Raw genomic sequence first — 57671 nt, 5'->3', positions numbered from 1 at the left:
TTCGCTGCCGCCCTGCAACGCCCGGCCGATCTGGCGGCGCGCTACGGCGGCGAGGAGTTCGGCGCCGTATTGCCGGACACCAGTTCCGAGCAGGCAGCGCTGGTGGCGGAAACCATCCGCGCCAGGATCGCCTCGCTGGCCATCATGCATGCGCCGGCGGCGATGCGGCCGCACGTCACCATGAGCATCGGCGTGGCCACCTTCGACAAGGACCACCTGGCCGACGCCGCCGCCATGCTGGCTGCCGCCGACGGCTGCCTGTACGCAGCCAAGAAAGCCGGCCGCGACTGCGTGATCGTGCACCGCCCACAAGCCGACGCCGCCTGAGCATGCTGCGCGAAGCGATACCAGCTGATGCTGTACCATAGCTGCGGCAGCCGCACTATGATGAAGCCGTAATGCAAGCGCTGCGTGTGTCCCCGCCCTTCAAGCCGGAGACGCCGCGCAAATTCCACATGATCTTTACCGCACCGACAGGTTCCGCCCAATGAAACTACGCCACATCGTCCTCAGCCTGGCAGCCATGCTGGCCGCCCCGCAGGTCTTCGCCGCGACTGCGGCATGCACGGGCCAGGCGCCGGCCGGCGAGCTGACCGCCACCCGCATCGCCGCCGCCAACAGCACGCGCGCCGAGCCGGGCCTGTACGAAGGGCCGGTATGGATCAAGGACGCGCTGTACTTCTCCGACTTCACGTTTGGGCCCGGCTTCCCGTCGCGCATCCTCAAGCTGGATGCCAGCGGCAAGGTCAGTGTCGCCATCAACGACAGCGGCAGCAACGGCCTGGCGACCGACGGCCACGGCAACCTCCTGGCGGCGACGCACAAATACAAATCGGTATCGCTGTACACGCTGGACGGCAAGCGCAGCGACGTGGTCGGCAAGTTTGACGGCAACGTCTTCAACTCGCCGAACGACATGGCACTGGCGGAAGACGGCACGCTGTACTTCAGCGACCCGGACTTCCAGCGCGCCGCCGCGCCGGGCGGCCAGGACAAGACGCGCGTGTACCGCGTCGGCACGGACGGCAAGGTCACGGTGGTGGAAGACACGCTGAAGAACCCGAACGGCGTCTCGCTGTCGCCCAAGGGCGACGTGCTGTACGTGAACGGCATGGTGGGCGAGCACGGCGTGCTGCGCGCGTATGCCATCGTCAACGGCGTGCCGCAGCCAGGCAAGGACCTGGTCGAGAAGCTGGGCATCCCCGACGGCATGGCGGTCGACTGCCAGGGCAACATCTACGTCACCGAGCACACGGACAAGCGCATCCGCGTCTTCACGCCGGCCGGCAAGCAGCTGGCGACGATCCACGTCGACGCCAACGTCACCAACGCCGCCTTCGGTGGCGCCGACGGCAAGACGCTCTACATCACCGGCGCCGGCGCCGTCTGGCAAATCAAGCTCGACCTCACCGGCGCCCCCTACTAAAACTCCGGGGTCAGTTCTGCCAAACGTACACGGACTCATGTACATTTGGCAGAACTGACCCCAGGTTTTATTTGCCGATGCAGAAGCGGCTGAAGATGACGCCCAGCAGGTCGTCGGAGGAGAAGGCGCCGGTGATGCTCGATAGCTGCACTTGCGCCAGCCGCAGTTCTTCGGCGAACAGGTCGAGCGACTGGTCGCTTTGGGCGGCGTGCTCGCCGGCGCGCGCCAGGTGGGCGCCGGCGTTTTTCAGCGCGATCAGGTGGCGCTCGCGCGCCAGGTATAGCGATTCGCCGGTTTGCTGCCAGCCGGCGATGCGCAGCAGTTCCTTGCGCAGCAGGTCGATCCCCAAGTGGCTGTTGGCCGACAGGTAGATGTGGGTGGCGTCGTCCATCGCGTCCACCGCCGGCTTGTGGCCGGACAAGTCAATCTTGTTCCAGATGCGCAGCACCGGCACGCCTTGCGGGAAGGCGGCCATGATGCTTTCGTCGGCACGCGACGGGCCGTGGTCGGCGTCCAGCAGGTGCAGGATCACGTCAGCCTTGCCAACCTCGCCCCAGGTGCGCTCGATGCCGATGCGCTCCACCACGTCCACCGCTTCTTCCGCCGCGCGGATGCCGGCGGTGTCGATGATGTTCAGCGGGATGCCTTCGATCTGGATGGTCTCGGTGACCTTGTCGCGCGTGGTGCCGGCGATCGGCGTGACGATGGCGACGTCATTCCCCGCCAGCGCATTCAGCAGCGACGATTTGCCGACGTTCGGCTGCCCCACCAGCACCACGTTCAGGCCTTCGCGCAGCAAGGCGCCCTGCGCTGCCTGCCTGAACACTTGCTCCAGCGCGTCAACGATGCCCTTCAGTTGCCCACGCGCGTCGGATTTTTCCAGGAAGTCGATTTCTTCTTCCGGGAAGTCCAGCGTCGCCTCCACCAGCATGCGCAGGTTGGTGACGCTGCCCACCAGCGTGTTCACCGTTTTCGAGAACGCGCCCGACAGCGATTGCGACGCCGACTTGGCCGCCGCTTCGGTCGAGGCGTCGATCAGGTCGGCCACCGCTTCGGCTTGCGCCAGGTCCAGCTTGTCGTTCAGGTAGGCGCGACGGGTGAATTCGCCCGGCTCGGCCAGCCGCAAGCCGATCTCTTCGCCCGCCTCCAGCACCCGCTGCAACAGCATCTGCAACACGATCGGGCCGCCGTGGCCTTGCAGTTCCAGCACGTCTTCGCCGGTGTAGGCGTTCGGTCCCTTGAACCAGATGGCGATGCCCTGATCGATGATACTGCCATCCGCCTGCTTGAACGGGATGTAAGTGGCGTGGCGCGGCTTCAGCGTCTCGCCGCCGAACAGCGCGGCAATCAGTGCTTGCAGGTTTTTACCGGAGGCGCGGACGACGCCGATGCCGCCGCGTCCCGGTGCGGTGGCAATGGCGGCGATGGGGGAGGAGTCGATATTCATAGACGAATTGTAGGGGATATAAAAAAAAGCCCCATGTGCGCTTGCGGCGGCCAAGGCCTCCGCAACGCCACATGGGGCTTTTTAGCAACAGCCTGAGGCGCTTAAGCCTTGGCTGGCTCGGCAGGCGTGCCGAATTTCTTGGTAATCACATACTGTTGACCGATCGACAGCACGTTGTTCACCACCCAGTACAGCACCAGGCCGGACGGGAAGAAGAAGAACATCACCGAGAACGCCAGCGGCATGAACAGCATCATCTTCGCCTGCATCGGATCGGCCGGGGCCGGATTCAGCTTGGTGGTGATGAACATCGAAATCGCGTACAGCACCGGCAGGATCGCATACGGGTCATGCTGCGCCAGGTCGGTGATCCAGCCCAGCCACGGCGCGCCGCGGATTTCCACCGCCGACTGCAGCACGTAGTACAGCGCGATGAATACCGGCATCTGCACCAGGATCGGCAGGCAGCCGCCCAGCGGGTTGATCTTCTCGGTCTTGTACAGTTCCATCGTGGCCTGGTTCATCTTGGCCGGGTCGCCCTTGTAGCGCTCGCGGATGGCTTGCATCTTCGGCGTCACCAGCTTGACCTTGGCCATGCTGCGGTAGCCAGCCGCCGACAGCGGGAAGAACAGCAGCTTGATCAGGATGGTGAAGGCGATGATGGTCCAGCCCCAGTTGCCGGTGAAGGTGTGGATGTGCTCGATCACCCAGAACATCGGCTTGGCGATCATCGCCAGCCAGCCGTAGTCGCGCACCAGCTCCAGGCCCGGCGAAACTTTTTCCAGCAACTGCGCTTCCTGCGGACCGGAGAACAGCTTGGCGTCGTTCGACACGGTGGCGCCCGGCGCAATCGTGCCCAGCGGCTGCTTGACGCTGATGCCGTAGACGTTGTTGCTGATCTTCTCGGTGGTGATGTCATGCATCAGCTTAGGCTGAGGAATGAAGGCCGAGACGAAGAAGTGCTGCGAAATCGCGATCCAGCCGTTGTCGGCCTTGGTGACGTGGTCCTGCACGGCCGGCTTGCCGGTCTTGTCGGCTTCCTGCGCGGCTTTTTCCAGCTTGTCGAATTGCAGCTTCTCGTAGCGCTTCTCCTCGGTGTACATGGTCGGACCGGTGTAGCTGCTGTTGAAGAAGGAGTCGCCGGCCGGCTTGTTGCCGTCGTGCGCCAGTTGCAGGTACAGCTGCGGCGATACCGGCGCGCTGCCGGTGTTGGTCACGTCATGACGCACATCGACCACATAGTCGCCGCGCTTGAAGGTGAAGGTCTTGGTCAGCTTGACGCCGCCCGATTCCGATTCCAGCACCAGTTGCACCTGGTTGCCATCGTTCAGCATGCGCGGGCCAGGCTTGGCGACGAAGCCGCTGGTGTGGTTAGGCAGGTCCGGCGCGCCGATCAGGCCGGTGCGGCCCAGGTAGGTCTTGCCGGTGCTGGCGTCGAGGTCGAACAGCACGATGTTCTTCGTGTTGTCGCCCGGCTTGCACCAGTCGAACAGGCCGAAGCAGCCACCGAACCAGCCCGGATGGCCGTTTTCCTTGTACTTCAGCAGTTCCAGGCGACGGATCACGCCGCCCTGGGTGTCGATATCGGCACGCACCACGTCGGTGGTGATGGTGATGCGCTCGGCCTTGAACGGCGCCGCATCAGCATCAGCAGCAGCGGCGGCAGATGCAGCGGCTCCCGGCACGCCGGCGGCCACGGCAGCAGGGGCCGGGACGTCGGTTTTCTTCGCCTCAGGCGCCTTGGCGGCTGGCGGCGGCGGTGCAAACATCGATGGATGGCCGTTCGAGACTTGCCAGTTGTTCCACAGAACAAACAGCGACACCGCAAACACGATCCACAGGATAGTACGTTTATTGATATCCATTAGGTATTTTCAGGAGTGGTTGCAACCGCAAGCGGTCGATGAAGAATTCGTTTTGCCGTCGGCCGGGGGCACAGGGTCATGCCCACCAGGGTTCCACGGATGGCAGCGGCACACACGCCTGGCGGCCAGCCAGCTGCCCCTGGCGGCACCATGAATTTGCAGCGCTTCCAGTGCATAGTTCGAGCAGCTCGGATAAAACCGGCAGCTCGGCGTCATCATCGGGCTGATGGCCAGTTGATAGAAACGCAGCAGGAAGCGGAGCACGGTTTTCATGGCGACCCAGGTGGAGGCGGCGGCGATGAAGGCAAGGCTTGGCCAGATAATTTGGCCTGCGCGGCGAACAGGCGTGCCAATTCCACCCGCAAGGCTGCTTTCAGCTTTGAGGTGGTGGCGGGCCCGTCCTTGCTGTTGACCGGACGCGCCAGCCGCACCACGCAATCGATGGGCGGCAGGCCGGTGGTCCGGAACAGTTCGCGGGTAACACGCTTGATCGTGTTGCGGGTGACGGCACGCGGCGCAAAGCGCTTGGCCACCACGACCCCCAGCCGCGCATGCGGCAGTTGGTTCAGACGGGTGTAAAGCACGAAGTGCGCGCTTTTTTGGCTGGGGCGCAAACGAAAAACGGATGAAAATTCATCCGTTTTAACGATACGCCGAGCGCGCGCGAAGTCGTGTGAACCCTCGCCTGTCGAGCCGCTTTGAATGCAGCTGTCCACGCGATCAGCTAACAAGAGTTTGGCTTATACAGCCAGACGCTTGCGGCCTTTGGCGCGGCGTGCGTTCAGCACTTGGCGGCCACCACGGGTAGCCATGCGTGCGCGGAAGCCGTGGGTACGCTTGCGGCGTACAACGGAAGGTTGGTAAGTACGTTTCATGTTGGTCTCGCTTAAAGCAGAAAAAAATGCAAAATCGGGTCAGACGGCCCGTCAGTTTTTGGTGCCAATGACACTTCGCGCACCCATGCCAACGCTATCCGGCACAAGCTGGGTCCATCTCATCGCCCGCTAAATCCCTGCTACTCCATATCGCTATCCATGTGAAGAAACAAGGAATACGGGCGGGGAACCCTGAATTATCAGCATTTCGGCCCTGCTTGTCAACAACCAACTGCCGGCCTTTGCCATGCCGGAGGGGGCCTGCTCAACAAAAAATCCTGCCGCGCCTGTGGATAACTTTGCCGAGCGAGAGTAGAATAGCGCGTTACGTGTGAAAAACTTCAAAGTTGCCCACACCCTTATACAGTAAGAACACAGATAGTCGATTCATGGAAAATTTCTGGCAGACCTGCTCCGCCCAGCTGGAGCTGGAGCTGACGCCGCAACAATTCAGCGCCTGGATTAAGCCGCTTATCCCCCTCGATTACGAGGCCGGCAAGCTGCGCATGGCTGCGCCCAACCGCTTCAAGCTGGACTGGGTCAAGACCCAGTTCGCCAGCCGCATCACCGCGCTGGCCTGCCAGTACTGGGAGCAGCCGATCGAGGTGCAGTTCGTGCTGGACCCGCGCCTGAACGCGCCGAAGAAGCCGGCCACCACCGTGGCGCCGGTGCCGGACGTCAATGGCGGTGCGCCAAGCAACAACGCGCGCATGGCCGACCAGCAGCCGCCGTCGGTGCCGGAGATGCCGGCCTCGGCGCAGCCGCGCCGCGAGCAGAGCCGCATCAACACCGACCTGACCTTCGACAGCTTCGTCACCGGTAAGGCCAACCAGCTGGCGCGCGCCGCCGCCATCCAGGTGGCCAACAATCCGGGCGTGTCGTACAACCCGCTGTTCTTCTACGGCGGCGTCGGCCTGGGTAAGACCCACTTGATCCACGCGATCGGCAACCAGGTGATGGCCGACCAGCCGGGCGCGCGCATCCGCTACATCCACGCCGAGCAATATGTGCGCGACGTGGTGACCGCCTACCAGCGCAAGGGTTTCGACGAGTTCAAGCATTACTACCACTCGCTGGACATGCTGCTGATCGACGATATTCAATTCTTCGGCGGCAAGAGCCGCACGCAGGAAGAATTCTTCTACGCGTTTGAAGCGCTGATCGCCGCCAAGAAGCAGATCATCATCACCTCGGATACCTATCCGAAGGAGATCACCGGCATGGACGACCGCCTGATCTCGCGCTTCGACTCCGGCCTGACGGTGGCGATCGAGCCGCCGGAGCTGGAAATGCGCGTCGCCATTCTGCTGAAAAAAGCCAAGCAGGAAGGCGTGACCTTCTCCGACGACGTCGCCTTCTTTGTCGCCAAGCACCTGCGCTCCAACGTGCGCGAGCTGGAAGGCGCGCTGCGCAAGATCCTGGCCTACTCGCGCTTCCACGGCAAGGACATCACGATCGACATCGTGAAGGAAGCGCTGAAGGATTTGCTGTCGGTGCAGAACCGCCAGATTTCGGTGGAAAACATCCAGAAAACGGTGGCCGATTTCTTCAACATCAAGGTGGCCGACATGTACTCCAAGCGCCGGCCGGCAAACATCGCCCGCCCGCGCCAGATCGCCATGTACCTGGCCAAGGAACTGACGCAGAAGTCGCTGCCGGAAATCGGCGAGCTGTTCGGCGGCCGCGACCACACCACGGTGCTGCACGCGGTGCGCAAGATTGCCCTGGACAGGACCAAGAATCCGGAATGCAACCACGAGCTGCACGTGCTCGAACAGACGCTCAAGGGCTAGCCCGCAGCCAGGTTTGGCTTTATCATTTAGTCAAACCTGTCAGGCAAAAAAGTATTGAAACAACGTTAATTTTTACTGAGGATATTCTATGCAATTGGTCAAAACCACCCGAGATACGCTACTCCGGCCACTGCAGATCGTGAGCGGTATTGTCGAGCGTCGGCACACTATGCCGATTCTGGCCAATATCCTCATCCGCAAAGAGGGCGAGAGCGTATCCTTCCTGTCGACCGACACCGAAGTCCAGATCACCACCAACGCCGAAATCGGCTCCGGCGCCGAAGTCACCGGCACCACGGTGGCCGCGCGCAAGCTGCTGGACATCCTGCGTGCGCTGCCGGAATCGGGCGACGTCACCATCACGCTGCAAAACAAGCGCCTGGCGGTGCAATCCGGTAAATCGCGCTTCGCGCTGCAAACGCTGGCGGCGGAAGAATTCCCGACCGTGCAGCAGGCCGACAGCTACACCGCCTCGGTCACGCTGCCGCAGAAAACGCTGAAGCACCTGTTCAACATGGTGCACTTCTCGATGGCGCAGCAGGACATCCGCTACTACCTGAACGGCCTGCTGCTGGTCCTGGACGGCAACAACGTCATCGCCGTGGCCACCGACGGCCACCGCCTGGCGTTCTGCCAGGTCGAGACCGAGCAGTCGTTCGAGCGCCAGGAAGTCATCATCCCGCGCAAGACCATCATCGAACTGCAGCGCCTGCTGGAAGAAAACGACGAGCCGGTGCAGCTGGACATCGCCGCCAACCAGGTCAAGCTGACCTTTGCCGACATCGAGCTGATTTCGAAACTGGTGGAAGGCAAGTTCCCTGACTACACGCGCGTGATCCCGAAGGGCTACAAGAACGAATTCATCATCGGCCGCGATGAGCTGCTGCGCTCGCTGCAACGCGCCGCCATCATGACCAGCGACAAATTCAAGGGCGTGCGCTGCATCATCGCGCCAGGCGTGATGAAGATCAGCTCGACCAATGCCGACCAGGAAGAAGCGGTCGAAGAACTGGAAATCGACTACGGCGGCGACAGCGTCGACATCGGCTTCAACGTCACCTACCTGCTGGACGTGCTGAACAACCTGAAATGCGACCAGGTCAACGTTGCGCTGGGCGATTCGAATTCGTCGGCGCTGATCTCGATCCCGGACAATACCGACTTCAAGTACGTCGTCATGCCGATGCGCATTTAAGCGTTTGCCACAGCACCTTAGTAATCGATTTTAGAGAAAGCAGCACATGTCCGAAGAGAATGCAGTCCCAGCGGTAAAGAACGAAGAATACGGCGCCTCCTCGATCCAGATCCTCGAAGGTCTGGAAGCAGTCCGCAAACGTCCCGGCATGTACATCGGCGACACCTCGGACGGCACCGGCCTGCACCACCTGGTGTTCGAAGTGCTGGACAACTCGATCGACGAATCGCTGGCTGGCTATTGCACCGAGATCCACGTCACCATCCACTCGGACAACTCGATCTCGATCACCGACAACGGCCGCGGCATCCCGGTCGGCCTGAAGATGGACGACAAGCACGAGCCGAAACGCTCGGCGGCCGAAATCGTGCTGACCGAGCTGCACGCCGGCGGTAAGTTCGACCAGAACTCGTACAAGGTGTCGGGCGGCCTGCACGGCGTCGGCGTCTCCTGCGTCAACGCCCTGTCCAAGCTGCTGCGCGTGACCATCCGCCGCGACGGCAAGGTGCACCAGATGGAATTCGTGCGCGGCGTCGCGCAGAACCGTGAAATCGAAATGCGCGACGGCTTCGCCGTCTCGCCGATCAAAGTCATCGGCGAAACCGAAAAACGCGGCACCGACGTCCACTTCTGGGCCGACGAAGAAATCTTCACCCACGTCGAGTTCCACTACGAAATCCTGGCCAAGCGCATCCGCGAACTGTCGTTCCTGAATAACGGCGTCAACATCAAGCTGACCGACCAGCGCACCGGCAAGGAAGAACTGTTCGCGTTCGAAGGCGGCACCCGTGGCTTCGTTGAATACATCAACAAAGCCAAAACCGTGCTGCACCCGACCGTGTTCCAGGCCACCGGCGACCGCATGTCGGACCAGAACACCAACATCTCGGTGGACGTCTCGATGCAATGGAACGACGCCTACAACGAACAGGTGCTGTGCTTCACCAATAACATCCCGCAGCGCGACGGTGGCACCCACCTGACCGGCCTGCGCGCGGCGATGACACGCGTGATCAACAAATACATCGACGAGCACGACTTCGCCAAGAAAGCGAAAGTAGAAATCTCCGGCGACGACATGCGCGAAGGCCTGACCTGCGTGCTGTCGGTAAAAGTGCCTGAGCCGAAGTTCTCGTCGCAGACCAAGGACAAGCTGGTATCGTCCGAAGTGCGTGGCCCGGTTGAAGAGATCGTTGCCAAAACGCTGTCCGACTACCTGCAGGAAAAACCGAACGACGCCAAAATCATCTGCGGCAAAATCGTTGAAGCAGCGCGCGCGCGCGAAGCCGCACGTAAAGCCCGCGACCTGACCCGCCGCAAAGGCGTGATGGACGGCCTCGGCCTGTCGTCGAAACTGGCCGACTGCCAGGAACGCGACCCCGCGCTGTGCGAACTGTACATCGTCGAGGGTGACTCCGCAGGCGGCTCGGCCAAGCAAGGCCGCGACCGCAAGTTCCAGGCCATTTTGCCGCTGCGCGGTAAAGTGCTGAACGTGGAAAAGGCGCGCTTTGAAAAAATGCTGTCGTCGGAACAGATCACCACGCTGATCGCCACGCTCGGCACCTCGATCGGCCCGGACGAATTCAACGTAGAAAAGCTGCGCTACCACCGCATCATCATCATGACCGATGCGGACGTCGACGGCGCCCACATCCGCACCCTGCTGCTGACGCTGTTCTACCGCCAGATGCCGGAACTGGTAGAGCGCGGCCACATTTACATCGCCCAGCCGCCGCTGTACAAGGTCAAGGCCGGCCGCGACGAGCGCTACCTCAAGGACGACGCCGAAGAAGCCACCTACATGATGAATGTAGCGCTGAACACCGCCGCACTGACGCCGCGCGAAGGCGCCGACCCGATCCAGGGCGAAGCGCTGAGCGAGCTGGTACGCCAGTTCAACCTCTCCAACGTCATCATGACGCGTCTGACGCGAGTTATCGACCGCGCCGCGCTGACCGCCATCATGACCGGCGTAACGCTGGACATGAGCACGCTGGAAGCAGCCGAAGCCTCGGCCCGCGCGCTGGAAGGCAACATCAACGACATCGCCGTCAAAGTCACGGTGCGTTCGGACGAGCTGAATGAAAAGCACCAGCTCTGGATCCAGCGTATGCACCACGGCAACGTCAAAGTCAGCTCGATTGACGCCGACTTTGTCGACAGCGCCGACTACCGCGTGCTGGCCGAAGCCGCCGCCACCTTCACCGGCCTGATCGGCCCAGGCGCCTACGTGCGCCGTGGCGAAGGCGAACGCACCAAGGAATCGGCGGTAATCGACTTCCACCAGGCGATGCAATGGCTGCGCGATGAATCGGAACGTGTGGTGTCCAAACAGCGCTACAAAGGCCTGGGCGAGATGAACCCGGAACAGTTGTGGGAAACCACCATGGACCCGGCGGTGCGCCGCTTGCTGAAGGTGCAGATTGAGGACGCGATTGCTGCGGATCAGATCTTTACTACGCTGATGGGCGACGACGTAGAACCACGACGCGCCTTCATAGAAACCAATGCACTGCGTGCAGGGAATATCGACGTTTAATCGTTTCTTCGCTCTGTCGGAAAGCCAACCTTACGGTTGGCTTTTTTATTACGCGCTTAACACCGATAGGGAGTTGCCTTGCGAATTTCGAAGGCGCTACGATTCAGAATTTGAAATCATATACTCCGTTATTGTGTCAATTTTATTGCAATAGAGAATGTGATTCTTTTCAGAAAATACACAACTTCGGATAAAATGGAGGACTGCGAACTAGGGGCGCTCAACGTAACCTTGGTTGGATTTAGCAGTCCCGCACGTTTATGAAGATGAATAATTGATGCCAGAGCAGTCCCCAAAAATACCCGTAATCGATCTATTTGCAGGGCCAGGCGGGCTTTGCGAGGGCTTTTCCTCGATCCGAGATGAAAATGAGGTACCTCGATTTGATGTAAAAGTATCGATTGAGAAAGATCCGATCGCACATCGGACTTTAATGCTCCGCGCTTTATTTCGGAAATTCCCTAAGGGCAAAGCTCCTGATGCCTATTACGACTATGTGCGAGGCACAATAACTCGTGAGCAATTCTTGACTCACGCTGATATCAAGGATGCAGCTGAGAAAGCAGCCCATGAAGCTCGATGCGCTGAGTTGGGTTTAACTCCTGTTGAGACAGTCAATGCATGGATCAAAGAAGGGATTGGCGATGCTCGCGATTGGGTTTTGATCGGAGGGCCTCCTTGCCAAGCATATTCCACTGCTGGAAGGTCTCGTTTGCGTGGTAAAGATCCAGAAGCATTTGAGAAAGATAAACGGCACTTCCTTTACACTGAATATCTGCGAATTATTCAGGAATTCTCTCCTTCCGTTTTTGTCATGGAAAATGTGAAGGGTATGCTTAGTTCCAAACAAGGCGGGAGTAAAATATTTGAGCGCATCTTGGCGGACCTCACGTCCCCACGTGAAGGTCTTAGCTATCAAATTCGTTCGCTTGTAGTTCATGGTGATAACTTGGACCCGCATGACTATGTGATCGAAGCCGACGATTACGGAATTCCACAAAGTCGGCATAGGGTAATTCTTTTTGGTATTCGCTCCGACGTTGCGAAGAACACCTCTGCCTTAGTTGAGCATCCGCAGAAATTCTTGCTGAGGCCGACTGCATCAAAGACTAGCGTAAATACCGCGCTTTCGGGATTACCGCCGCTCCGCAGTCGGCTATCTAAAGAGCCAGATTCTCATGAGGCTTGGCTAGACGCACTAACCGTCGCAAGAAAAAGCTTGGCATATTGGCGTGTAGATATTCGGGCAGCCGTTGAAATACGCATGGAACGTGCTTTAGAGCGTGCCAAAAAGCTTATTTCGTCAGGGGGCACTTTTATTCCAATGACTGTAACTCCGAGTGCGACGATGCCGAAGGAGCTAAAATCTTGGTATTTGGATGCTCGGCTTGGCGGGGTGCTGCAGCACGAAACCCGTAGCCATATGAGATCTGACTTACATCGATACCTCTTCGCGGCGTCGTATGCAAAGGAAAAAATAACCTCTCCATCGTTATATGATTTCCCACCGAAGCTCTTGCCAAATCACGAAAACGTGGATAAAGAAAATATTCCTTTTGCCGACCGCTTCCGCGTACAAATCGGAGGCGAACCGTCCTCGACGGTAGTGGCTCACATCAAGAAGGACGGACACTATTATATTCACCCTGATCCATCTCAGTGCCGAAGCCTTACTGTTCGTGAGGCTGCTCGTTTGCAGACCTTCCCTGACAACTACTTCTTTGAAGGAAATCGCACTGAACAATACGGTCAAATTGGCAATGCCGTGCCCCCACTGTTGGCACGAAAGATCGCGAAGGTAATTTATAAGTTTTTGGCGGCGCGGGTCGAGGAGTGAAGGAATAAGCCTCGCCCACGCTACTTGCGAGTGGGGCTTCCAATCTCTGCAAATGGCTGTTCGCTACGTATCCACGCCAAGACCAGTTGGCCTAATTGCGGGTCCTGAAGCTCACGAGTCGCACACTCCCAAATGCATAATACTCGCCAGCCTGCCGACATTAAACTGGAGATGGCTTTCTGATCTCGCTCCGCATTGCCTTGTAATTTGGCAGACCAAAATTCTGGCCTAGTTGATGGAATCTTGAAGTACCGGCATCCGCTGTGAGCATGCCAAAAACAGCCATGGACAAAAATGGCGATCTTTCTACCAGGTAGAACAATGTCTGGGCTGCCAGGTAAATCACGGCGGTGAAGTCGGAATCGCAAGCCCGCAGCAAATAGCAAGCGTCTTACCAAAACTTCTGGCTTGGAGTTTTTACCCTTAATGCCAGACATCATCCGGCTTCGAACTTGTGGTTCAACGATGTCTGTCACCAAGCTCCCCTATCCCCGCCGAATTAATTTCTACGCCGCCTTGAGTTCTGGTATGTCAGTGGCCGGCTCCGAATAACTGGCACTCATAACCTCATCCTTGCACTCAGGCTTCTTGGCCCATTCCGATACCATACGCCCACCGGCAGAATTGTGTAGCACTTCATTCACCTCCTTGGCCCACACAGCCAATTGAGCGAGAAACTCAGGGGATACGGCTTGCTTAGTCCAGATACGTTCTAAGTCGATACGGCTTCCAAGCTTCTCTGACATGAGCGCCACAGTGTAAGCCGTGACGTTGGCTTGGAACGCCGGAAACAAAGGGCGGAGATGTTTTTGAGCATCGCGGTAGATCTTTGCCTTGGCGATCATCGCCTTAAAGTCCTGAACATTTGGTAGTGGAATTTCTTGGCCTTCAGCGGGGGTAAGGCTCGCCATAAAGCGATCGAAATTCTTTTGTGATCCCAAGCTTACAATATCTGGCTTTCGGTCCCACGCGGTCAAATACTTCGCCATATCGGTTTTTGTAATACGACGAGCGGTAGGGATTGCATCTTTGAGTGCTTTGAGTTTTGCCGGCGTGGAGCCCTCTCGGGTGAGCAGGGTGTTATAGCTACCCGACGCCCGCTCGTAGAACCACTGACCGACGCCATCTGGGCAATAGATTGAGCGAGACAGTTTTTCAATCTCAACATGAAACGGCTTGTTCGCAGACAAGTCCGATTGTTTCACCGCATTCTGGCTGTTCGCAAATCGAGAGATGTCCGAGACAAGAGCCTCCTCCTTCGAGGCATCCGTCGTCTTCATGACAATAATCTTGGCTGGAACCCGCACATGACTCAAGTCTGTCGAAGGATACTTCTTTTTAGTGAAGTAGAGGGAGGCCGTAGTCTGCCCGCCGTTGACGATTTGCAGGCCTTTGAGCCACGCGATGCCTGAGGAACCGTCATTCGCTTTACCAAGTATCATCTCGTCGGCTACAACAACAATACCGTTGTTATAGGCCATAAATCGCTCAGGTGCTGATCGCAGCGTGCTTTGTATTCCCGCGTTCACCCCTTTGCCTTTTACACTCAGGAAGGAACGCACGTTTGCTTCAAGCAGCCGTGCACCGAACCGTTCATAGAGAAGACGCAAGGCTTCACCAGGCACGGCAGTGAGTGCATAGTCGTAGTCATCATTTTCACCAGGCACAAAAACACAGGGCAGAGGCGCACCCGATACCTCGTTAAAGTCCACGACCAGCTCATCCCGTGGCTTCCCTTCGGACCAGTGGCGATGCAGCCTCTCGATGTCCATGACTTCGAGACGAACGGACTTGCCGCCTACTTCGCGAGTCTTAAAGCTTTTGGATTTCGCTACCTTGTCTGTGATCACATAGACTCGGATCTGCTCCAGATCGTTATAGATCGCTTGTAGAGTCTCTGCGAGAGAACGAACGTTGGTGGATGGGTCCAGCTTGGGTGCCATCTTTCCTTCGGCACAAAGCGTCAGAAAGCGCAGGCATTGTTCGACTGCGGTTTTGGTTTCTGAGTCTGGGATCGGCGTGGGATCGTCAACGCCGGCGTAGAGGCTCACGAACAAATCTAATTGATCCAGGTCTTCCGAAATAGCATAGCCGCTAAGACGCAAATTTGCCGATCCGAACTTGCCTTCAAAGTGACATTCAACCGGCTCGAATGTCATTCCGATTTCCGACATGTGATCCATCACAATGCCCGAAAAAACCAGCTCCTCATACAACGCGCCTTCTCGCATTTGCGAGCGAACAGTAGCCTGCGTTTCACACAGAAAATCAATCAAATTCATATCTTCATTGCCCCTAATTTTTTCAATGCTTGATCGATCTCAACCACTGTGCCGGCGGCCTTGTCCAGATCGATCTCGTAGCTTGCCTTTGTAATACCTAAAGGGACATTTCCCAGAGTTAGGCGTGGAAAATCCTTATCCACCACGATGATACGAGTGCCAGCTTGTGTGAACCGCCTAGCATAGCGGTCAGCGTGTTGCTCGATAAACCCCGCGGCGAGCAGTCGTTCCGCGATAAGGCGTTCAGCTTCTGCATCTCCTTTGACGATGCACTGCATCTCGTCGACTATCTCTGGCAAGCTCTTGCCGATGGTGGTTTGCTTAAGACGAACACTAACCACAAACAACGGCTGTCGAACGGAGTCTTCAAGCTGCTCTAAAGAGCCTATCTTTGCCGGAAACCCGATGGTTGACAGCGTAGACTTTACTTCCAAAGCTCCGGTTCCCAATTCGAAATCTTGGAGAGCATCTAATGGACCAAGCCACGATTCGACAGCGAGTGATGCCGGTACGCCTGCATCAATTATTGACCGAAGCACAAAAAGTTCACCTACCAACCCAATCTCTGCTTCGGGACTGAGCGCCTGAAAACCTTTCCTCATAAATTCTTGCCAAGCTCCGACGCGGCCCAGAAACACACGCAGTAGTTTTTGCTCATTCGCTCCAGCAGCCACAGCATCGTCGAGTGCTCCAACCACATCGGATGCCATACTGGCAAAGAGATCTTCACTACCTGTGGACTTCCTTGTCAACGCAAGCCATAGCTTACTATCGCCTTGTGGATTCACACGTTCAACCGCAAAGCCTTGGCCTTCCGGCAGCTTGTCGGATGTGGGCAGGTGTACAGACGGGAACCCGACCAATACAGCTTCAGCATTGTCTGGTGAGCGACGGCCGGCCTGCAACTCGAGCGGCAGTGCCGGCGCGATAGGAATGGCTTGCCAGCCGGCCTCTTCACCAAGGCCAGACAGTGATGACCAAGCCATTAAAAACTCGTCACTCTGCCGGGCCATATTCCTGTGTCCAATATAAGAGATTGACTTCGTAAGATACCGCAATCGTGTTGTCACTTGATGGGAAGGCAATGGCGAACGCCATAATCGGCTTATCCCAGTTGGGAACGACCAAACTTCTTTCCTTGCCTTCTTCCGTAAGATAAGGAGCTAGTGGGTAGAGCAGGAGAAGGCCTCTGCCTGCTTCGCCTCCCAGCTCCTTTCGTGCTTCTCGAATACCTTTACCGCTTGGCTCCACTGGAGGCGTGATCCTTGGAGGGGAACGACCTGGGTCTGGCTTCCACGCAGCTAAGGTCAAATCTAGCGCTTTACGCCATTGATCGTCATCTAGGTCAATTCCTTCGTCTTTCGGGTCAGTCAGCACTTTGATGGAAAACTTACTGCCGGAAGCATCGAATTTACGCATAGGGAAGGTTTTAACTTCGATCTCCCCAAATGTGTGTGGAGTCCCCGCAATGCTGCCACTGCCAATCAGGCCGACGCTCCACTGTTTCAGTTGATCGATTTCGATCATCTTGTTAATGAAGTCCGCCAGCACACTGGTCTTGGCACTCGTGGTGCCTGGATGGGTTGTATAGTGTTCAAGGAACTTAAGTATCGTTGCCGCGTCTACGTTTCTCCACAAACCTCCGTTGGACCACTTATCTGCATCCCCATTGCGGTCGTATTTAAAATCCGTATCGTTCGGAGAGCCCAAGCTGTTTATGAGTTCTTCAGTGGCAGTAAGATTCGCTTCTTGGATTTTTGCGTCTCGGTGGAAAAGAATCGTTTGCGGCCGCGTGCCACTGTAGCTCAGAGATAGCGTCTGAGAATTCCGCATCTTCATCGGCGATGTCACTGTCAAGACTTCGTGCGACATGACCCTCAAACCATACTGTTCCGGCGTTAAGCCGGTCTGTGCCATGAAATCAAATTCTTCACGCAACTCTTCGGAAGCATCAGCGATGTGTTCAAACCACTTAATGAGATCCGGCGATGTGTAGAGGCGACACAAGTCGAGATAGCCAGGACGATATCCAAACCAGCGGCCCATCTGCATGAGCGTGTCATACATTTTTGTGGTTCGCACAAAATAGCTAACGCATAAGCCTTCGAGGGTCAGGCCCCGTGCAAGCTTGTCACCGCCCACAGCGATGACTTTCAACGCCGCTCCTGGCGTAGCATAGTCAAGGGCATCCTTGGCAGTGCCGTTGATGGAGCGAACCTGAATATCGGCCAAAACATTAGGGAGTGCTGCAACCACCTCATCCCACAATGGTAAGGGAGGCGGCTGCTCCTCTTTGGTCGATAGAGTTGCAACTTCTTCGCGGGTCGGAATGAAATCGCTTTCCCAAAGATCATTAAGTTGAGCTAGAAGGGCATCGCTGTCCGTGCCTCTAGCGATCCGCTGCCTCATGCGACGAACAACTTCTTCAACCTGAGCTTTCACATGGTTCTGCACATCGACATATCGAGTGACGTGAACCAGCATGGAGCTGTGTTGTTTTCCCTGTCCGCGAAGTTCACGCACAGCACAAGCCAGAACAAACGCATGGATCGCTTCATGTAATGATGGCGGGACCGTCTCCTGCCCTTCGTAAAGCGGCTCATGAGTCTTCTTATGCTTAGGCGGCATCCATCCTGACTTCGTCTCCTCGTCGTAGTTATCCTCGATATCTCGCGACAGCGGCACCACGCCTTGACGACCATCCTTGGTGACTTTCCCAAACATGCGAGCGGGACCAACATAATTTGAAGGGGCTGACAGGTTGATGATGAATGCCTTCGGGAAAAGGTCCGGTCCCTCTTTAGTAGTCGCACCTTTCTGATGGATAAAAATGTTGGCGAACGGCGTAGCGGTGTAACCCACGTAGGCTTTGCGAGTGAACGCATGTAACACCTGACGAATAAGGCTGTTGATTGCTTTCGGACGATGCTCTTCATCAGGCTCATCGTTCTCGTCGAATGCCTGTTCTCCGGTATCCACGGATGCGTTGTCCGCTTCGTCATCGATAACGAGCAGCGGAAGCTTGGTCACAAGCTTTCGACCATCCTCCGAATCGGTAGCATCGGCCACACGAGTTTGAATCCAGTTAAGCAGGGCGGTCAGAACGGTCTTCTGTTTTTTGACCACGAACAGCCAAGGACGCTCTTCTGGAGATATGCCGTGGAAGTGCTTAGCAATCGCTTTGCTAAAGTCACCGTTATCCGCACGTGTAGTTGCGGAATTTGTTTTCAAGTCCTCACCAAATTCAGCAACGCCAATAGGTAACCCTGGATCTCGATCCAATGTGGTCTCGTAGCCTAAGAAGCTTTCCTCAAGCCGCACCTGGGTTTGTGAGCGCAGGTTGTTGTGAAGCCCTGCAAGCACAATAATGATTTTGTAGCCCGCATCTGCAGCCTTGCAGATCAGACCGGAATAGTTACTGGTTTTGCCTGATTGGACGTGACCGACCACGAGACCGCGACGGTCCCACGAGTCTGTTCGCTGAGGGTCTTCTAATAACTCAAGAATGCTGTCTGTCGCTTCATCCAGCCCATCAACAACGGTATCGGACAGCTTTGACTCCTGGAAGTCGCGATAACGACGCCAGTAGTGCCAGTCCTTCTTGCGCGCAGCGTTCAACCAATCTTTGTGATTGGTATTGTCCTTCATTGTGGTGGACTTCCCCATCCAATGACTGAAGCGCTGGATCAGAGTCGAGATAATTTCCTGTTGGTCGATGACAATCGGCTCATCATCCGTGAACATGTCCACGGCCTTCTGCACTTTGGCCGCAATGTATGCCGGTGTGATTTTGGATTTATCTTTCTCTGCTCGAATCAGTCGTTGTGCAGTAGCGATGACGTTCTCGATTAACTCGTTCTGTGCTGCTATCTCTTCAGCTACAGTCATGTTTTAGCTCCCAAGTTTTGCGACAAGTGTTGGATATTTTTGGAATGGTTCAGTGCGTAGCATGGACTTGCGTGCCTCCTCCACACTGAAACCTTTGCGTTCTATGAGATCATCAAAGAGAACAGTCGCAACTTCGATAATGGCTGCGTTTGGTTCTCCATCAAAGTTTGTCCGAGGAGTCTCTTTATTTTCTGCGGTATCCAGCCAGATACGTTGCACCGGCACGGTTTCTTCGATGACCCGCAGCATTGACTGAATGAGTGGTTGAAGCTCCCCTGCACTCGCCAAGACAGCTGCAATGGATGGGTGATTTGGATCGATGCGATAGCGAATTCCGGCTTTGAGGCGATCCACACGCCAAGCCTGTTCAATAGGGACATTGCCCTGTGTCGGAGCGGGTGTGCCTCGATATGCAAATACCCGCCGTGCGCGTTCCCGAGTGTTCTCGGCGAGCGACATCAACCAAGGACGCAGTGAAACGGGAGGGCGTGCAGTGGATTTTCGAACGTCAATTTTCCAATCAGCGTCTGCCGTATTGGGGATGTCGAGTCGAATTCGAGCAAGGCGATGAGCTTCTTCTCGGTTCCAGGCACGGGCGTTGCCCAAGCCTAGCCAGCCACCCGCAACGAGAAGACGCTCATTTCGATATACGTAAAAGCCTTGCTGTGCAGTCCAGCCTGCGGGGCCCGCATTCTCCTCAAATTCAGCAGCCGTTAGCTTGTCGCGGTGCGGTAACACATGGCATTGAACTGCGACATTCCCGTAACTGGTCGAATGATTCGTGACCGGCGAGGTCCAGGGCTTCGCAGAATGCCCTGACATAAATGGGTCCCAGGGTACGACAGCTCTGCCGTTAAGGAGGAGTTTGAGCTTTGCACGCGGACCTTGCAGCAGGCGATGAAAAATCATTGCCAAATGCGATTCAACGGTATCGATCAAGTCATTAAAGTTATCGCCTGTATAGCCATCCGTAACGATTCGATCCATCAGCTCCCAGAGCACTAGCGTGCCAGATTTCGCAGCGGTGAGTGCGTTGAGATAGCCACCCGAACCAGAGGCCGGGCCTTCAAATAAAAGCCATCCACCCTCGGGGTTTGCCGCCAACTCGTCCAAATCCCAACGCAAGCAGCTTTCGGTTTCATTTTTTATGGTCTTTACAGTTAGTCGCCGGCATTGCGAGAACGACGCCGTTTTTAGCCCCATCCCAAAGCGGCCAAGATCATGCGAAGCACGAACATCAAGTGGATTTTTATCGCCCAGTCGCATCGCACTTTCCAGCTCAGAGTCGGTCATGCCTCGGCCGTTATCCAAAATGGAAATACGACTCGCAGTGCCATCCCAAACGAAATCAACGCGGACTTCCTTTGCTGCGGCGGAGATGCTGTTGTCGATGATATCGGCCAGCGCCGCAGAGGTTGAATAGCCTAACCCCCGGAGAGCCTCAAGCATAGCCATTGCGTGAGGTGGTGCACTACGTGTTTTCAAAATCATTTCCAGTAGCCTTTTCCTGGCGAAAATTCAAAACCGACAGCTAACAGCTTGCGAACGAGCTTGCGATACTGTCCATCGCTGGTATCTGCAACATCTACCCAAATTTTCCCTGATTCCCCTTGGCGATCATCTAGCACGCGAATACCTGAGCCCTCCATTTGCGACAACAACCGGCCTAAAGACTTGGATGTCGCTGGCAATTGGATGAAGGCATCAGGTCTAGCAGATTCAACGCTTGGAGGTGCTTCCAGATCATTGATTGGCTCTGCATTAATCCGGATATCACCGGCTGCCTCATCTGCTTCTGCTGGCACGTCGACGCTTAGCGGTTTTCTCCCCCTCACAGGCAGACATCCAGAGAATGCCAATAACAGCCGATCTGAATGAATGGGACTCCGTAGCTTTCGAAGAGATTTGGCTTCGACCTGGCGGATGCGTTCCCTTGTAACACCGTAGGCCACGCCAACTTCCTCAAGAGTGAAGGAGCTATTCACTCCGATGCCGAAGCGTAGGCGAATCACCTTTTCTTCTTTCAGTTTGAGCGCCAAAATTACAGAGTCCACTGTCCGGCAGAATTGAGATTCTGCACAGGACTCAAACGGATCTGGCGACACAAGGCTGCTATAGGCACTTGCATCGATCAGCTCGTCATCAAATTCATCGTCAATAAATGTGGGCTCTTGCGAAATCCGCTCAAGGGTTCGGAGAATCCGTAAGCTGATGCCCAGACGCTCTGCGATTTCTGCGGGCTCCGGCGGGCGTCCAGTTTCCGATTCAAAGGCTCGCATTTCTTTTGAGAGTCTTTGAAGCTTTTCGTGAACATGAACAGGAATTCGTATTGTGCGGACAGTATCTGCAACGGCACGGCTTACCTGCTGCCGTATCCACCAAGTTGCATAAGTCGAAAACTTATAACCCCGTCGCCAATCAAAGCGTTCGACCGCTTTCATCAGACCGATATTTGCTTCTTGGGCCAAGTCGTCAAGAGGCTCGCCGCTATACAGATATTTTTTGGCGATATGGAACGCCAGTTTTAAGTTGGCGGAAGCCATCTGCTCACGAGCTTGCAGGTAGCCCGTCATTGCGACTAAAAATGCGTTAGCCGATTCATGAGTATCGGTAGCTGCGGCCTTAGCTAGTCCGAACAGGAATGACGTATTAAGTCTCAGCGAATCAAGGTGCTCTCTAATTTCATGAGTGCTGTTAGCCAATTGCGGATTTATCACCGACTCGCTTAAGCGAAGTAGGGCATCAAAGAAAAGGCTTGCTGCGTTATCCGAGGTAACAGCAGACTCTTCGGCTTCCTCATCGCTCTCATCACCACTGCTATCCGCTGCAGCCACAATGACAGGTTCGTCGTCTGTATCGTCTAATTCCGGTTGTGCCTCAATAGGTCCCATCGACATAGAGAATAGTGTTTGCTTCTTGGCCTGAACCAAGCGACCGGCGGCCAATACCTCCTCGATACCATGGGGCCAGAGACCCAAGGCATCCAGGGCTCGATTATGTTGTTGTTCCATTCGCTGAGCGAGTACAACCTCTTCTTCGCCAGAAATCAACTTGATCTTTTGGAAGTCCCTGAGATAGGTGCGTAAGGGTTCGGCTCGCCGGGATGCGGCACTGTCGACGAATTGCATGGCGTTGTCGATGAGCTCTTCTTCGTCCTCGCTCTCTTGAGGAGAGACGAACACAGTGAAATCTTCGTTGGATGATGCATATTCAAATCGCTCATCGATCTCGGCCCCCAAGTCATTCAGGAGCAAAGTCAGCAAGGCCTCAAATTCTGGATTGGTACTGCCGTCCGCGTTCGTTGATAATGATTCGACCTCCATGCTTGGCACGCTGCCTTCTCGATATGCTCTCAAAAGCAGTAGCCGTAGGCGTTCCCTGGCCTCAACGTCGTCTTTGCGTATGAATGGAACGGATTGGTCAGGCAGGAACGCATCGACATCATCCCAGTCGGCTGACGAATCGATTGGTTCGTGTGCTGAGATGGCGGCTTGAACTGCACTGGCTTCGGCTACTAAGGTAGGGTCTAGCTCAGGTGGCAAAAGCTCTTCTTCAGGCTCCCAGTCGAATAAGGAAAATCCATCCTCGTCATTTTCTAAAATGAGTTGAGGCATGGGTGCGGCAACGGGCGTTTGCAGACTTTCTTCGGCCGAGGTCACATCAAAAGCTGACTCAGCGACGCCTGCACACTCAGCGTGGAGGAAGGGGGCGTCGGCTCTCGTCTGTACCTGTGCCGGCTCAGGTATCGTAGAAGGCTGAGGAATTGCACTAGGTAGCCCTAACACCTCAACTGCTTGTTGAGCACCCGCCGCAATAGCGATGGCATGAGCGGTTCGACCTGCAGGGTCAAGCAAAGCACCGTCAGCTCCGGCGTTCAGCAGTAATTGGCACATGGCAGCTTTATTCTTTGCTGCCGACAGCATGAGCAAAGTTAACCCGCTCGAGTCGCGGGCGTTGAGATCATCGCCACGATCGATGTGGAGCTGCACGGCACTTTCCACGCCAGCCATGACGGCCATCTTAAAAAATTGATTAAGAGGGGGCATGCTATCTCCGCCCATATTGTTTTGAGCATGATTTGCCAGCGTCCTGATTCCCTGCATTCATGTGGACTAAAACGTATTATAAATAACAATTATGTTTTAGCAATTCTACATTAGTTACCTTCAGTAAGCATCAGCTGGTAACTTTCTTTTGATAATTTTTTCGACCAGCAAGAAAGGCAGAGATATCATCGAACATGAACAAAATGGCGTGGCCATCCATCTGTTCGTGCGCGAGACCAAGCTAGAAAACGGGAAAGGCGCGCCGTTTATCTATCACGGAAAAGTGCAGTATCAGAGCCACACAGGGAGCAGTCCCATGAGCGTAATTTTCAAACTGCATGGCTGACATATCGCCAATCTCGCGACCACTACATTATCAAGTAGGCTCAAGGTTTTTCGCTGCCAGTTTGGGAATGAGTCACCGAACCTAGAAATGATCGGATTCTTTTATCGAGTTGGTCTCGATGTTTGAGTTCACACTTCCACACAACAAGCACTTCCCAGCCCGCCTGAGTAAGCGCTTCGCGGCTATGTTCGTCCCTGGCTTTATTGCCATCCAGCTTCTCCGTCCAGAATTCAACTCGCGATTTTGGCAGACGCGCCAAGCTGCAGTTCTCATGGCGATGCCAGAAACACCCATGCACAAAAATTACTTTCTTGCGGGCGCTGAATACCAAGTCAGGAGAGCCTGGCAGAGATCTGACATGTAGCCGGTAACGATAACCTGCAGCGAACACAAGCTTGCGCACCACCATTTCGGGCCGCGTGTCCTTGCTCTTCACACGTGACATGACAGCGCTGCGCGCGTCGCGGTCTATGGAATCAACCATCTCGCCCCCTTTGTCCTTCAACAAAAGCGAGGTTGGATCTGCCATAATTTATTCAAGATCATTTTGACACAGTCAAACACTTTCTATTGATGGCTGTATAAAAAAACAGTAAAATCACCGATGAAGCGCTCAGGTAGTTTGGTCGCGACGACGCGTTGCTTTATACTTCCGCAGTCCCGACCAGCGCACTTCTGATCGAGTAATATCGCGCTAACAGATGTCGACGTCTGGTTGGACCGCACAGATTCAATCCGATCGTTAAACACACCATGTACAACCCGTCTCTCACCGCCCCCAACGAAGATCTGCTCACGTTTGCCCCGCGCACGCTGACATCGATCGAACTTTTCGCCGGCGCTGGCGGCTTGGCAATGGGTTTTTCCGAGCATGGTGTCGCTCACCGAGCGGTCGTGGAATGGAATGCGCACGCCTGCAATACCATTCGCCACAACAAGCTGCACAAGGTCGATCCGATCAGCCATTGGCCGGATGTGACCGAGGGTGACGTCAAGAACTTCAAGTACGGCGCCTTCGAAGGGATCGATCTGATCACCGGCGGTCCACCATGCCAGCCGTTCTCCATGGGCGGCAAACATGGCGGCTTCCTGGACGAGCGAGATATGTTCCCGCAGGCGATACGCGCTGTGCGCGAGGCGCGTCCGCGCACGTTCGTCTTCGAGAACGTGCAGGGGCTGACGCGCGCCGCCTTCGCCGATTACTTCGACTATATTCTGCTGCAGCTGGAGTTCCCGTCGCTGATGGCGAAGCCCAAGGAGCAATGGGGCGATCATCTGACCCGCTTGCGCAAGTGGCAGCAGAAGCCGGGGATCACCAGCGAGTACAACGTCACTTTCAAGCTGGTGAACGCGGCGAACTATGGCGTCCCCCAGAAGCGCATGCGTGTTTTCTTTGTCGGCATCCGCGGGGACGAGGGCAAGGTCTGGGAGCCGCCCGCCGAGACGCATAGCAGCGACGCGCTGCTGCTCTCGCAGTGGGGCTCCAGCGAATATTGGGAGCGGCATAAGGTGGCAACGCGCCAGCGCCCGTCCAAGCCGGCCGGCGCCGAGAAAAAGATCAGCGCGCTGATCGACACCGACTACGGCAGCAATCTGCTCGCCTGGCGCACCGTGCGCGATGCCATTGCCGATTTGCCCGATCCCGAGCGCTTCCCCGGCAAGGTACAGGCGCACCGTTTTCAGCCTGGCGCGCGCATCTATCCCGGCCACACCGGCAGCCCGCTGGACGAGCCGGCGAAGGCGTTGAAGGCAGGCGACCATGGTGTGCCCGGCGGCGAAAATATGCTGCGGCGTGTGGATGGATCGGTCCGCTACTTCACCGTGCGCGAATCGGCGCGCATTCAAACCTTCCCGGATGCCTTCCTGTTTGAAGGCACCTGGGGCGAGATCATGCGTCAGCTCGGCAATGCCGTGCCGGTACACCTGGCGTCCGTGATGGCCAAGAGCGTATGTGACTTGCTCAGGGAGTAGCGTCCGGGCTCGCCGGGTCGTGGTCCGCTGCCTCCAGCTCGACGACGCCGTGTGCCGGCGTGTAGAAACGGTCTGAATCCAGCTGGTGCATGTCTTCGGTGAAGCGCTTGAAGATTTCGTGGATATCGGCGTATGGCTGGTGCTCTGTGAGATGCGCGCTGATCTGCTCAATGATCGTTTCCGGCGCCTTTTGATTCTCTGTGGTGGCGCTGGCCCACTCCCGGCCAGGATGCATCGTGTCCCATGGTGAGCGCTTGTTGCCGCGCGTGTCGGAACTGTCCCCGTGCTTGCCCAGACCAAAGCATATTTTGGTTTCGGAGTTCCAGATCGGCTTGAAGAAGTTGATCAGGTAATCCTCGGCTGATTTCTGGAAGCCGGTCTGCACGATCAGGAAGCGGCACTCGAAATCGTTGATGTCCAGCGTAGTGGCGGCTTTCCTGATGCTGCGCGCGTGCTCGTTGAGGCGGGCGGACAGCTTGGTGCCTTGGCTGACCGCGTCTTTGGCCGCCTGGTTGTCTGGATCTGCCTTGCCGACGTAGATCGGGTGGTCGCGGCCCTTCAACTGCGCGTAGGGTGCGAAGTCGCCTTTGTAGTAGATGGCGTACACGCCGGCGCCGTAGAATTCCGGAATTTTCGCCAGCGGATGTTTGGTCTGCGCGACCAGGGTCAGCGCGACGACCCGGCCCGACGTGTTCGGGTCGGTGGGGTCGAAGATGGATTCCGGGCGCAGTATGGGGTCGAGCTTGGTGGTCACGCTTTTCAACTGCGACGTCACCTGCTCCAGGCCGACGCGGACTTTCTTGATGGCGCGCGCATCCTCTCCAGCTTCAGCGACGGCAATCCGTTCCGTGAGGGTACGCAACTCTGCCAGCAATGAGGTCAGCAGAAAGTCCTTGTTCTTACCTGTCGCCATCGCGTTCCTTTGCCTGGTCAGCTCTGTTCACTTTCGCGTATTCCTGCAGCGCCGTTTGAAAAAACGGCAGACTGCCCCACAGTCCCTTGTCGCCGATAATGTAGCAATACTTCTTGGCACGCGTGACCGCGACATTAAGCAAGTTCGGGCTGCCGGCAGCCCAGTTCATCGCGCCGATACGTTCTTGGTCACAGCCCAGCACGAAGAATACGATCTCCGCCTCTTTCCCTTGGAAAGTATGGACGGTACCGATATTGGCGCGCAATTCCTCCAGGTTGCCCGGCACCGGAAGGCTGTATGGCGCCAGGCGAGCAGACCATTCGCGCTGGTTGAGCAACAGGTCAATCAGCCCTTTCTTCACTTCACGGAAGGGAGTGATGACGTAGAACTTGGGAAGGACTTGGCGCCCAGCGCGGGCTTCACTGACGTACAGGGCGATCACCTGCTCCATCAGATACTGCCCCTGCTCATGCACGTATTTTCCCTGTTCACATGTGCCCGCCACGTGCCACCAGTCGCTCTTGCCAAGCACTGGATGCGCCATTACCGCCGACGACTTGGCATGCCGCATACGCTCTCGGTAGGCAATCTTGTTGGCGATGTCGAACATCGGATTATCGCAGCGCCTGTGCATCACCAAGGGTATGCCGATGAATTCCTCGTCCCGTAAGGGATGGCGCACGCCAAACTCATGGGCTCTGTCAGACAAGGTCTGAACGGAATGCTGATGGACTGCATAGGCATCCGCTTGCTCGCCCAACCAGACTTCGCCCAGCTTCTTCACCAGCCTGGTGGGTATGCCTACCACTGGTTCGATCTGCAGTGGATCGCCCACCACAACCGCACGCCTGGCGCGCAGCAAGGCCCCCACAGCAGCTTGCGGAATCGCCTGCCCCGCCTCATCGATAATCAACCAGCCGAGGCTGCCAGGCGCGACGCCACGGAACTGGTTGCGCACCGAGGCGAAGGTGGTGGACACCACCGGCACCAGCATGAACAACCACTGCCATACCGGCAGTGGCGTACCATGCGTGACCCGCTTGGACAGCAGATTACCGATGGCGATCCCGACGCTGGAAGGGGCCGCCTCCAGGATGAAGGCCTGGTGCAACTCCATGGCAGCCGCAAACAACTCGCTGCGCAAGCGGTTGTATTCGCTGCCCTGCCACAGGGCCGCCGCCTGATTACGATGGCTATCCAGCGTCAGTCCATCCCAGAGATGCAACTGTCCTGTTTTTTCCTGTAACTTGAGCACGATCGCCAGATCGTCGCGCAGATTTTCTGTGTGTAGCAGCCTGCTTCTCGCATCCAGCCAGGCGCCAAATTTTTGCCGACTCAGCCAGCGCATCATCCAGCGGAACATGCTGGGCCACAGCGTCAACTCCACTTGCTCCAGTTGGCGGTTGAATTGGCGGATGCGTGCGTCAAGCTCGTCCGCAATGGGCTGTATATCAGTCTGCAAATCGGTGTGCAGCTCCAGTGCCGACCGCGCGAGCGACCACGCCTCAACAAATTCCAGCCACTTTTTCCGCAGATTGACCTGGCTGGCTTCGAAGACGGCATACGCGCCCTTGGCTTGTTGATAGCGGCGCTTGGCGCTGTCAAACGAGGGCACGCTGTGCTTGCGCTCCTGGATGAAGCGCCAGTAGTTCATAGCCCCCTCCGCGTCCCACGCGTCGAAATCGACCAGATCTTTTCTCAGGAACCGCTCCCCGGGGCGTTTGGATGGCGACTCGGCGTTGTAGCCGAAGATCTGCTGGAACCGCTGGCGGTTTTTCGATTTGCCCAATGCGGCGGAGATCAGTCCCCATACAGGCGCTTGTGGTTGCTTCCATGGCCGACCGTTCCGCGTGCCGGCATATTTGGTGGCGACTTCGCCAAAATGGCGTAACGTGTCGGCGTGGTCTTTTGCTATGCCCTCTAGCTGAGGCAACTCAAGTGACAGGTTTTCCACCGCGCCGTTGTTCGAGGAGGCCACCACCATCTCGAAACCAGTCAGCTCGGAGACTAGCACCGGAAGCGGGGTTGGCGCGTCGGTGCCGAAACCAAGCTTCACGCTCTCTCTGGAGATACCGGCTTTAGCCATCGGCAAGCCTGCCAAAACATCCGCACGCTTAACGATCAAATCGGCGACCAGGTCTTTGACCAATGTGGTCTTGCCGGTCCCCGGCGGACCATTAACAGACAACAGGCCGCCCTCCGGCAAGGCACGCATTTTGTTTAACGCGAACTGCTGCATCAGCGATTGCAAGAGTTCGGGCTCGGTCGGCCAGCGGCCGGCGTTGGTCAGTGACGGCGACAGCGCATCATGGATTGCCTGCTCGCCGGCGGCGGTTTCCAGGTCAAGCTTGGGAATGCCGCCGTCGCTCAGGTAAGCGTGTAAGGCATGCGGCCTATGGTGCTGCTGCAGCGACTCGGCAGCCAACTTCAGATCGTGATAGTAGAAGCTGTTCAGGATAGGCAGTTCGTCCGCTACCAAGGTTGGCGGGTCTTCCTGTCCGTCGCTATCGTTTGGCGAAGGCGACGTTTTGGCACTGACCTTGGCCGGTTCTTTTTGTACATCGACCCAGGCGATGTCGCGACCGCGCGGTTGAAAATCAGCCCAGTCCACCAACAGGCCAGCGAGCACCTGAAGAAAGACCGGTGAACATTTTTCATCTGTACGGCATGACCAGGCAGACTCGAACTTTTCCCTGAGGTTGGCCACACTCTCCTCGAAGGAAGATGCGCACAGCTGGCTCAGCTTGCCTTGTTGCAGCATGCCTGCCGCCCATGGCAGAGTGGAGAAGCTCAGGCTGTTGAAATCGGGGATGCCGGTGGTGGTCAGACGTAACTGGGCAAAACAGGTCAACCCTTCGGGAGCGAATTCCTGATCGCGCTGTTCATCGGTGGCGGAAGCCTTGCCCGCCACATGTGATCGCGCCAGCTCGGTGATCTGGCTGACATCAAATGGCAGCAGATACACGGTCCGCGCTGTCTCTTCATGCCGCAGCCACTCAGGCTCCGCGAGCTTGTCGGCGGAGATGAAGAACTCCCGCCGCTCATTGGCGCGCGCATTCTTGATGACATCATCCAGATCGTAGTGATTGAAGAATTCAACACTGTGCCAATAATCGAGAACTTTCTGTGCGAGCGGAGCGGTCATTGCGAAACGTCAGAATTGTAGTCGCGGCATATTGGCATACGGCCGGCGCGGGGGCAAGCTTGCTGGCCATGATGATGAGCAAATCCCCATCGTCGAACTCATTCGAAGGCTGAGTCCATAACGCGATTTTCCCCAAGCGGCTGCACTTCTTTCGCGATGGTTTTGCCAATCGAAGTTTCGGCGATACGAAGATCGTATGCGCTTTGAAGATTCAGCCAGCCTTGGGCCTCATTCCCGAAATAGCGTTCGAGACGCAGAGCAATATCCGCAGTCACGCTACGCTGGCCTTTGATGATCTCGTTGAAACGCGCATATGGAACGTGCAGATCCGTCGCCACAGAACGCACGCTGACACCCGAAGGCTTGATGTAGTCCTCCAGCAGGATCTCGCCTGGGTGTATGGGACGCATGCCGTTCTTGAACATGATGCACTCCGTTGCTGTTCAGGTTACTACGCCGGACTGTTCCCGGCTTAATGGGCATCTTCGATTAGTACGTCGTAAGGACCATGCGCGCCCCATCTGAACGTCAGACGCCATTGATCATTGATGCGTATGTGCCAAGCTCCATCACTAAATGACTTGCGAATCTAAATACTAGAAATGAGAGTTGCTCCACAGGTAGTCTTGTCACCGTCGTAGGCAACAGACTCTCCTTTGTGTATGCGTTCACGACCCATGGTCTGAATGGGGAACATACCCTTGCACTGAGGGCAGAGCGTGTTATTGCCATTTAGCGCTACCGGTTTCCCATGCGAGATGAGATCAGTACACGCAGTCAACACCTTACCTCCGTGTGACGTGCTATCACCCAAGCGAATCACTCCCTTGCTTTTGCTATTTTTCATGATTGTGGCTCCGAGATAAAACACTGCGACGTCAGTCTTTCCAGTCGCGAAGAATTTGTACAAGGTCCTGCTTTCTTGCTCGCTTAGCCTTCAGAATGGCGGTTAACTCTTCAACGCTTACCGGATATTCTGAGAGCAGCTTCGGCAACTCTTCAGCAGGCACTGTTCTTAACCAGATCGGATTGATACTATTGTCGTCAACGCCGGTCGACTTAAATTCTCCTTTAAAGTTGAAGTACACATGATAAGTGCTATGCCCCTCATCCCAACTCTTATCGTAGTAGAGCACAGTGCCTTGAGGCAGCAAGGAATAGCTGTTCTGTTTTTCCCCTTCAATCAGCAGTGGCTCATCAAGGCGATATGCCTTCTTCGTGGTCATGTTGTTCACTCCTTTGATCAAAAATAAAACTCCCGAAAGTCCGATGACGCCCCCAAGCACTAAAAGAGAGAAGGCTCGCTTTCCGCTCATTTTCTTCCCTTTCCGTAGCTCTCAATTTTTGATGGGATAGATTTCTTTTCCGTCTCCAACATCGCCTGTACATCTGCCGGCATGAAAATATGAGATGGCCAGAATCCGAAGTTGCTTCCCCGTGCAGCGATTTTTTCCACCTCGCTCATCCCTCGCCCTTCGTTGTACCTGGACGCCTGAGCGTCAATGCTTGGCAATGCCAGACGCGCACCAGCAAGTGACATAGTGGCGCAGTTGTTAGTGATCGCATGATATTCCTTTGCCAATTTGAACTCTTCTTCCTTAGGATGCGCGGCTCGTCGTTTCGTTGCACTGGCAGTCAGCTGCTCATAATGAGAGAAAATTTTTATAGCCTGCTCATCCGTTACGTTATATGAGAATCCTCTAGTCACACGACCATAGGCATTTTCACCACTAATGTATGCGCCAAAATCACTCCATACCCTCAATATCCCGTCGCCCGTCGCGCTGAATTCTCCGTTAGTCCGCCCATAGCGCCCAAAGTCGTAGACCCGCTCTTGTTTAGTAGTGCTTACTCTCAGTGCCATGTGACCATAAGTATGCATGCCATCCGCAGCCTTGTACGGTCCTCCGATTAAGATTTCAATTTTCGGAGACAAGAGCTGGATGGTAGTATGTCGCCCAGCCTCTACGCTTACACCTACTTTTAGATTCTCCGTTGTTTGCTCAGTTTTTGCCATTCGCTCCTCACTCTGCAGGACCTACGCTTTTAAGTCAGTGCATCGGCCAACTTCAGGAAACTCCAACTTGCAGTGACCGGAGACTACCGACTCGACTCTGGCAAATCCGCTATCATCAAGAATTCCTTCGTGCCGCGTGCCTTCTGCGTCGGTGATCACATAGCGCTCTCCCTTCGCAGGAAGCTCTCCATCCATCAACGTGACTTCAACCCAAGTCTTCTCGGTAAGTAATTCTGATAGTTCGGGAAACTCGCGATGGAGATTAGACTGCGCAGCCTGCGGGCCGAAGGTCTGATGGACCGATGCATGCATCTCATGCTTGCCGCATGTGTAGCCTTTTATGCCTTTCGCATCGATAACAAGCTCGCTGCCACCGGCATTAATTCGAACGCCTTGCTGGGCACGAATATTTATCCAATCATTGGCGCTGATGATGTCCAGCACCTTCTTTGCAAGGATCTCGATCCCATCACTCTGCGCTTGAGCCAAGATTTTCCCCGAGGCGGCAGTAATCTTCGCTCCGCCCTCGTTCGAAAATATACTTATATCCGCTGCCGATCGAAGCGAAACCGGTCCAGTAGCACCTATGCGAGCATGCGCGGCACTGACGAAGTCCATGCCTTTAGAGGCATCAAACAGCATGCTTTTCCCGCTCCCCATTACGATGCCATCAGGGGCAAAGATGCCGACCACTGACGCAGCTTGTTTATCCAAGTGCTGCAGTCTGTGAACAAGCTCGGATAGCTGGTCTGTATCAGGCTCATCCTTTGCCCGGACGACGGCCAGCTTTGAGAGTTGTTCTGCGGTTTTCTGAAGACTCTTGACCAACCCGATCATTTGATTTCGGTCGAGATGGATTCGTTCTTTTGGAGATTCTTCTGCCGTGATTAATATGCCTTCAACACCTCTCACCGCAACGGCCTTATCACTACGCAACTCCGCGCCCTGTCCACGTGACTCACCACAACCATCACGTATTGGCTGAGTCAGGAAACCCAAGTTCAGTTGGGAGTCGCCATGATCGCTGGCCAACTGTGCGCTGATCTGGCCTTCTGTGTCGTCAAGCCGCAGCTGGTTTGCGCGGCCACCATTGATCTCACGGCTTTTGATGCCAGAGAGGTAGCGGTTGCCTGGCAGGTCGCTGGCGCTGCTGAGGGCTGCCGGCATTGCGTCCTGGTTGTAAAGCTGGCCGACGATGACGGGTTTGTCGGGGTCGCCGCCAAGGAAGGCGACCAGGACTTCGGTGCCGACGCGGGGCAGGCCGATGGTGCCGCATTGCTGGAACGGCCCCGGACCGTTGCCGGCCCAGTTGGAAGCGACGCGTACCCAAGCGGAATCCGTCTGTGTGTCTGATGCGCCGGTGCCAGAAGCTTCTTCATGGTCTTCCGCCCGAGTACCGGGGAAGCGGATTTTGACGCGGCCCAGTTGGTCGCAATGTACTTCCTCACCTTCCGGGCCGACTACGATGGCGCTTTGCATCTGTGCTTGCGGCAGATCGGTGGACGCGTCATAAGCGGGGACGATGGTCACGCCGCGCCGCGCGGCGGTGAACTGGACGTGCATGCGCAGCGGGCCGCTCGCCACTTTGTCTATCATGTCCCTATGCATCAGCAGTTCCTGCGCGCCGGCCATCCAGCGGCTGTGGGTGAACAACCGCTCCACACGCGCGGCCAAGGCTTTCGGCAAGTTGTTCTGCGCAGTCACTTGAAGAGCGGTGACGACGAAGTCGCGATCTTCGGGCGAATGATCATCCACTTCCGGGTGCTCGGCCAGCGTGAAATATTCACCGGCGCACAGGTCGCGCACGCTGCCTTCGCCGTGGAAGCATTTGGATTCATAGTCGTGCCGGTTCATGCGCAATTGGCCGAGGCGGAACAGGTCTTCGTTGTCGTCGCCGGCGTGCGGCGGCAGGATCTGGTAGTCGTCCAGGCTGGCGGCCAGTTCGTTGCCGCTTACGCCTTGGTCGATCCCGCTGCCGGCCTCCACCAGCATGAAGTCCCTACCCTGCGGATTCATGTAGTCCCAGCTATGGCGTGTGACCATGCCCGGTTGCAGACTGCGGACCGCGCTCCAGGCGGTGATGGTATCGCGCTCTTCAGTGGCGCTGTCGCGGTGATAGCGGATGGTGCCGGCGGCGTTCTGACGCAGGCTGTCGGCGCTGTTGAACAGCACCAGTGTATGGCCGCTTCCTTCGGCGCGAATATACCAGCCGATGCCGCGCCGCTTCAGCAGGCGGCGGATGAAGGCGGCATCCGACTCATTGTGCTGCATGGTCAATTCGCGCTTGGGGTAGGTGCGCTGGCTGAAGGCATCATCGGTTTCGTGCTTGAAGCAAGTGCCGAGCACCGGGCTTTTCTGCCGCCATTCATTGAGGATGCGCTGGACGATTTCCACCTCGTTCATGTTGCGGAACACGCGCGTGTTGCTGCGCTTTTCCAGGATGGCCAGCGCGTCCCGTAACACTAGCTGGTAGCTGGCCAGGCCGCCATCGCTATCGCCGGAACTGGCTTCGGTAACGATGCCGCACACGTTGCGCAGGTCGCCGCGATCGGTGACGAATTCCAGCACGGCTGGCACGGCGATCAGCTGCTTCAGTGGCATCTGCGCGTTGGCGGAAACACACAGCACGCGATACTCGATGCCGCCACATAGCGTCTCAGATCCGTACACACGCTGTGGTAGCAGCATGTCGTCATTGGCGCCGCCAGGCAGGTCGAGGCGCAAGCGCAAGGGGCGGTTGTCGGTCACCAGTTCCTTGGCCACTGTCATGAAGCTGAAAAAATCACTGTCACTCTCCACGATCGCTCCTTAGCTATGTAGCAGATACATCAACTCATCATGATCCTGGTCTGCCGGTCCGCTTTGCAGTCGGGCGTTGATGCCCAGGCGGCTGTTAGCATCCAGATGCACTCCTTGCATGTCCTGTGCGTGCTGTACCAGATGGACTTCCCATGTCATGCTCACACCACAATGCAGTTTGAGCATCGCTTGCAGTCGCTGCGCGGCGGAATGACCGGGCAAGAAGCTGTCATGGCGCTGTTTGTCCAGAGGGCCGATATGAAGCCGTGCGCGCGCATCGCAGTTGTAGACGCGGCCGCCGAGCATGATGCCGGCGTCGAGGCCGACGTTGACGCGGCCCAGTTGCGCCTGGTCGTGAGCCGGCAAGGTGGTCCATTCGCCAATCAGTTGTTTAAGCCGCACAGGTACGCCGAAGTATTCGCTGTACATGCCGGACAGTTGTGGCGCGGAGACGGTACGACTGCGGATTTGGATGGCGTAATGGGCCAGCGTTTCGCGGTCGATACTGTCATCGGCCGTTGGTGTCCCCGCCAGTGCAGTCAGCATATCCAGAAAGGCTTGCTCGGCGCATTCCACCCTGTTGCGCGCCCAGGCTTGGTAGAACATCTCCACCGCTCGGTGCGACACCAGGTCGAGGAAGGCGCGCGGGCCACCATCGTTGCGATCTTTCTCGTGGCGGGCGATACGTTCCGAATAGTGCAGCGGTAGTACGCCTTGGCTCCCCAGCAGGCCGATGAAGGCGGGCGTGATACGCACGCTGTATTCGTCGGCGGTGAGGCTTTCGATCTGGTTAGGTGCGTAACTTAACGCCAGACGATTGCGGAAGCGTACGCCATGCTGACGCCACTGCGCTGCCAGCCGCACCGCCTGAAAGAATTCAAAGCGCTGCGGAGCGGCTTGCAGTTGGCCGATCACGCCAGTGCCAGTGTGCCGTTGCGAGGCGGGCATCGCAGCAACTCCTTTCCACTCATGTGAGACAGCACCACCAGTTGGGTAAAGCTGTTCAGGTGCACGTGCAGGGCAAACAGGTGATCCAGTATCTGCGCGAAGGCGTGAATGCCCACGCCGGCGTAGGCCTCTTCATCCAATGACACCTGCACTTCGATGCCACGCAGGTAGGCGTTGCCTTGCACCTGCCGTATCCACGTTGTGGCGGGGCGATGGCTGAGCGCTGTCACGCCGTCGATCATCCGCTGCGAGATCATGCTGTCCTGCTGTGCGTAGAGGCGCAGCATGGTGGTCAGCGCAGGCAAGCCTTCTTGCGTCAGCGAGCGATGATTGAGCACCAGGTGGGCGATCAATCCCCATTGGCGACTTCCCTCGCTGGATAGACGATGCGATAGTGTCGGCCGGCGCAGCATGCGGATAGGGAAACTGCCGATTGGACTTTCGGTGCTGAGATCTCCACCAGCGCGGCCGTATTGCAGGCCGTGCGGCAGGTTTCGGTTGGTGCAGGTGAGGCGTACGGAGGCGGTGCCGCTGTTGGCGTTCAGCGGAGAGATATCGCGATCTACCAGCGTGAGGGAATGCTCTTGGCCGGCAGGCATCAGGTCATCGCGCTGTGCCAGCCAGTAATGTCCTTTGCGGCTGTGGGTTTCGCCGTGGCGCAGTGAGTAATAGGGGAAGAATTCCGTGATCGCGCTGCCTTCCTGCGTCTTGTGCACCATCTGCGCGCTGTCGATGCTGTAGATATCGCAGGCGTGCCCTGGCATTTCGTCGGCCATCAGAGGATAACTGCTACGCGTGTGGGTAATACGGATCGGCGTGGCCGGCTGAGAGAACAGATTGACGATGGGTGTACAGCCCAGCAGCAGGTTGTCCGTGCTGAGCGTGCGCAGGATGCGGGCGACTGGCGTATCAGGCCGTACATCCCGAAGCAGCAGGCGCAGCGTAAGTTGGGTGCTGCCTTCGGGAGCTGCGGCGATCAATACGGCGAGGTCGAGGTCGACGAAATCGAATTTTTCGGGGAAAGCAAAGTATTCACTCAGCAGACGGTAGGCGCCATGCTCGGATGGCGCGGCCGGCAGCAGCGCCTCATCGGTGGCGAGACCGGCCGGCTGTAGCGGGACGCGATCCAGCATCTGCCAATGACCCTCCGCTTCCACGCAAGCGCAGGCGGTGTGCATGAACATGGCGTCGCGCAGGGTGGCCCGTAGTGTATCTTCGCCATCGATGTAGACGCGCAGCTTGGGCAGCGACAGCGCGGCCAGGCTGCGCGTGGCGTTGGTGCAGACAATACTAATGCTGATGGCAGCGCCGGCATCCGGCGGTAGCGACAGGGTGGACGGCGTTTGCGGATAGGGCTCGAAACTGGCCGCGCCGATGATCACCGGCGCCACCACAGCGTCGTAGACGGTGCGGAAGCGGCAGACCACCGCACCCTGACCCATTGCCTTCAGCATGGCGCCGCGCGGCAGCACGCTGACACTGCTGACTTCATTGCCGCGCGCGCCACTGTAGTCGATGCGGGCGATCGAACAGGAAGGTATCGGCCGCAGGAAGTGCGGGTACAGCATGCCCAGCAGCGCTTCGGTGAAATAGGCGTAGCCGTCGTCCAGCAGGCGGGCGACGCGGGCGTTGAGGAAGGCGGACGACTGGATCAGCCGTTCGACGTGGGGATCGGCGCAGTTCTCGCCATGCATCTGCAGGCTGCCGGCGAGCTTGGGATAGCGTCCCGCAAACTCGGCGCCGGCGCGCCGCAGCATGCTTAACTCGCGTTCATAGTAGGGCAGCAGTTTTTCCATCGTGACGTCCATCGAAAGACGGGCGCCCGACCATCCGGCTGCCCAGGCTGCCGATCATGTCACGGGTGGAAATGCTTCTCTTTGAGAAAAAACAAGCCGGCTGGCTGCTTACCAGTAAAACTCGTCCTCATCGGCTGGTGGCTGGCAGGTCTTCAGCCAAGCTTTGACGTACTTGATGTCGTGGAACGATGCCAGGTCGGCTTCGGCCCGGGCCACCAGTTGCCTCAGCTGTTGGACTTCGTCCTGCGCATGGCCCAGCGCTTTCCCGGGCTTGGGCTGGCGATAGAGCGGCAGTTCCCACTCGTAGGCCACGTCATGCCCGATGGCGAAAATTTCGCTCTTCAGTTCCTTGACCTGCGCGCTCAACACCGCATTGAACTGCGCGATGCGCTGGTCGCTGAGGGCGTCAATATGCGCCTGATCGATCTGCTCGATCTCCAGTTGCAGCTCCAGCAACGCCAGCAGATCGTTTTTTTGATAGGCGACGTTCACTCGCTGCATCAGCGCTGTCTTGCGCAGCCGTTGCTCCGTGTCCGTTTCGCGATCGGGATGCAGGGCGCTGGCCAGCTTGCGATAGATTTCGCGCACCGACAGTTTGATCTCTTCCTGCGCTGCCGCCTCGCGCTGCTCGCGCTTGCTGGGACCCGGCGGCTTGCCCGGACGCGGAGGCGGAGGCGTCGCTTGCTCGCCGAGACCGGCACGCAGCGCCTCCCAGAATGCCTCCGGCGCGCTCACATCCGGACGCCCGGCAAGCATTTCCATCATTTGCCGCGCAAGTGGGTCATCCTCATCCTCGGGAATCGGCTCCACATACTTGCCGAATACCTGCTGCAATTCCGGGTCATCTCCAAACTGCAGCAAATCATCTGCGGTGGCAGCGATCCATTGCGCCAGCTTGTCACGGTTGCGCACGCCCATGGATTTGTGGTCATAAGCCTGATCCAGCAGAAATACCATCTGCCGCAGGCAAGCATCGTGTCGCTGCGCGAGCGGCATCAGTTCCTGCTGCTGCAGTTGCCGCAATTGTGGCAATGTTTGTTGCCACAGAAGCATCAAATCGCGCTGCTTGTCGAGATCATTGAGCAAGGTATTGAAGCGCTTGCGCGCTGGCGACAAGGGCGCCGCGCCGTCAGCAGCGATGCTGACCGGGATAAGGGATTTGGTCGTCATTCCGGCATTATAGCGATGGCCCTCCCGCCGATTCCCGTAAAATACCTGCATGAAAGCCGACAAAGCCCTCGCCACCTACCAGCGCCTGCGCCAGCAGCCGCTGTGGCGCTTGCTGGCGGCGCCGAGCGGCCCGACCGCCCTCGCCCTGCTGCAGACGCATTTGTACGACAGCGAGCGCAGCCTTCCGGCGTCTGTGCTGCACGAACGCATCGCGCGCGAGCTGGAACATCTGCGCGCACGCGGCCAGGACTGGCCGCAAACGGCGCAAGCGTATGTTGCCGGCTGGCTGGCCGAAGGCCACCTGGAGCGCCGCTTTCCGCCCGGCGCCGCCGAAGAAGAATACGAGCTGGCCACGTCCACCATTGAAGCCATCCGTTTCGTCTCCGGCCAGGTACGGCCGCATTCGGCCGCCACCGAGAGCCGTCTGGGGCTGGTGATCGACGCGCTGGCCAAGCTGGCCGAGGACACCGACAGCGACAAGACCCGCCGCATCAACCGCCTGCGCGCCGAGCAGGAGCGCATCGAGCGCGAGATCGCCGCCATCGAACAGGGCGTGCTGCATGTGCTGCCGGAAGCCACCGCGCTGGAACGCACGCGCGAGCTGATCACGCTGGCCGACGGCCTGGCCGGCGACTTCCGCCGCGTGCGCGACCAGTTCGAGCAGCTCAACCGCGACCTGCGCGCGCGCATCATGGAAAGCGACGGCAATCGCGGCGAGGTGCTGGACTCGCTGTTCGCCGGCATCGACCTGATCACTGACAGCGAGGCCGGCCGCACCTTTTCGGCCTTCTGGCGCCTGCTGACCGACCCGGAACAATCGGCCACGCTGGAACAGTCGCTGGACCAGTTGATGACGCGCGGCTTCGTCAGCCACCTCGACAGCAAGGAACGCAAGTTCCTGCTGCGCCTGACCCGCACCCTGCTGGAACAAGGCGGCATAGTGCACGATGTACTGCAATCGTTCGCCCGCAGCCTGAAGAACTTTGTCGAAAGCCGCGAATTCCTCGAACAGCGCCGCCTGAACACCCTGTTGCGCCGAGCCCAGCTGGCCGCGCTGGCGATCAAGGACGAGGTCAAGGCCACCGATACCCTCAACACCACGCTGACGCTGACCAGCAGCAAGCTGTCCTCGCTGTCGCAATGGACATTGCACGATCCGGCGCTGCAAGCGCTGCCGGGCGGCATGCAGGACGGCGAGCCGGCGCCGATCGGGCTGGATGCGGTGGGCGAGCTGGTGGCGCAGTCGGAAATCGATTTCCGCTCGCTGACATCCCATGTGCGCGCGGTGCTGGCGCTGCAATCGCAAGCCAGCGTGGCAGATGTGCTGCGCGCTTATCCGGCCGCGCAGGGGCTGGGCAGCGTGCTCGGCCTGTTGGCCCTGGGCAGCCGCCACGGCATCGTCGCCGCGCAGCAGGAAACGGTCAGCTGGACCGGGGGCGACGCGCAGCAGCGCAGCGCCCGCATTCCGGTGATTTATTTTGTGAAAGAACGCTTGCATGAACTTGCCTGAGGACGACATCGGCAACACCAGCGGCGCCGAAGGCGCGCCGCCACCGACCGCGCTGTTCATCAACGACAGCGGCGAGCTGGCGCTCGACACGCGCCGCACGCTGGTGCAGCTGCTGGCCGGGCCGTCGCTCGACGGCCGCCGCCATGCCAAGCTGTGGCCGCTGCTGCTGCGCGATGAAATCGCCTTGCGCAAGCGTCTGTCGGAGCTGTTCCTGGACCTGGTGATCGACCGCGACATGCAAGTCGCCTTCACCCGCCAGGCCGACACCGGCGATCTGGAAGTACCGCTGTTGCTGCGCCGCGCCCAGCTGACCTTCATCGACTCGGTGCTGGTGCTCTACCTGCGCCAGCGCCTGACGCTGGCCGAGGCGCACAGCGAACGTGCGGTAGTGTCGACCGAAGAGATGGTGGACCACCTGACCTTGTACGAGCGCGCCGCCAGCACCGATCGCGCCGGCTTCACCAAGCGCGTGCAAGCCTCGGTGGAGAAGGTCAAGAAGCACAACATCCTGCAAAAGATCCGTGGCAGCGACGACCGCTATGAAATCTCGCCCACGCTCAAGCTGCTGTTCTCGGCCGAGGATATCCAGAGCCTGACCGTGCTGTACCAGCGCATGGCGGCCGGCGAGGCTGATCCGGGCCGGCAAGCGCCGGGCGACGACAGCGAGGACGAAGCATGAATGCGGCCCTGCCACCCGACACCCTGGCCGCGCGCGCGCAGTTCCGCATGCACCGGCTGCAGGTCTACAACTGGGGCACGTTCAGCGAGCTGCACGAGGTGCCGATCAGCGAGCGCGGCTTCCTGATCGTCGGCCGCTCCGGCGCCGGCAAGTCGACGCTGCTGGACGCCTTCTCGGCCCTGCTGGTGCCGCCCCGCTGGGTCGACTTCAACGCTGCGGCGCGCGAGGCCGACCGTGCCGGGCGCGACCGCAATCTGGTCAGCTATGTACGCGGCGCCTGGGCGGCGCAAAGCGACAGCGCCTCCGGCGAATACACCACCCGCTACCTGCGTCAGGGTACCACCTGGTCGGCGCTGGCCCTGCACTACCGCAACGCCCAAGGCCAGGATGTGGTGCTGGTCCAGCTATTCTGGCTGCGCGGCAATGCCTACGGCAACACCGACGTCAAGCGCTACTTCCTGATCCTGGAACGGCCGTTCGACCTGCGCGAAATCGGCGATTTCGGCAGCAATAACTTCGACGTGCGCAAGCTCAAGCTGGCCTTCCCGGAGGCCTACGCGCGCGACGAGTTCCGCCCGTATTGCGAGCGCTTTTGCCGCCTGCTCGGCATCGACAGCGACATGGCGCTGCGCCTGCTGCACAAGACGCAGTCGGCCAAGAACCTCGGCGACCTGAATACCTTCCTGCGGGACTTCATGCTCGACAAGCCGGAAACCTTCAGCGTGGCCGAGCGCCTCGTCAATGAATTCGGCGAACTGAATGCCGCCCACCAGGCAGTGCTGACCGCGCGCCGACAAGTGCAGACGCTGGCGCCGGCGCGCAGCCGCCACGAGGAGCGACGCCAGTTGCGCACGCGCCGCAGTGAGGTGGAAGAGTTGCGCGTCGGGATGAACAGCTACCGCGAACAGCTGCGCATGCGCCTGCTGGAAGCGCAGCTGACCGCGCTGCACGTCGACGCCGACGGCCTGGCCGGCCAACTGCAACGCCAGCAGGATGTGCTGAACAACCGCAACGCCGCGCTGCGCGACCTGGAAAGCCGGCGCCGCGCCGCCGGCGGCGACCAGATCGAGCATCTGGATAACGAAAAGAAAACCCTCGAAGCCCAGCGCGACGAACGCCTGCACCGCCGCAAGCAGGCCACCGCCGCCTGCGCGCAACTGGACTGGGCGCTGCGTCCGGACCCGCAAGGCTTCGCGGCGCAGCAGGGCCAGGCGCGCGAGGAAATCGCGCAATGGCAGGCTGGCGCCGGCGAGCAGGAACCGCTGCTGCTGCTGGACCGCCAGCGCACCGAAACCGTTGCCATGCTGGCCGGGGTGACGCAGGAGCTGGCGTCGCTGCGGCGCCAGCCATCGAATATTCCGCTGCACATGCTGGAACTGCGCCACCGCATTGCCAGCGCCATCGGCGTGGCCGACAGCACGCTGCCCTTTGTCGGCGAACTGGTCGAAGTCAAGCCGGAGGAAGCGGTCTGGCGCGGCGCCGCCGAACGCGTGCTGCACGGCTTTGCGTTGTCGATCCTGGTCGACAACGAGCATTACAACGCGCTGTCGCAGCATCTGAACGAGGTCAATCTCGGCCAGCGGCTGGTGTATTACCGTACCGGCGCGGCCGAGGCGGGTGCGGCGCGGGTTCTCAAGACCAGTTCGCTGACCTTCAAGCTCAACGTCAAGGACGGCGCCCATGCGCACTGGCTCAGGGCTGAACTGCGCCAGCGCTACGATTACGATTGCGTCGATTCGCTGCGTGCCTTCCGCGCCGCGCCGGAAAGGGCACTGACGCGCGAGGGCCAGGTCAAGCACAGCAAGACGCGCCATGAAAAGGATGACCGCAGCAGTGTCGACGACCGCCGCCATTGGGTGCTTGGCTTCGACAATCGCGACAAGCAGGCGCTGTACCGCCAGCAACAGGAAGAACTGCAACAGCGTCAGACGCGGCTGGACGCCGAGTTCGAACGCCTGCGCCTGCAACAGCAGCAAGGTGCCGCGCGCGCCATTGCCTGCAGCACGCTGGTCAACCTGCAATGGCAGGAAATCGACGTGCTGCCGCCGTTGACGCGGATCGGCGCCATTGAGCAGCAATTGCAGGCGCTGCGCGAAGGCAACAGCACATTGCAGCAGATCGACCAGCAACTGCGCGAGCAAGCCGAGCTGGTAAAAAGTGCCGAGGACGACGTACGCGAAAGCGACGTCCAGCGCCGCACGGTGCAGGGCAAGATCGACGAGCACAGCCGCCAGTTACAGGCGCTGCGGGACGATCCGGCCATTATCACGCTGACGCCCTATCAGCAACAGGGGCTGGCGCAGCTGTACGCGGCGCTACCGGATGCCGTCACGCTCAGCCGGGTAGATCAGGCTGACCGCGCAGTCGGCAAGGTGCTTACCACCCAGGCCGACCAGCTGGACGATGAAATCCGTCGCTGCGAGCGCGAGATCGAAGCCCGCTTCGCCGAGTTCATCCGCGAATGGAAAGCCGATTCGGACGGCCTCGACGCCACGCTGGCGGCCGCCTCAGACTTCTTCGCCAAGCTGGCGCGGCTGGAAAGCGACGGTCTGCCGGCGCACGAACAGCGCTTCTTCGAGCTGCTGCAAAACCAGAGCCACCAGAACCTGGCAGCGCTGGCCACCTACCTGAACGATGGCCGCAAGGCCATCCTGGAACGCATGGAACTGGTCAACGACAGCTTGCGCCAGGTGCCGTTCAACCAGACAGCCGAGCTCAGCACCTACCTGTATATTCAGCCCAGCGACCGTCAGTTGCCCGAAGTGCGCGCCTTCAAGCAGGATATCCAGGGCGCACTGAGCAACGCCTGGAGCGAAGACCGGGAATCGGCCGAGGTACGCTTTCTGGCGCTACGCAAGTTGGTCGACGCACTGGCCAGCCAGGACCCGGATCAGCGGCGCTGGCGCGAAGCAGTGCTGGACGTCCGCCTGCATGTCGAATTCATCGGCCGCGAGATCGATACCGAGGGCAACGAAATCGAGGTCTACCAGAGCGGCGCCGGCAAGTCCGGCGGTCAGCGGCAGAAGCTGGCCACCACCTGCCTGGCGGCAGCGCTGCGCTATCAATTGGGCGGCAGCGACCATGCCTTGCCAGTGTATGCGCCGGTGGTGCTGGACGAGGCCTTCGACAAGGCCGACAACGAATTCACCGCGCTGGCGATGAATATTTTCGCCAACTTCGGCTTCCAGATGATCGTCGCCACGCCGCTCAAATCGGTGATGACGCTGGAGCCGTTTATCGGCGGCGCCTGTTTTGTCGACATTCGCGAACGCAAGGTCTCCGGCGTACTGATGATTGAATACGACGACCAGCAGCAACGCCTCAAACTGCCGGAACAGACCCGCACGGAGGCGACGCGTGAAGCTGCCGGATGAGGTGCGCGGCTGGCTGGCGAAACGCTACGCCAGCCAGCACCGGCACTGGCTGGCCGCCGGCGACGCGGAAATCTGGCCGTTGCGGATTGCGCTCGGCATGCCAACCGAAGCGGTCGCGATGCGCCAGCCTGCCGCCGTGCGCGAATGGAGCGAGCGCTGGCGCGCCTGGGCCGGCCCCGGTGAACTGGAATGGACCGAACGCCGCTGGAAGGTACTCGGCCAGCAACGCCTGCCGCAGGCGCTGCTGATCAGTGGTCCGGCGCAGGCGGCCAGCCTGGCGGGCGAGCTGGAGCGCTGGCAACGCGCTGCCGGACGGGCACCGGCGCTCACCGACCGCTGGCCATCCCTGGCGCCATTGCTGCCCCGCCTGTTCGACATGCTGGCCGACTTTGCCGACGCCGATTTCCAGCGCCTTCAGGATCTGCTGGCCTGGCTGCTCGCGCATCCGGATTCCGGCCTGTATCCGCGCCAGTTGCCGCTGGCCGGCATGGACAGCAAATGGCTGGAACCGCGCCTCGGCCTGGTAGCGCTGATGCTGTCGACCATACGGCAACGGCCTGCCGATGGCGCCAGCACCCACGCGCTGTGCGGCCTGAAGCGGCCACCGGCCACGCTACGCATGCGGGTGCTGGACCCGGCGCTGCGCGCCCACCTCGGCGGGCTGACGGATATCAGCGCGCCGGTCGAGACGCTGGCGGGGCTGACATGGCAGCCGGCCACTGTGCTGATCGTCGAGAACCTGCAAACCGGCCTGGCCTTGCAAGATCTGAACGGCACGGTCGCATTGATGGGATTGGGCTATGCGGTGGACGCGCTGGGATCGCTGCCGTGGCTGCGCCAGGCCCGCTGCGTGTACTGGGGCGATATCGACACCCATGGCTACGTCATCCTGCACCAGGCGCGCGCCTTGCTACCGCACCTGGCGTCGCTGATGATGGATGAAGCCACGCTGCAACGTTACAGCGGACTATGGACGGCAGAGGCCAGCCAGGCAAGCGCCTGCATGCTGGCCGGCCTGACGCCGGCCGAACACACCGTCTACGACGGCCTGCGGTCGCAACGCTGGGGGCAGGCGGTGCGACTGGAGCAGGAGCGCATCGCCTGGGATGACGCCTTGCAGGCGCTGGCGGACCAGGGATTTAGCTGGTGATGCGTTCCCAGCCATGCTTCACCGCATCCTTGAACTTGTCCCAGCTCGATTGCGGCTGCTTGCTTTCCCAGCTGGCGCGCAGGTCCGGTTCGATGTCGTTCCATTCCTTGTCGCGGTAGCCGGGGTTGCCTTTCATCGATTCACCGTAGCGGTAGGCCGGGTCGTATTCCTGGTAGGTGCCGCCGGTGTAGGTCTTTTCCCAGTGCGAGCGGAAGTAGTCGTCGTCCGCCTGCTCGTTGCCGGTCAGGATGTCGATGCTGTCCTGGTTGATGCCGGCATCGCGCGGGTAGATGCGCATGCCGCTGCGCTGCACGGTGTTCTGGATGTCGGCCACCGCTTCGGCGGCCAGCGGCATGGTGCCGCTAACCACGTCGCCGCGCTGTAGCGAGCCTGGCGCCAGCACCACCTGTTCGGAGCGGGCAAACACCACCGCATCCTCGCGCGGACGGATGCCGTGCTGTTCCGGCGCGGCCTGCTGTGCGCCGACGCTGGTTTGCAGCGGGCCGGTGCCGCTGCGCAACACGTCCGCGCCCCAGCCGCTGGCGCGCCACATCGATTCGTGTTCGTCGATGTCGATCGGGTTGAAGTCGTCGATGATGTCGGCGGCGCGCTCGGCTTCGGCCAGCGAGCCGGTTTCCAGCGACAGCACGCTGTGGCCGCGATTCAGCGCTTCGGCGTAGACGTGCTGGTCGGCGTGGTCGCGGCCGAACAGTTCGCTGAACATCTGTTTGACGTTGCCGAGGATGGAGGCGTCGTCGTTGATGCGGGCGGTGCCGGCCACGCTGCCGGAATCGTGGACCTGGATGGCGCTGGCGTCAAAGCCGTTCTGCTGCAGGGCGTTGCGGGCGTGGGTGGCTTCGGCACGGGTTTCAAATACTGCGGCTAGGGTATGGGTCATGATGATCTCCTGTGTTTTAGACGTGAGGTCGGTGCTGGTTTCAGTCTACATAAGGCCTGTAGAGTTCAGCGCTCGTTTGCTGCGAGGAAATTCAAGCAGCGTGCAGTGCTTGGCATATGCTTTTCTTGCAACGCCTTGCTTAAGATGATTCTCCAATGCTAGTCATTCAGGAATCACAGAGTGCCATAGGCATCCGTGCCTGCATGTGCGGGCGCCAACATACAGCGGCTATAATGGGGCATGCCTTCCCGAATACGCCTTCCTGCCGCCGTCCTGTGGGCCACGTGCGCCTGTGCCTTTGCCGGTCCCGGCGAGCTGGTGATGCTGGCGCCGGTCGATCAGGCGATGCCGATTGCGCGCTTCCAGAACGGCGTGGTGGCCGGCGGCATCGTCAAGGACTTCGGCGACGTGCTGGCGCAGCGCCTGGGGCGCCGCCCGGTCTATCTGAATGCGGACAGCCCGGAGGTGACGCCGGCGCTGATGAGCGGCCGCGCCGACGCCATGTGCTATGTGATGCCGTTCTGGATCGATGGCGAGTACAACTGGAGCCCGCCGCTGTTTCCGGATGCCGAGATGATCGCCGCCCGCAGCGACATGCCGCACCTGCGCTCGCTGAAGGATTTGCGCGACCGTCAGGTGGGCACGGTGGTCGGCTACAAGTACCAGCGCGTGGAGCTGGTGCTGGGCAGCCGCTTCCGCCGCGTGGATGCGGCGAATATGGAGGCGAATATCCAGCAGATGATCGCCGGCAAGGTGCCGTACACGATGATCAGCGAGGCCACGCTGAACTACCTGCAACGCGGCACGCCGGAGCTGAAGCTGCGCGCCGACCTGGTGTTTTCCGCCTACAAGGCGCAGTGCGCGTTTTCGCAGAAATCGCGCATTCCGTTCGATGAGGTCAGCCGCGCCATCGATACGCTGCTGAAGGACGGCAGCATCGACCAGATCCTGGCGCGCTACCGCTAGCCCAGCGTGTCGGCCCAGATGTTGCGCGCCCAGTTCATCGCATATTCCCCTTCCAGCGCGCTGGCGGCCGCCGAGACGCCGCCGGAGCCGGGCACCACCAGCATGGTTTTCTTTTCCGTGCTGTAGGCGTGGACCGAGGCGACATGAATGACGTCGTGGTCGGAGACGTAGCTGTAGCAGGTGTTGGTCAGCATCGGCTGGGCGTAGGGCGCGCGGCCGTTGAGCAGGTCGATCACGGCGGCAGCGCACACCTTGGCGTGCTGGTTGGCCATGTGCGCGGACTTGGGCATCAGCGGCGCGACGGCGATGGCGTCGCCCAGCACGTGAATGTTTTTCGCCTGCGTCGATTCGAACGTAAGGAAATCCACCGCGCACCAGCGCGCGTTGGCGTTGGCCAGGCCGGCTTGCACGGCGATGCTGCCGGCGCGCTGCGGCGGGATGACGTTGAGGACATCGGCGCCTACCTTGTCGCCCAGTTCGGAAATGGCGGTGCGCGCGCCGGCGTCAATGTCGGTGGTGCGGAATGCCGGGCGGTAGTCGATGATGCCGCTGTAGCGCTCCTTCCAGATCTTCTTGAACAGCGGGCCTTTGGACACCACGTCATCGTTGGCGTCCAGGATCAGCACCTTGGATTTCGGCTTGTGGCGGCTGAAGTAGAACGCCACTTGCGATGCACGCTCATACGGGCCGGGTGGGCAGCGGTATGGCGCCGGCGGGATGGTCATGGCGTAGACGCCGCCGTCCGGCATGGATTCCAGCTGCGCACGCAGGGCGACGGTTTGCGCGCCGGCCTTCCAGGCGTGCAGGATGCTGTCCTGTGCGCCTGGCTTCAGCATGCCGGGCAACTGGTCCCACATGAAGTCGACGCCGGGCGAGACGATCAGGCGGTCGTAGCGGAGCGTCTGTCCGCCTGCCAGCGCCAGCGTGCGCTGTCCGGCGTTGATGCCGGTGACGGTGTCGCGGATGATGCGCACGCCATGTTTGCCGGCCAGCGCGTTGATCGACATGGTCAGCTCGCCGATCTGCTTTGCGCCGCCCAGCACCAGGTTGGATAGCGGGCAGGAGATGAAGCTGGCATTGGGTTCGATCAGCGTGACGTCGATGCTGTTTTCGCTCCACAGGCGCACATAGCGCGCGGCGGTGGCGCCGCCGTAGCCGCCGCCGATGACAACCACATGCGGTCTGGCCTGGCCGCCGCTGCTGGCGCAGCCGGCCAGCAGCGAGGTGGCGCCAGCCGCGCCGGCGGCCTGGATGAATTGGCGGCGTTTCATTTGGCCTCCTTCTTCTGCGCGGCGAAGTACGCTGCCAGCAGTTCGATCTGTTCGTCGGTATAGCCTTTGGCGATCTGCGTCATGATGGTCGCGTCTCGCTTGCCGGTCTTGAAGGCGTGCAGGCTGGCCGACAGTGCTTGCTGCGATTGGCCTGCCAGCGCGGGCAGCGTGCTGCCTTGCGTGTGGCCTGCGGTGCCATGGCAGGCGGCGCAGGTGGCGGCCAGGCGCGCGGCCGTCGGGATAAGCTGCGGCTCGGCGGCGCTGGTGCTGGCACTGGCCGCAGCCAGCAGGGTGATGGCGAATAGCTTCATGGTCGTACTCCAGGCGTTTCGATCTTCATGCCCTGGTCGCGCACAGCGAGCCAGGCTTCCAGTTCCACCAGTTCCTGCGCACCGAAGGCAGGCACCTCGGCGCGCACGCCGCTCATGCAGTTGCGCAGGCGTCTTTGCAGGCTGCCCATGCCCTGCCATTCCAGCCGGTAGATCGGGTAGGCGCTGGCGTGTGCTTGCGGGATGGTGCTGCCGGCCAGCCGCTTGCCTGCTTGCTGGTCGTGGCATTGCGCGCATGAGAGGTTGAGTTGTCCGATGCGCTGGAAGTACAGCTGCTGGCCGCGCGCGGCGCTGGCTTTGGTGCCGGTGTCCTGCGGTGGCGTGACGGGCATGCCGCGCGATTGCATGGCGACGTAGGCTTCCAGTCCTAGCAGTTCTTCGCTTTCTACGGGCAGAGGCTTGGCCTGCTGCTTCTGTTCGCGGCAGATGTTGATGCGCTGGTTCAAGTTGACGGTTCTGCCTTGGTGGAAGGCCGGGAAGCGGGCGGCCACGCCGCGCATGCTGTCGCGCGCGTCGCCGTGGCAGCTGGCACAGGATTTGCCGCTACTGCCAGCAGGCGTGCTCCATTGCGCTTCACCGCCGCTGATCCACAACATGGCGGGATTCTGCGCGTCGTCGCGTTGCATGGCTTGTGTGGCGGGGCTCATGAAGTCGGCGCCGGAGCGGCGTTCGTCGGCAGCCAGTGCCGAGGCGGCGATCATGAGGAAGGCCGCCAGCTTCATGCCGTGCTCACCGTGATGCCGGTTTTTTCGGTGTGGGTGAAGCCGTTATCTCCTTGCCAGGCGAATTCCAGCGTGCCGCTTTCCGTCGCGATGGTGAAGAAGGCGATGTAGGGATTGGCGGAGATGGCCTGGTGCAGTTCGGCGCCGAAGATTTGTTCGCCGTTGTAGTGACAGGCGAAGCTGCGGATGATGTCGCGCGCCAGCAGCTTGCCGTCGGCACCGACGCGGTAGCCGGTTTCCATCGGGTGGCCGATCAGCGCGCGGATCTCGATGATTTCGCCGCGCTTTGCGGTGGCCGGCATGTGGATCAGGGCGCGGGCCATTACTGTATCTCCCCTTCCACGCACGCCGCCAGCGCGACGATGACTTCGACCTGGTGCGACCAGTAGCTGCCGTCGCCCATGCGTGCCACAGCCACCAGGCGCTGCGAGGTGGCGAGCCTGATGCGGGTGGAGACTTGCGCCTTGCCGGAACGTGGCGTCAGCGTGAAGATCGCCACTTCGGTTTGCGGATTACGCTCGGTGAAGATGGCGATGGCTTTGAGGTTTTCTACCGGGCTGTCGACAGAGATGGTTACCGGGACGGCGTTGCCGTTGTCGATCAGCTGGGCGATGTCGAACGTGACTTTGCCGGTTTGCGGTTTGGCCCCGCCGGTGAAGGTGTTGATGGCGGCGGCCATTTCCGCTGGCGTGGCGGATGCGGGGCGGACCAGCGCCAGCATCGCCAGCCCGGCGCCTGCGGCCAGTGCGTCGCGGCGCTTCATGGTGTGGTGTCTTTCAAGGTTTGCAGCCAGGCCACCACGTCTTCGATCTGCTGGGCGGTGAGGATGGTTTTGTTTTGGTGGGCGGCGGCTACGCGGTTCAGGCCTTCGGTTTTGTAGTAGGAGGGCATGATGGTGTCCGGGTTGATGCGGCTGGCGTCTGCGATGCGCAGACGGAGTTGGGCGGCGGTCCAGCGCTGGCCGGCGCCGCGCAGGTCGGTGGCCAGGTTGCCCTGAAAGCGTTCTTCAGGGATGGGACCAGTATGACACAGCAGGCACAGGCCGACCTGACGATTGGCGACGATGGCGCGGCCGCGTGCGGCGTCGCCCGGCGCTGCGCCGGGCGACGGTTGCGGGATGCCGTCGCCGGTCACCGCGAGCACCGCTGCTGATACTGCGGCTACGGGCGGCGGCTCGGTGGGAGCTGCGGAGGGCGACACGGCGGCGGAGGCGAGCGCTGATGCGGCAGATGCCGGCGCGGCGGGGGCGGCGTGCAACGCGGCGGCGATGGGCGAGAGCGTGGCTAGGTTGAGGAACAGCGCTATCGCTGACCTGCCGCCACGCCAGCGCCCTCGCCCGGCCATGCTTACGCCTTCTTCACCAGGCTGTGGTTCTTCAGCGGCAGGTCGCGCACGCGCTTGCCGGTGGCGGCGAAGATGGCGTTCAACACCGCCGGCGCCGCCACGGCAATCGTCGGCTCGCCGACACCGCCCCAGAAGCCACCGGATGGCATGATGATCGACTCCACCTTCGGCATCTCGTCCAGCTTCAGCATCTGATAGGTGTCGAAGTTCTGCTGCTCCATCTGGCCATCCTTCAGCGTGCACTCGCCGTACAGCGCCGCCGACAGGCCATACACAAACGATCCTTCCACCTGCGCCTCGATCTGTTGCGGATTCACCGCGTAGCCCGGATCGGTGGCGGCGATGATGCGAAGGATCTTCACCTTGCCTGTCTTGCGGTCCACCGACACCTCAGCGCACGCGGCGACATAGCTGCCGAAGCCCATGGTCTGCGCCAGGCCGCGATACACGCCCTTCGGCGGCGGCGTGCCCCAGCCAGCCTTCTCGGCTACCGCATTCAACACCGCCAGATGCTTGGGATGCTCGGCCATCAGCTTGCGGCGGAATGCCAGCGGGTCTTGTTTGGTAGCATGCGCCACCTCATCAAGGAAGCACTCCAGGTAAATCGTATTCTGGTTCAGGTTCACGCCGCGCCAGAAGCCCGCCGGCACCGGCGGATTGCGCATTGCATGGTCGACCAGCAGGTTCGGGAAGCTGTAGCCGATCGACGCCTCCGGTCCCGGCGCGTTCAGGCCCTGGAAGACCACCGGGTCCTTGCCATCCTTCAGCGTGGAGCCCAGCGAAGCCAGAATCGATTGACCGGCGATGCGCATATGTAGCCCCGTCACATTGCCCTTGGCATCCAGCCCCGCCGTCAGCTTGCACTGTGTGATCGGGTGATAGCGGCCATGCAGCATGTCCTCCTCGCGCGACCAGATCAGCTTCACCGGCGTGCCAGGCATCTCCCTGGCGATCTTCACCACCTGCGTCACCCAGTCATGCGTGGCGCCGCGACGGCCAAAGCCGCCGCCCAGGTGCATCTTGTAGACATCGCACTTGGCGGCCGGCAGGCCCGATGCTTCCGTTGCTGCCGCCAGTGCGGCCTCGCCGTTCTGCGTCGGCGTCCACACCTCGCAGCGATCCGGCGTCCAGATCGCGGTGGCGTTCATCGTCTCCATGGTGGCGTGGTTCAGCCACGGGAAGGAATACACCGCTTCGATCTTGCGCGCGGAAGCCTTGATGGCGCCAAGGGCGTCGCCATTGGCGTTGCCCACTACGGCTTCCGGCGCATCCAGCGCGGCCTTCAGCGTAGCGTTGATGTCCTTCTGCGACAGCTTGGCGTTGGGGCCCTTGTCCCATTCAATGGTCAGCGCATCCAGTGCGGACTTGGCGCGCCACCAGGTATCGGCCACCACCACTACCGCGCTGTCACCCAGCTTGAATACCTTCTTGATGCCCGGGCGCTTCTCGATGGCGGAAGCATCGAAGCTCTTCACCGTGCCGCCAAACACCGGGCAATCCTTGATGGCCGCATTGACCATGCCCGGCATGCGGATGTCCATGCCGTAGATTTGCGCGCCGGTGGTTTTGTCGACCGTATCCAGACGCGCCAGGCGCTTGCCGGCCAGCTTCCAGTCCTTCGGATCTTTCAGCGCCACGTCGGTGGGTGGCGTCAGCCTGGCGGCGGCATCGGCCACCTTGCCGTAGCTGATGGTGCGGCCGCTCGGCTTGTGCGTGATGACGCTGCTGGACGCCACGCATTCCGACGCTGGCACCTGCCACGCATCCGCTGCCGCCTGAACCAGCATGGTGCGCGCGATGGCGCCACCCTTGCGCACATAGTCATGCGACTCGCGCACGCCACGGCTGCCGCCGGTGGAGAAGCTGCCCCACACGCGCTTGCGCGCCAGGTTCTGTCCCGGCGATGGATATTCAGTGGTGACCTTGCTCCAGTCGGCATCGAGTTCCTCCGCCACCAGCTGCGCCAGGCCGGTCAGCGTGCCCTGGCCCATCTCGGAGCGGGCGATGCGGATCACGATGCTGTCATCCGGCTTCACCACCACCCACGCATTCACTTCCGGCGTGGTGGTGGCGGCGCCCTTGGCGATCTGCGGCTGCTCCGCCGCTGCGGCATCGAATGGAATGTGGAAGGCAACCACCAGGCCGCCGGCCAGCTTGAGGAAATCGCGGCGCGCGTTCATGCCTTGCTCCCTTCAATGCGTTCGATTGCCAGGCCGGCGCTGGAAGGATCGCCGCCACGCACCGCGACGTGGATCGCCTTGCGCACGCGGTTGTAGGTGCCACAGCGGCAGATGTTGGTCATTGCCGCATCGATGTCGGCGTCGGTACATTTGGGCTTCTCGCGTATCAGTGCGGCGGCCGCCATGATCATGCCGGACTGACAGAAGCCGCATTGCGGCACATCCAGCGCCGCCCAGGCCTTTTGGATGGGATGCGAACCGTCCTGCGACAGTCCCTCGATGGTGACGATCTTCTGCTCCGCCGTCACCGCCGCCGCCGGATACACACAGCTGCGGATTGGCTGTCCATCGATATGCACGGTGCAGGCGCCGCATTGCGCCACACCGCAACCGTACTTGGTGCCGGTCAGCTCCAGCTGCTCCCGGATCACCCACAACAGCGGCGTGTCCGCCTCCGCTTCAAACTCACGTACCACGCCGTTGACGTTCAGCTTAGCCATCCAGATCTCCCGTTTGCAGGTTGCCAAAATCGATGCTGGTCATCGTACCACTCATCAGATTTACAGTTTGAAAATTTTGACTTGGATCAATGTTTTTAGTGCGCTGCATCAATAGACTTTCTCCTGTTACTTAACGACGACAAAGAGGGGAAGTAAAATGAGCAAGTCCGTAGCAGCAGTATTAGCAGCCCTGACCCTGATGAGCGGTAACGTGCTGGCGCAAGAAAGCCCATGGCTGGTGCGTGTGCGTGCTGTCAACATCGATCCGGCAGACAAATCCGACCCAGTGGGCGGCACCGGCGCAAGCGACCGTATCCACGTCAAGGACAAGACCATTCCAGAAGTAGACATCACCTACTTCTTCACCAAGAACATCGCGACCGAACTGATCCTGACCTATCCGCAGAAGCACGACGTCACGCTGGACGGCGCCAAGATCGGCTCGCTCAAGCATCTGCCGCCAACGCTGACGTTGCAGTATCACTTCTTGCCTGACGCGACCGTGCGTCCATACGTCGGCGCCGGCGTCAACTGGACCACCTTCTCGAAAGTGAAGCTGCTGGACGGCGCGGCCAGCCTGGAACATGACAGCATCGGCCTGGCGCTGCAAGCCGGCGTCGACTTCGCCATCGACAAGAACTGGTCGATCAATCTGGACGTGAAAAAAGTACAGATCCGCAGTGATGTGCTGATCGGCGGCGCCAAGGCCAGCAAGGTCAAGGTTGATCCGGTACTGCTGGGCATCGGTGTAGGTTACCGCTTCTGATGGCATGAAGATTCCCGGAGGGCAGCTATAATGTCCTGAACAGATAGCTACCCCTGGGAATCCCATGCGCAAGATCCTGATAGTCCTGATGCCCCTGATGCTGGCCGCTTGCGTGGACGACAGCGCGTCGTACTACGCGGACGGGCCGGTGGGCAACCATGCGCTGACCATCCACCGCGCGCAAAAACATTTCTGGAGTAGCGAGAGCCGGGTCGAGCTGATCATGCAGCGCCTGCCGGACTGCCTGCGCCGGGTCGAGCTGAGCGACATGCCGGCCGACGAAGTGGAAATCGAATTGCTGTCCGGCGGCGACAACGTCTGGACGCTGCGCTCCGGCGAGGAGATGTGGCAAGTGGAAACCCAAACCTGCACCATCTATCCCGACGTCAAAGGCGACGGCGGCGAGCTGATGGGTGTATTCCGTCCCGACGGCGACAAATTCGTCTACGAAGCCGCCGTCATCGAAACCGTCCCCGCCCAATAAATCCGGGGTCAGTTCTGCCAAACGTACATGAGCTCGTGTACGTTTGGCAGAACTGACCCCGGAGTGGTTTAGCGGACCAGGGAGATCTGGCGACGGGCTGGGCGGGCGGCGGATGGGCGTGGCGTCAGTGCGGATACAGTGGCGCCCGGCGTTTCGCCGCTGAGGCGGAAGCGGGCTACCAGCGAGGCCAGCATCGCTGCCTGATCTTGCATGCTGCCGGCCGCCGCTGCGGCTTGTTCCACCAGCGCGGCGTTCTGCTGCGTGACCGAATCCATCTCGGTGATCGCCATGTTGACATGGCCGATGCCGGTGCTCTGCTCGCTCGATGCCTCGGTGATCGCCTGCATGATCTGCGTTACGCGCGAAACGCTGGCCACCACCTGGTCCATCGTCGTGCCGGCTTCCGAAACCAGCGCGCTGCCGTTGTTGATGCTGTCCACCGAGGCGTTGATCAGTTCCTTGATTTCCTTGGCTGCCGCCGCCGAACGCTGCGCCAGGTTGCGCACTTCCGACGCCACCACCGCAAAGCCGCGGCCCTGCTCGCCGGCGCGCGCTGCTTCCACCGCCGCGTTCAGGGCCAGGATGTTGGTCTGGAAGGCGATGCCGTCGATCACGCTGATGATGTCGACAATCCGCGTCGCCGAGGCATTGATGGTTTCCATCGTCTGCACCACCTGCGACACCACCTTGCCGCCGCGCTCGGCCACTTCCGAGGCCGACTGCACCAGCTTGTTGGCCTGCACGGCGTTGTCGGCGTTCTGGTTGACGGTCGAGGTCAGCTCTTCCATCGACGCGGCGGTTTCCTCCAGCGAGCTGGCCTGCGATTCGGTGCGCGCCGACAAGTCCATATTGCCGGAAGCGATTTCGCTTGATGCGGTGGCGATGGTGTCAGCGCTGCGGCGGATTTCGCCGATGGTGTCGGCCAGCCGCTGCTGCATGGTTTTCACCGAGTGCAGGATGCTGCCCTGGTCGGACTCATGCGTCTTCACTTCAATGCTGAGATCGCCCTCGGCAATCTTCTGCGTCACCTCGCCCACATATTCCGGCGAGCCGCCGATGGTATGGCGCAGGCTCTTGTTGACCTGGCTGACGATCACCCACAGCAGCGCGCAGACCAGCGCCAGCCAGCCGGCCGACTTCATCAGCGAATCACGGAAAGCGATGTCGATATCGTCGGTGTAAACACCGGTGGTCAGCGCCCAGTTCCACGGTTCGTAGCGGACCACGCGGCTGAGCTTGGGCACCGGATCGGTCGAGCCCGGACGGGACCAGTAGTAGCTGACAAAGCCGCCGCCCTCGGGCAGCGCGGCGGTGGCGGCAATCTCGCGGTAGACGTAAGTGCCTTTCGGGTCCTTCAGGTCGACCAGATCCTTGCCGTTGTTCTCCGGCTTGATCGGGTGCATCACCGACAGCGTGCCGCTGCTGATGGTGAAGTAGCCGTCCTTGGCGTAGCGCAGGCCCTTGATGACCTCCATCGCCTGCTGCTGCGCTTCTTCCTTGCTCAGCTTGCCGGCGGCAGCCTTGTCGCCAAACTGCTTGACGATGTTGAGCGCCATGTCATCCAGGTTGCGCAAGTCATTTTGCCGTTCCTCCATCCGCACATTGCGTGTCTGGATGGTCTCAAACAGGAAAATCGCGGTGATGCACAGCAAGCTGCAGATCAGCGGAACCCACAGCTTCTGCTGAAACGACAATTTATTCATGGTGCCAGTCTCCATCTCTTGTCTTGTGGAAATCAGCATACCTCCAAAGCGGCTTTCAGCCTGAAAGAAATTTCATGTCTGTGGTTTATTCACCAAAAGAAACGGGCTCAGCAATTACTTGCCGAGCCCGTGTCGTCAGCGGGTCTTGCTTACTGTGCAGTATTGCCTTGAGCGGCAGCCTTGGCGGCCAGTTGCGCCTTCACCTCGGCGCTTTTCGGACGTGGCGCCATATAGGCGATGTCCTGATAGGCTTCATTGGTGTCGAGTAGGCCGGCCTTGCGGGCGGCGATGGTTTGCGCCTTGACCTGTTCGCGGGTCAGCGTGCTGGCGCCGCTATTGTTGCGGAATGCCTGGTCGAAGGCGGCTTCGTTGGTGTCGGCGGCAAAGGTGCTGCCGGCGGCCAGCAGAGCGGCGACGGCGAGGATGGTGCGAGTGTTCATGGTGATGCTCCTGGTGGAAGTTCGATGGACTCATCTTAGTATTAAAAATTTCGATAAAAAAGCGCAATTATCAGCACGGAATGATCCGCTAATCCGATCTATCTACTGCGATAGAAATGTGTCGCAAGGAAACAAAATGTGTCACAATGGTGGCTTAATTAGTAACAATCATTCACCCATATGAAATCCCTCCTGCCAGCCACCCTGTTGATCCTGTGTATGCCAGCAGCGGCGCAGCCCAAGATCGACGGCGCGGCGCTGCTGGAGCAGATCGCCACGCTGGCGTCGGATGAGTTTGAAGGCCGCGCGCCCGGCACGCGCGGCGAAGTCATGACCATCGATTACCTGCAACAGCAGTTCAAGAAACTCGGGCTGGAGCCGGGCAATCCGGATGGCAGCTATCTGCAGGCGGTGCCGCTGGTCGGCATCTCCAGCCACCCGACGCTCAGCTACGGCAAGGACGACAAGCTGACCCAGCTGAAATTCGGCGACGACTACATCGCCTGGACCGCGCGCGCCGACAAGCAGCTGGAACTGGCCGGCTCCGAGCTGGTGTTTGTCGGCTACGGCGTGCAGGCGCCGGAGTACAAATGGGACGATTACAAGGGCGCCGACCTCAAGGGCAAGACGCTGGTAATGCTGATCAACGATCCGCCGGTGCCGGACCCGAAGCGGCCCAAGCTGCTCGACGCCAAGGTCTTCGGCGGCAACACCGTCACCTGGTACGGCCGCTGGAACTACAAGCTGGAGATCGCCGCCAGGCTGGGCGCGGCCGGCGCGCTGATCGTGCATGACACCAAGGCGGCTGGCTATCCCTACGAGGTGGTGGTCAACAGCTGGGGCCGCGAGAACTTCGCGCTGCGGAACAAGCAGCCGGAACCTTATCTGCCGGCGGTGGCCGGCTGGCTGCAACAGGAGCGTGCCTGCGATCTGTTCAAGGCGGCCGGCATGGACTTCAAGGAACTGAAACAGCGCGCACTGTCGCGCGACTTCAAGCCGGTGCCGCTGGGTATCAAACTCAACCTGGCAATGGTCAACGCCACGCGCGAGCTAAGTT

The 57671-nt window shown here is 59.5% G+C and carries 49 protein-coding genes (2 of these 49 cut by a window edge); 16 read left to right on the top strand and 33 right to left on the bottom strand.

Annotated elements, in window-relative coordinates:
* Both BLS51_RS27675 and BLS51_RS27670 read left to right on the top strand, forming a co-directional pair.
* A protein-coding gene (locus BLS51_RS27675; RefSeq protein ID WP_090191991.1) for a sensor domain-containing diguanylate cyclase crosses the window boundary here: on the top strand, window positions 1-327 show its 3' portion. The gene continues 645 nt to the left of window position 1, outside the view; 327 of the gene's 972 nt are visible here — the last part of the coding sequence; the start codon falls outside the window, past its left edge; the stop codon is at window positions 325-327.
* A 160-nt stretch (window positions 328-487) separates the two neighbouring features.
* The gene (locus BLS51_RS27670) at window positions 488-1426 is read left to right on the top strand and encodes an SMP-30/gluconolactonase/LRE family protein (protein WP_090191992.1); all 939 of its coding nucleotides are present in this window, start codon (window positions 488-490) and stop codon (window positions 1424-1426) included.
* A gap of 67 nt (window positions 1427-1493) precedes the next feature.
* On the opposite strand, the gene mnmE is transcribed toward BLS51_RS27670, so the two are convergent.
* From mnmE to rpmH, 5 genes are all read right to left on the bottom strand, one after another.
* Window positions 1494-2873: a tRNA uridine-5-carboxymethylaminomethyl(34) synthesis GTPase MnmE gene (gene mnmE, locus BLS51_RS27665; protein WP_090191995.1), complete on the bottom strand. Its 1380-nt coding sequence runs from the start codon at window positions 2871-2873 to the stop codon at window positions 1494-1496.
* A gap of 101 nt (window positions 2874-2974) precedes the next feature.
* Entirely contained in the window at window positions 2975-4738 is a 1764-nt protein-coding gene (gene yidC / locus BLS51_RS27660; protein ID WP_090191997.1) for a membrane protein insertase YidC, read from the bottom strand.
* Window positions 4739-4747: 9 nt separating this feature from the next.
* Complete coding sequence (yidD, locus tag BLS51_RS27655) at window positions 4748-5011, bottom strand: membrane protein insertion efficiency factor YidD (protein ID WP_090191999.1); 264 nt, start codon at window positions 5009-5011, stop codon at window positions 4748-4750.
* Window positions 5008-5442: a ribonuclease P protein component gene (gene rnpA / locus BLS51_RS27650; protein WP_090192178.1), complete on the bottom strand. Its 435-nt coding sequence runs from the start codon at window positions 5440-5442 to the stop codon at window positions 5008-5010. The genes yidD and rnpA overlap by 4 nt, the downstream gene beginning before the upstream one ends.
* A 36-nt stretch (window positions 5443-5478) precedes the next feature.
* Window positions 5479-5613, bottom strand: a complete 135-nt coding sequence (gene rpmH, locus BLS51_RS27645) for a 50S ribosomal protein L34 (RefSeq protein WP_040378179.1) — start codon at window positions 5611-5613, stop codon at window positions 5479-5481.
* Between the two features lie 389 nt (window positions 5614-6002).
* On the opposite strand from rpmH, the gene dnaA reads away from it, so the two are divergent.
* The 4 genes from dnaA (at window position 6003) to BLS51_RS27625 (ending at window position 12977) form a co-directional block, all read left to right on the top strand.
* Window positions 6003-7406, top strand: coding sequence for a chromosomal replication initiator protein DnaA (gene dnaA, locus BLS51_RS27640; protein ID WP_090192001.1), 1404 nt, complete (start codon window positions 6003-6005; stop codon window positions 7404-7406).
* Between the two features lie 88 nt (window positions 7407-7494).
* On the top strand, window positions 7495-8601 hold the full coding sequence (gene dnaN / locus BLS51_RS27635; RefSeq protein WP_090192004.1) for a DNA polymerase III subunit beta: 1107 nt from the start codon (window positions 7495-7497) through the stop codon (window positions 8599-8601).
* A 46-nt stretch (window positions 8602-8647) separates the two neighbouring features.
* The gene (gene gyrB / locus BLS51_RS27630) at window positions 8648-11140 is read left to right on the top strand and encodes a DNA topoisomerase (ATP-hydrolyzing) subunit B (RefSeq protein ID WP_090192006.1); all 2493 of its coding nucleotides are present in this window, start codon (window positions 8648-8650) and stop codon (window positions 11138-11140) included.
* A gap of 277 nt (window positions 11141-11417) precedes the next feature.
* Window positions 11418-12977, top strand: coding sequence for a DNA cytosine methyltransferase (locus BLS51_RS27625; protein ID WP_090192009.1), 1560 nt, complete (start codon window positions 11418-11420; stop codon window positions 12975-12977).
* Window positions 12978-12997: 20 nt separating this feature from the next.
* Here the strand turns inward: BLS51_RS27625 and BLS51_RS27620 are convergent, their stop codons facing one another.
* From BLS51_RS27620 to BLS51_RS27595, 6 genes are read right to left on the bottom strand one after another with little or no spacing between them, the layout of a single operon-like run.
* Window positions 12998-13453 (bottom strand): very short patch repair endonuclease, encoded by a 456-nt coding sequence (locus tag BLS51_RS27620; protein WP_090192181.1) that lies wholly within the window; start codon window positions 13451-13453, stop codon window positions 12998-13000.
* A gap of 30 nt (window positions 13454-13483) precedes the next feature.
* The gene (locus BLS51_RS27615; protein ID WP_090192012.1) at window positions 13484-15259 is read right to left on the bottom strand and encodes an AIPR family protein; all 1776 of its coding nucleotides are present in this window, start codon (window positions 15257-15259) and stop codon (window positions 13484-13486) included.
* Window positions 15256-16272 carry a PD-(D/E)XK motif protein gene (locus BLS51_RS27610; RefSeq protein ID WP_090192014.1) on the bottom strand — a complete coding sequence of 339 codons (1017 nt, stop codon included), beginning with the start codon at window positions 16270-16272 and terminating at the stop codon, window positions 15256-15258. The genes BLS51_RS27615 and BLS51_RS27610 overlap by 4 nt, the downstream gene beginning before the upstream one ends.
* Window positions 16256-19147: a Z1 domain-containing protein gene (locus BLS51_RS27605; RefSeq protein ID WP_090192016.1), complete on the bottom strand. Its 2892-nt coding sequence runs from the start codon at window positions 19145-19147 to the stop codon at window positions 16256-16258. The genes BLS51_RS27610 and BLS51_RS27605 overlap by 17 nt, the downstream gene beginning before the upstream one ends.
* Window positions 19148-19150: 3 nt before the next feature.
* Window positions 19151-20638 carry an ATP-binding protein gene (locus BLS51_RS27600; RefSeq protein WP_217636504.1) on the bottom strand — a complete coding sequence of 496 codons (1488 nt, stop codon included), beginning with the start codon at window positions 20636-20638 and terminating at the stop codon, window positions 19151-19153.
* Complete coding sequence (locus tag BLS51_RS27595; protein WP_175472711.1) at window positions 20635-23193, bottom strand: sigma-70 family RNA polymerase sigma factor; 2559 nt, start codon at window positions 23191-23193, stop codon at window positions 20635-20637. The genes BLS51_RS27600 and BLS51_RS27595 overlap by 4 nt, the downstream gene beginning before the upstream one ends.
* Window positions 23194-23341: 148 nt before the next feature.
* Here BLS51_RS27595 and BLS51_RS27590 point away from each other — a divergent pair, with 148 nt between their 5' ends.
* A complete protein-coding gene (locus tag BLS51_RS27590) occupies window positions 23342-23539 on the top strand; it encodes a DUF3427 domain-containing protein (protein WP_090192021.1) in 198 nt (65 codons plus the stop codon).
* Window positions 23540-23579: 40 nt separating this feature from the next.
* Here the strand turns inward: BLS51_RS27590 and BLS51_RS27585 are convergent, their stop codons facing one another.
* Window positions 23580-24068: a very short patch repair endonuclease gene (locus BLS51_RS27585; RefSeq protein WP_229207774.1), complete on the bottom strand. Its 489-nt coding sequence runs from the start codon at window positions 24066-24068 to the stop codon at window positions 23580-23582.
* Window positions 24069-24292: 224 nt separating this feature from the next.
* On the opposite strand from BLS51_RS27585, the gene BLS51_RS27580 reads away from it, so the two are divergent.
* Window positions 24293-25510: a DNA cytosine methyltransferase gene (locus tag BLS51_RS27580; RefSeq protein WP_229208076.1), complete on the top strand. Its 1218-nt coding sequence runs from the start codon at window positions 24293-24295 to the stop codon at window positions 25508-25510.
* Here BLS51_RS27580 and BLS51_RS27575 read toward each other — a convergent pair.
* From BLS51_RS27575 to BLS51_RS27525, 10 genes are all read right to left on the bottom strand, one after another.
* Window positions 25500-26423, bottom strand: a complete 924-nt coding sequence (locus tag BLS51_RS27575) for an Eco29kI family restriction endonuclease (protein WP_090192024.1) — start codon at window positions 26421-26423, stop codon at window positions 25500-25502. The two genes, BLS51_RS27580 and BLS51_RS27575, sit on opposite strands and share 11 nt — an antisense overlap.
* Window positions 26410-29568, bottom strand: coding sequence for a DEAD/DEAH box helicase (locus tag BLS51_RS27570; protein WP_090192029.1), 3159 nt, complete (start codon window positions 29566-29568; stop codon window positions 26410-26412). The genes BLS51_RS27575 and BLS51_RS27570 overlap by 14 nt, the downstream gene beginning before the upstream one ends.
* A gap of 98 nt (window positions 29569-29666) precedes the next feature.
* Entirely contained in the window at window positions 29667-29993 is a 327-nt protein-coding gene (locus tag BLS51_RS27565; RefSeq protein ID WP_090192033.1) for a HigA family addiction module antitoxin, read from the bottom strand.
* Window positions 29994-30157: 164 nt separating this feature from the next.
* The gene (locus BLS51_RS27555) at window positions 30158-30415 is read right to left on the bottom strand and encodes a PAAR domain-containing protein (RefSeq protein WP_090192035.1); all 258 of its coding nucleotides are present in this window, start codon (window positions 30413-30415) and stop codon (window positions 30158-30160) included.
* Window positions 30416-30446: 31 nt separating this feature from the next.
* The gene (locus BLS51_RS27550; RefSeq protein WP_139168808.1) at window positions 30447-30794 is read right to left on the bottom strand and encodes a hypothetical protein; all 348 of its coding nucleotides are present in this window, start codon (window positions 30792-30794) and stop codon (window positions 30447-30449) included.
* Between the two features lie 86 nt (window positions 30795-30880).
* Window positions 30881-31585: a hypothetical protein gene (locus BLS51_RS27545; RefSeq protein WP_090192041.1), complete on the bottom strand. Its 705-nt coding sequence runs from the start codon at window positions 31583-31585 to the stop codon at window positions 30881-30883.
* 21 nt (window positions 31586-31606) lie between these two features.
* Window positions 31607-34384, bottom strand: a complete 2778-nt coding sequence (locus tag BLS51_RS27540; RefSeq protein WP_229207776.1) for a type VI secretion system Vgr family protein — start codon at window positions 34382-34384, stop codon at window positions 31607-31609.
* 9 nt (window positions 34385-34393) lie between these two features.
* Window positions 34394-35332, bottom strand: coding sequence for a type VI secretion system baseplate subunit TssG (gene tssG / locus BLS51_RS27535; protein ID WP_090192043.1), 939 nt, complete (start codon window positions 35330-35332; stop codon window positions 34394-34396).
* Window positions 35296-37128, bottom strand: a complete 1833-nt coding sequence (gene tssF, locus BLS51_RS27530) for a type VI secretion system baseplate subunit TssF (protein WP_090192196.1) — start codon at window positions 37126-37128, stop codon at window positions 35296-35298. The genes tssG and tssF overlap by 37 nt, the downstream gene beginning before the upstream one ends.
* A 108-nt stretch (window positions 37129-37236) precedes the next feature.
* A complete protein-coding gene (locus BLS51_RS27525) occupies window positions 37237-38298 on the bottom strand; it encodes a J domain-containing protein (RefSeq protein ID WP_090192046.1) in 1062 nt (353 codons plus the stop codon).
* Between the two features lie 49 nt (window positions 38299-38347).
* On the opposite strand from BLS51_RS27525, the gene BLS51_RS27520 reads away from it, so the two are divergent.
* Genes BLS51_RS27520 through BLS51_RS27505 form a run of 4 tightly spaced genes read left to right on the top strand, consistent with a single transcriptional unit; the run spans window position 38348 to window position 45011 of the window.
* On the top strand, window positions 38348-39808 hold the full coding sequence (locus BLS51_RS27520; RefSeq protein ID WP_090192049.1) for a DUF3375 domain-containing protein: 1461 nt from the start codon (window positions 38348-38350) through the stop codon (window positions 39806-39808).
* Window positions 39795-40487, top strand: coding sequence for a DUF4194 domain-containing protein (locus BLS51_RS27515; RefSeq protein ID WP_090192052.1), 693 nt, complete (start codon window positions 39795-39797; stop codon window positions 40485-40487). The genes BLS51_RS27520 and BLS51_RS27515 overlap by 14 nt, the downstream gene beginning before the upstream one ends.
* Entirely contained in the window at window positions 40484-43861 is a 3378-nt protein-coding gene (locus BLS51_RS27510) for an ATP-binding protein (RefSeq protein WP_090192055.1), read from the top strand. Before BLS51_RS27515 ends, BLS51_RS27510 begins: the two co-directional genes overlap by 4 nt.
* Entirely contained in the window at window positions 43845-45011 is a 1167-nt protein-coding gene (locus tag BLS51_RS27505; RefSeq protein WP_090192057.1) for a Wadjet anti-phage system protein JetD domain-containing protein, read from the top strand. Before BLS51_RS27510 ends, BLS51_RS27505 begins: the two co-directional genes overlap by 17 nt.
* Here the strand turns inward: BLS51_RS27505 and BLS51_RS27500 are convergent.
* On the bottom strand, window positions 45001-45909 hold the full coding sequence (locus BLS51_RS27500; RefSeq protein ID WP_090192059.1) for a hypothetical protein: 909 nt from the start codon (window positions 45907-45909) through the stop codon (window positions 45001-45003). The two genes, BLS51_RS27505 and BLS51_RS27500, sit on opposite strands and share 11 nt — an antisense overlap.
* A 240-nt stretch (window positions 45910-46149) precedes the next feature.
* On the opposite strand from BLS51_RS27500, the gene BLS51_RS27495 reads away from it, so the two are divergent.
* A complete protein-coding gene (locus BLS51_RS27495; protein ID WP_090192061.1) occupies window positions 46150-46875 on the top strand; it encodes a substrate-binding periplasmic protein in 726 nt (241 codons plus the stop codon).
* Here the strand turns inward: BLS51_RS27495 and BLS51_RS27490 are convergent.
* From BLS51_RS27490 to BLS51_RS27455, 8 genes are read right to left on the bottom strand one after another with little or no spacing between them, the layout of a single operon-like run.
* Window positions 46872-48146 (bottom strand): FCSD flavin-binding domain-containing protein, encoded by a 1275-nt coding sequence (locus BLS51_RS27490; protein ID WP_090192064.1) that lies wholly within the window; start codon window positions 48144-48146, stop codon window positions 46872-46874. The genes BLS51_RS27495 and BLS51_RS27490 overlap by 4 nt on opposite strands.
* Complete coding sequence (locus BLS51_RS27485) at window positions 48143-48457, bottom strand: c-type cytochrome (protein ID WP_090192067.1); 315 nt, start codon at window positions 48455-48457, stop codon at window positions 48143-48145. Before BLS51_RS27485 ends, BLS51_RS27490 begins: the two co-directional genes overlap by 4 nt.
* On the bottom strand, window positions 48454-49197 hold the full coding sequence (soxA, locus tag BLS51_RS27480; RefSeq protein ID WP_090192069.1) for a sulfur oxidation c-type cytochrome SoxA: 744 nt from the start codon (window positions 49195-49197) through the stop codon (window positions 48454-48456). The genes BLS51_RS27485 and soxA overlap by 4 nt, the downstream gene beginning before the upstream one ends.
* Entirely contained in the window at window positions 49194-49520 is a 327-nt protein-coding gene (gene soxZ / locus BLS51_RS27475; protein ID WP_090192071.1) for a thiosulfate oxidation carrier complex protein SoxZ, read from the bottom strand. Before soxZ ends, soxA begins: the two co-directional genes overlap by 4 nt.
* Entirely contained in the window at window positions 49520-49960 is a 441-nt protein-coding gene (locus tag BLS51_RS27470; RefSeq protein WP_090192074.1) for a SoxY-related AACIE arm protein, read from the bottom strand. Before BLS51_RS27470 ends, soxZ begins: the two co-directional genes overlap by 1 nt.
* Complete coding sequence (soxX, locus tag BLS51_RS27465; protein WP_217636505.1) at window positions 49957-50541, bottom strand: sulfur oxidation c-type cytochrome SoxX; 585 nt, start codon at window positions 50539-50541, stop codon at window positions 49957-49959. The genes BLS51_RS27470 and soxX overlap by 4 nt, the downstream gene beginning before the upstream one ends.
* Window positions 50542-50543: 2 nt before the next feature.
* Complete coding sequence (locus tag BLS51_RS27460) at window positions 50544-52721, bottom strand: xanthine dehydrogenase family protein molybdopterin-binding subunit (protein WP_090192080.1); 2178 nt, start codon at window positions 52719-52721, stop codon at window positions 50544-50546.
* Window positions 52718-53221 carry a (2Fe-2S)-binding protein gene (locus BLS51_RS27455; protein ID WP_090192082.1) on the bottom strand — a complete coding sequence of 168 codons (504 nt, stop codon included), beginning with the start codon at window positions 53219-53221 and terminating at the stop codon, window positions 52718-52720. The genes BLS51_RS27460 and BLS51_RS27455 overlap by 4 nt, the downstream gene beginning before the upstream one ends.
* A gap of 157 nt (window positions 53222-53378) precedes the next feature.
* On the opposite strand from BLS51_RS27455, the gene BLS51_RS27450 reads away from it, so the two are divergent.
* Both BLS51_RS27450 and BLS51_RS27445 read left to right on the top strand, forming a co-directional pair.
* Window positions 53379-53987: an OmpW/AlkL family protein gene (locus BLS51_RS27450; RefSeq protein WP_090192085.1), complete on the top strand. Its 609-nt coding sequence runs from the start codon at window positions 53379-53381 to the stop codon at window positions 53985-53987.
* Window positions 53988-54051: 64 nt separating this feature from the next.
* Window positions 54052-54471, top strand: coding sequence for a hypothetical protein (locus tag BLS51_RS27445; protein ID WP_090192087.1), 420 nt, complete (start codon window positions 54052-54054; stop codon window positions 54469-54471).
* Between the two features lie 68 nt (window positions 54472-54539).
* On the opposite strand, the gene BLS51_RS27440 is transcribed toward BLS51_RS27445, so the two are convergent.
* Window positions 54540-56174: a methyl-accepting chemotaxis protein gene (locus tag BLS51_RS27440; protein ID WP_090192198.1), complete on the bottom strand. Its 1635-nt coding sequence runs from the start codon at window positions 56172-56174 to the stop codon at window positions 54540-54542.
* 149 nt (window positions 56175-56323) lie between these two features.
* Window positions 56324-56614, bottom strand: coding sequence for a DUF4148 domain-containing protein (locus BLS51_RS27435; protein ID WP_090192089.1), 291 nt, complete (start codon window positions 56612-56614; stop codon window positions 56324-56326).
* 180 nt (window positions 56615-56794) lie between these two features.
* On the opposite strand from BLS51_RS27435, the gene BLS51_RS27430 reads away from it, so the two are divergent.
* Window positions 56795-57671, top strand: the 5' portion of a protein-coding gene (locus tag BLS51_RS27430; protein WP_090192091.1) for a M28 family peptidase. It continues 719 nt past the right edge of the window; the window shows 877 of its 1596 coding nt (coding positions 1-877); the start codon lies at window positions 56795-56797; the stop codon falls past the right edge of the window.

The organism is Duganella sp. OV510, assembly GCF_900100205.1.
Taxonomy (GTDB): Bacteria; Pseudomonadota; Gammaproteobacteria; order Burkholderiales; family Burkholderiaceae_D; genus Rugamonas.
The sequence above is the reverse complement of the archived record's forward strand: the minus strand, read 5'-3'. Positions and strand labels throughout refer to the sequence as shown.

Excerpts from the sequence above, each read along its gene's own strand:
- BLS51_RS27670 (WP_090191992.1), top strand. The coding sequence starts at position 488 with ATGAAACTACGCCACATCGTCCTCAGCCTGGCAGCCATGCTGGCCGCC.
- mnmE (WP_090191995.1), bottom strand. The coding sequence starts at position 2,873 with ATGAATATCGACTCCTCCCCCATCGCCGCCATTGCCACCGCACCGGGA.
- yidC (WP_090191997.1), bottom strand. The coding sequence starts at position 4,738 with ATGGATATCAATAAACGTACTATCCTGTGGATCGTGTTTGCGGTGTCG.
- yidD (WP_090191999.1), bottom strand. The coding sequence starts at position 5,011 with ATGAAAACCGTGCTCCGCTTCCTGCTGCGTTTCTATCAACTGGCCATC.
- rpmH (WP_040378179.1), bottom strand. The coding sequence starts at position 5,613 with ATGAAACGTACTTACCAACCTTCCGTTGTACGCCGCAAGCGTACCCAC.
- dnaA (WP_090192001.1), top strand. The coding sequence starts at position 6,003 with ATGGAAAATTTCTGGCAGACCTGCTCCGCCCAGCTGGAGCTGGAGCTG.
- dnaN (WP_090192004.1), top strand. The coding sequence starts at position 7,495 with ATGCAATTGGTCAAAACCACCCGAGATACGCTACTCCGGCCACTGCAG.
- gyrB (WP_090192006.1), top strand. The coding sequence starts at position 8,648 with ATGTCCGAAGAGAATGCAGTCCCAGCGGTAAAGAACGAAGAATACGGC.
- BLS51_RS27625 (WP_090192009.1), top strand. The coding sequence starts at position 11,418 with ATGCCAGAGCAGTCCCCAAAAATACCCGTAATCGATCTATTTGCAGGG.
- BLS51_RS27615 (WP_090192012.1), bottom strand. The coding sequence starts at position 15,259 with ATGAATTTGATTGATTTTCTGTGTGAAACGCAGGCTACTGTTCGCTCG.
- BLS51_RS27610 (WP_090192014.1), bottom strand. The coding sequence starts at position 16,272 with ATGGCCCGGCAGAGTGACGAGTTTTTAATGGCTTGGTCATCACTGTCT.
- BLS51_RS27605 (WP_090192016.1), bottom strand. The coding sequence starts at position 19,147 with ATGACTGTAGCTGAAGAGATAGCAGCACAGAACGAGTTAATCGAGAAC.
- BLS51_RS27600 (WP_217636504.1), bottom strand. The coding sequence starts at position 20,638 with ATGATTTTGAAAACACGTAGTGCACCACCTCACGCAATGGCTATGCTT.
- BLS51_RS27595 (WP_175472711.1), bottom strand. The coding sequence starts at position 23,193 with ATGCCCCCTCTTAATCAATTTTTTAAGATGGCCGTCATGGCTGGCGTG.
- BLS51_RS27585 (WP_229207774.1), bottom strand. The coding sequence starts at position 24,068 with ATGGCAGATCCAACCTCGCTTTTGTTGAAGGACAAAGGGGGCGAGATG.
- BLS51_RS27580 (WP_229208076.1), top strand. The coding sequence starts at position 24,293 with ATGTACAACCCGTCTCTCACCGCCCCCAACGAAGATCTGCTCACGTTT.
- BLS51_RS27575 (WP_090192024.1), bottom strand. The coding sequence starts at position 26,423 with ATGGCGACAGGTAAGAACAAGGACTTTCTGCTGACCTCATTGCTGGCA.
- BLS51_RS27570 (WP_090192029.1), bottom strand. The coding sequence starts at position 29,568 with ATGACCGCTCCGCTCGCACAGAAAGTTCTCGATTATTGGCACAGTGTT.
- BLS51_RS27565 (WP_090192033.1), bottom strand. The coding sequence starts at position 29,993 with ATGTTCAAGAACGGCATGCGTCCCATACACCCAGGCGAGATCCTGCTG.
- BLS51_RS27555 (WP_090192035.1), bottom strand. The coding sequence starts at position 30,415 with ATGAAAAATAGCAAAAGCAAGGGAGTGATTCGCTTGGGTGATAGCACG.
- BLS51_RS27550 (WP_139168808.1), bottom strand. The coding sequence starts at position 30,794 with ATGACCACGAAGAAGGCATATCGCCTTGATGAGCCACTGCTGATTGAA.
- BLS51_RS27545 (WP_090192041.1), bottom strand. The coding sequence starts at position 31,585 with ATGGCAAAAACTGAGCAAACAACGGAGAATCTAAAAGTAGGTGTAAGC.
- tssG (WP_090192043.1), bottom strand. The coding sequence starts at position 35,332 with ATGCCCGCCTCGCAACGGCACACTGGCACTGGCGTGATCGGCCAACTG.
- tssF (WP_090192196.1), bottom strand. The coding sequence starts at position 37,128 with ATGGAAAAACTGCTGCCCTACTATGAACGCGAGTTAAGCATGCTGCGG.
- BLS51_RS27525 (WP_090192046.1), bottom strand. The coding sequence starts at position 38,298 with ATGACGACCAAATCCCTTATCCCGGTCAGCATCGCTGCTGACGGCGCG.
- BLS51_RS27520 (WP_090192049.1), top strand. The coding sequence starts at position 38,348 with ATGAAAGCCGACAAAGCCCTCGCCACCTACCAGCGCCTGCGCCAGCAG.
- BLS51_RS27515 (WP_090192052.1), top strand. The coding sequence starts at position 39,795 with ATGAACTTGCCTGAGGACGACATCGGCAACACCAGCGGCGCCGAAGGC.
- BLS51_RS27510 (WP_090192055.1), top strand. The coding sequence starts at position 40,484 with ATGAATGCGGCCCTGCCACCCGACACCCTGGCCGCGCGCGCGCAGTTC.
- BLS51_RS27500 (WP_090192059.1), bottom strand. The coding sequence starts at position 45,909 with ATGACCCATACCCTAGCCGCAGTATTTGAAACCCGTGCCGAAGCCACC.
- BLS51_RS27495 (WP_090192061.1), top strand. The coding sequence starts at position 46,150 with ATGCCTTCCCGAATACGCCTTCCTGCCGCCGTCCTGTGGGCCACGTGC.
- BLS51_RS27490 (WP_090192064.1), bottom strand. The coding sequence starts at position 48,146 with ATGAAACGCCGCCAATTCATCCAGGCCGCCGGCGCGGCTGGCGCCACC.
- BLS51_RS27485 (WP_090192067.1), bottom strand. The coding sequence starts at position 48,457 with ATGAAGCTATTCGCCATCACCCTGCTGGCTGCGGCCAGTGCCAGCACC.
- soxA (WP_090192069.1), bottom strand. The coding sequence starts at position 49,197 with ATGAAGCTGGCGGCCTTCCTCATGATCGCCGCCTCGGCACTGGCTGCC.
- soxZ (WP_090192071.1), bottom strand. The coding sequence starts at position 49,520 with ATGGCCCGCGCCCTGATCCACATGCCGGCCACCGCAAAGCGCGGCGAA.
- BLS51_RS27470 (WP_090192074.1), bottom strand. The coding sequence starts at position 49,960 with ATGAAGCGCCGCGACGCACTGGCCGCAGGCGCCGGGCTGGCGATGCTG.
- soxX (WP_217636505.1), bottom strand. The coding sequence starts at position 50,541 with ATGGCCGGGCGAGGGCGCTGGCGTGGCGGCAGGTCAGCGATAGCGCTG.
- BLS51_RS27460 (WP_090192080.1), bottom strand. The coding sequence starts at position 52,721 with ATGAACGCGCGCCGCGATTTCCTCAAGCTGGCCGGCGGCCTGGTGGTT.
- BLS51_RS27455 (WP_090192082.1), bottom strand. The coding sequence starts at position 53,221 with ATGGCTAAGCTGAACGTCAACGGCGTGGTACGTGAGTTTGAAGCGGAG.
- BLS51_RS27450 (WP_090192085.1), top strand. The coding sequence starts at position 53,379 with ATGAGCAAGTCCGTAGCAGCAGTATTAGCAGCCCTGACCCTGATGAGC.
- BLS51_RS27445 (WP_090192087.1), top strand. The coding sequence starts at position 54,052 with ATGCGCAAGATCCTGATAGTCCTGATGCCCCTGATGCTGGCCGCTTGC.
- BLS51_RS27440 (WP_090192198.1), bottom strand. The coding sequence starts at position 56,174 with ATGAATAAATTGTCGTTTCAGCAGAAGCTGTGGGTTCCGCTGATCTGC.
- BLS51_RS27435 (WP_090192089.1), bottom strand. The coding sequence starts at position 56,614 with ATGAACACTCGCACCATCCTCGCCGTCGCCGCTCTGCTGGCCGCCGGC.